Genomic DNA, 57198 nt, shown 5'->3' on the forward strand with positions numbered 1-57198 from the left:
TTGTTTTGTTATTGTTTGTATGTGGTTGCTTTCCTTTCCATCCGCTCCCTCCCCCCCCCCCCCCCCCCCCCCCCCCCCCCCCCCCCCCCCCCCCCCCCCCCCCCCCCCAGGACCGCCCCCTCCCGTGAGTGGGTGGAAAAAAACCGTGGGGGCGGATGTCAGCCTTCGTGTGCCGGTAGCCGACGGAAGGGGCCCGCCCCCACCGACCGCTCTTCCCACCCACCCACGGGAGGGGACAGACCGTAGGACGAAGTCCGTAGGGCTGTCACCGCACCCGACACACAACCGCCCGCCGCAGGCGCAACGGGGACAAGGCGCCACGGCGGGAAAGCCGGAAACGCCACGCCCGCCGCCAGGCGCAACGGCGAACAACCACCACGGCGGGAAAGCCAAAAACGTGGGAGGCGGGCCAAGCGCAGCGAAACGGCGCCGCACCGGCACACCCACCCCCCGCCGTAGGCGGAACGGTGAGCAACCGGCACGGCGCCGCAGACGACGACGTGGGATGCGAACCTACTTCGTCTTCGCGGGGCCCCCGCGCAGCGGAACCTCCTTGAGGAACCAGGCGGCGGCGAAGCCGATGATGCTGACGGCGGCGCCCCACAGGAAGACGTGGTGGGTGCCGGTGGAGACCGCGTGCGCGTAGGCGTCCTTGATCATCGGCGGGAGCTCGGCGAGGCCCTTGGGGTCCATCTGGGCTCCGCCGCTGGTGATCTTCTCGCCGGCGGCCTTGCCGAGCCGCTCGACCATCGTGGAGTTCACCTGGTGGGTGAAGATCGCGCCGAAGATCGCGACGCCGAAGGAGCCGCCGATCGTGCGGAAGAGGGTGGCGGACGAGGAGCCGACGCCCATGTCCTTCATCTCGACGCTGTTCTGCGCGATCAGCATCGTGGTCTGCATCAGGAAGCCCATGCCGGCGCCGAGCACCGCCATGTAGACGCCGGAGGTGAAGCGGGTGGTGTCGGTGTCCATCAGGGACAGCAGCGCCAGGCCGGCGGTGATCAGGCCGCCGCCGACGACGACGAAGACCTTGTACTTGCCGCTGGCGGTGGTGACCCGGCCAGCGAACAGGGAGACGACCATCATCGCGAGCAGCATCGGCAGCAGCAGCAGGCCGGAGTTGGTGGCCGAGGCGCCCTGCACGGTCTGCTGGAACAGCGGCAGGAACGTCATCGAGCCGAACATCACGAAGCCGACCAGGAAGCCGATGAGCGTGACGAGCGAGAAGTTGCCGTTGCGGAAGATGTGCAGCGGCAGCACCGGCTCGCTGACCTTGCGCTCGACCAGGACGAAGGCGAGGAGCGCGAGGACGCCGAGGACGCCGAGGCCGATGATCTGGGTGGACAGCCAGTCGTACTCGGTGCCGCCCCAGGTGGTGATCAGGACCAGCGCGGTGATGCCGATGGTGAGCAGCGCGGCGCCCACGTAGTCGATGCGGGTCTGCGACCGCTTCTTGGGCAGGTGCAGCACGGCGGTCACCATGACCAGGGCGATCGCGCCGAGCGGGAGGTTGATGTAGAAGCTCCAGCGCCAGCCGAGGTGGTCGGTGATGGTGCCGCCGACCAGCGGTCCGCCGATCATCGCGACGGCCATGACGCCGGCCATCATGCCCTGGTACTTGCCGCGTTCCCGCGGCGGGATCAGGTCGCCGATGATCGCCATGACGCCGACCATGAGTCCGCCCGCGCCCAGGCCCTGGACGGCGCGGAAGCCGATGAGCTGGCCCATGTCCTGGGCCATGCCGGAGAGCGCCGAGCCGAGCAGGAAGATGGCTATGGACGTGAGGAAGACGCCCTTGCGTCCGTACATGTCGCCGAGCTTGCCCCAGATGGGCGTCGAGGCGGCGGTGGCGAGGGTGTACGCGGTGACCACCCAGGACAGGTGGCTCATGCCGCCCAGCTCGCCGACGATGGTCGGCATCGCGGTGCCGACGATCATGTTGTCCAGCATCGCGAGCAGCATCGCGATCATCAGCGCGAAGAGCACGACCCGTACGCTCGCCGGCTGCTTATCCGTCCCCGTGCTCTGCGCGGACTCGGGTCGTTCCTCGACCGCGGTCTGCTGTCTTTCCCCCGTCGGGGTCGCAGCCTGCGACTTCCCCATTACTTCACTCCTACTTACTTGCCGCCCGGCTAGTTCGTTACAGTGATGAAGGTAGGCGGGCAACTAGCCGGGCGTCAAGTAAGTTTCCTTGGCGCCCACCCGGGCAGCCCTCTGACCAGTACCGACGACGCAGGAGAGCAGCATGAGCACACCGCAGGCGCGCAGGGGAAACACCCGCCAGCGCATTCAGGACGTCGCTCTGGAGCTGTTCTCCGAGCAGGGCTACGAGAAGACCTCGCTGCGCGAGATCGCGGAGAAGCTGGAAGTCACCAAGGCGGCGCTGTACTACCACTTCAAGACCAAGGAAGACATCGTCATCAGTCTGTTCCAGGACCTGACCAGCCCGATCGACGAGCTGATCGTCTGGGCCCAGGAGCAGCCGCGCACCCTGGAGACCAAGCACGAGCTGATCCGCCGCTACAGCGAGTCCCTGCGCGCGGCCGAGCCGCTCTTCCGCTTCATGCAGGAGAACCAGGCCGCGGTGCGGGACCTGAGCATCGGCGAACGGTTCAAGGAGCGGATGCTGACCCTCTTCGGTCTGCTGAAGGAGCCCGATTCCGAGCTGTCGGATCAGGTGCGCTGCATCACGGCACTGTTCTCCATGCACGCGGGCATGTTCGCGATGCAGAACGTCGAAGGCGACCCCGAGGAGAAGCGCAAGGCCATCCTCGAGGTCGCCACAGAACTGGTCACGGCGGCCAACCCGCCGAACCGCCGGCCAGTCCGGCCGGACTCAGCTCAGACGGAAGCGCCGTGAGCCCGCAGGAATCCGGTCGGCTCGATGCCCGTCCCGTAGTTGGGACCGGTACGGACCTCGAAGTGCAGGTGGGGGCCGGTGGAGTTGCCGGTGCTGCCGGACAGGCCGATCAGCTGGCCGGTGCCGACCCGCTCGCCGGGCTGGACCTTGATCTGTGACAGGTGCGCGTACTGGGTGTACATGCCGTTGTCGTGACGGATCACGATGGCGTTGCCGTACGCCGGGCCGTCGCCGCCGCCCCAGGGGCCGGCCTTGACGACGGTGCCCTTGTGGACGGACTTCACGGCGGTGCCGGTCGGCACGACGAAGTCCTGACCACTGTGGTTGTGCGACCAGTGGCTGCCGGCCAGGCCGAAGGTCGAGCCGAGGGTGTACTTCTCCACCGGCTTGCCCCAGGCGTTCGCCTTCTTGGCGGCGTCCTTCTTGGCCTTTGCCGCCTTCGCGGCCTTGGCGACCTTGGCCGCCTTGGCGTCGGCGGCGGCCTTGGCCTGCGCGTCGGCCTGGGCGGAGACGGTCTTGCCGACGCCCGAGGTGAGGCCCAGCAGGCCGCCGTCGGCGGCGGAGGCGACACCGGCGCCGAGCGCGGCGGTCACACCGATACCGGCGGCGACAACGGCGACGCGGTTACGCAGGACGGACTTCTTCGAATTACGTATGGCGGTGAACTTCGACATGCGGGTTTACCCTCCGGAATTTGATTGGTTTCCCGGCTGCGGACCGGGATCGCCATTCCTTGGTAACCCGCCCGAACCATCCCGCCAAGGGGGCTTTCTACTAACCCGCCCCGTATTGGGCAGCGTGTGCTTCAGGCCCTTGCGCCGCCGATGATCGATCGAACGAAACCCTCTAAACAGGCCCATTTCGGGCATGCTCGATGCCTGCCATACCCGCCCTGATCAGGCTTTTTACCCGTACGTGGCAGGGGTGGTGCGCCGCTCGCCCCGCTCGCCGGCCGGCACCCCCGCGCCGGAGCCCGAAATCCCCCGCACCCCGGCGCCGCACTTCCCCTAATACTTTTAGTAGGCCCCATATCGCCTGTGCGTCATGTCACGCCCGGGCGAGATCAAATGCCTTTTCCGTGTGACCCGGGTTACTCGGATATTTGTGACGTGGGTTACCCGGGCCCGTCGGACACGCCCTTCGGGAGCCGACGGAATGCCGAATTCCGTGACCGCCGCCACACCTTTTCCCGCTAATGTGGCCCGACGGCGTGAGCACCGGCCGCGGGGGGGGAGGGCACAGCGCACGATGGACCCGTCAGCAGTGGGCGTCCGGCTCGCCTCCGGCGTGGTGGCACCGCTGGTCCGGAAGCTGTTCGTCAAGGAGGGGCCGGGCGCCGGCTTGACCGCGGCACCCGTACGGCTCTCGGCGCTGGTGTCCTTCAAGGGCGAGCAGCGGACGCTGTCCGACAAGGACCTGCGCCGCCTCGCCGCGGAGCTGGTGGACCGCGCCGTCCGCGCCGCCGGCCCCGGCGAGCGCCCGGTCGGCGAGGACGAGCAGCAGGCCGTGGCCGACGCCCTCGCCACCACGCTGCGCGGCCTCGGCGACCTCGACATGGACGACGTACAGGCCGTGCGGCTGGGCTCCACCGCCCTGGCCGAACGCCTGGAGGCGGCCGCCCCGCACGCCGTCCGCGGCCTGTCCCGGGACGCCGAGCTGCTGCACGGCACCCTGCTCGGCACCGCCTGCCTGCACATCGTCCACTTCTTCAGCCGGCGCTCGACCTTCGTCGCCCGCACCCTGGTCCAGCAGAGCCGCAGCCTGGACGACCTGATCACGGTGATCGACGAGTTCCTCGCCCGGTACCCCTCGCAGCCGGCGTCGGACACCGCCTTCGAACGCAGCTACCTCGCCTACGTGGCGCGCAAGCACGGCCGGCTCACCATCTACGGCATCGACCTGGCCGACTCCCCGGACCGGTGGCCGCTGGACGCGGCGTACATGAGCCTGGAGGCGACGGCGTCGGGCGCGCCCGAGGTGAACCCCCTCGGCGGCCCCTGGGCCGAGGACGATCTCCCGCCGCCCGGCCCGTCCGCCCCCGTCCCCGCCGACCAGGCCCTGGCCGGCCGCGACCGGGTCCTGCTGCGCGGCGTCGCGGGCTCCGGCAAGAGCACCCTGGTCCAGTGGCTGGCCGTCTCCTGCACCAAACCCCCGGCCCAGGCGCCCCTCCCCCACCTCTACGGCCGCATCCCCTTCGTCCTCCCGCTGCGCACCCTGACCCGCGACGGCGCGCCCCTGCCCACGCCGGACCGCTTCCTCGCCGCCGTCGGCTGCCCGGTCTCCGGGTCGCAGCCCGGTGGCTGGGCCGACCGCGTCCTGTCCTCCGGGCGGGCGCTCCTCCTCGTCGACGGCCTGGACGAGATCCCCGACCGCGAGCGCGAGCAGGCCCGCCGCTGGCTGCGCGATCTGCTCGACGCCTTCCCGGACAACCGGTGGCTGGTCACCACCCGCCCCTCCGCCGTACGCGACGACTGGCTGGCCTCCGACGGCTTCGGCGAGCTGACGCTGTCCCCCATGCGCGGCGCCGAGGTCGCCGCGTTCATCGGCCGCTGGCACGACGCGGCCCGCTGCGACGCCGAGGACACCGAACGCCTCGACGCCTACCGGCAGTCCCTGCTGGCCGCCGTCCACACCAAGCAGGACCTCGCGCGCCTGGCCACCAATCCCCTCATGTGCGGGCTGATCTGCGCGCTGCACCGCGACCGCCGCGGCTATCTGCCCACCGGCCGCAAGGAGCTGTACGACGCGGCGCTGTCGATGCTGCTCTCCCGCCGCGACCGCGAACGCGACATGGCCGCCCCCACGGGCATCGAGCTGAGCGACGAGCCGCAGATCCAACTGCTGCAGCGGCTGGCGTACTGGCTCATCCGCAACGGCCGTACGGAGCTGGACCGGGAGCGGGCGGAGCGGATCGTCGGCGATGCGCTGCCGGCGGTTCCGGCGGCGGCGGAGCAGGGCTCGGCACCGGACGTCCTGCGGCATCTGCTGCTGCGCAGCGGGCTGCTGCGCGAGCCCGCGCCGGGCTCGGTCGAATTCGTCCACCGCACGTTCCAGGACTACCTGGGGGCGAAGGCGGCGGTCGAGGACGGGGACTTCGGGCTGCTGGTGGGGCACGCGGAGGACTCCCAGTGGGAGGACGTGCTGCGGATGGCGGTGGCCCACGCCCGGCCGCGTGAACGGGCGGACTTCTTACGCGGGTTGATCGCCCGCGCCGACGGCGCCGGGAGCGACACCGCCCGCCTGCGCATCCACCTCCTGGCCATGGCATGCCTGGAGCACGCCACGGAGCTCGATCCGCGCGTACGTCAGGAGGTCAACGAACGGGCTCGGGCGATTCTGCCGCCCCGCAGCTTCGAGGAGTCGAGGATGCTCGCGGGAGTGGGGCCGTTCGTGCTGGAGCTGCTGCCCGGCCCGGACGGGCTGGCGGACGACGAGGCGCAGGAGGTGGTGGTGACCGCCTCGCTCATCGGCTCGGATGCGGCGCTGGAGGTCATGAAGCGCTTCCGGGCGCACCCCTCGACGGAAATCGGGCACCAGCTTGCGGTTGCGTGGCCTGGATACGACACGGACCAGTACGCCCAGGAGATCATCCGGCACCTCGGCCCCAAGGTGACCGTCACCGTTACTTCTCGTTCCGAACTGCGCGCGCTCAGCGCACTCGGTGGTCGCCCCCGGGTCTCCGTGAACGGTCCCTTCACAGCACGGGAACTGCTCGACGCACTGCGGCCCGAGTCCGTCACAAGCCTGTCCCTCATGGGGAACCCAGAGATCACCGACCTCGCTTTCCTCCACGAGTTCCCCGCACTGGAGTGGCTGCAGCTCTGGGACTGTCCCTCCGTCGAAAGCGTCGCTCCACTCGCGGACCATGGCGTCCACACACTGAGCATCTCCGGGCCACCCGACAAAGACGTGCGCACTCCGCACGGACTCAGCCTCCTGCGTCACACACGCGACTTGTTCCTCCACTCAGCGCTCCCGCCGGAAGGCTTGGCCGCACTCCCCGCAGCAGCCCCGTTGAGGCACCTGACTCTCGGTCAGCCGATCGGGGCGGAATTCACCGACCTGGCGTCCTGGCCCCACCTGCGCAGCGTCCACATGCACCGCATCACAGACGACTTCGCCGAGGACCAGTGGGAGGCACTGGCCGCACTGAGCGAACTGGAGGCGTTCTCGTTCGGCTCGGCAGACGAAGACATCACGCTGCGCATACCTCGCGGTCTCCGGCTTCCCCAAGTGAAGACGCTGAGCATCCTCAACTCGTCGCGTCACCCGGCGACGCACTTGAGAAACGTGCTGGACTCGGCCCTCCCGGCCTTCCCCGGCGTCAACAAGCTCCAGCTCTACGGGATGATCGACGCCGAATTCACCCTGCCCTCTTTGGCGTCCCTGCCCGACCTCAAAGAGGTCTACCTCTCCTACCTCCGTCCCGCCCCCGGCCACCCCCTCCCTCCCCGTATCAAACTGACTGTCTTCCCGCGCCCCCGCACGTAGGCTGGAGGGCATTCCTCAACCGCCCGGCCCAGCACCGCAGTTACGGGAAGCAGCCCATGGATCCCTCCGCCCTTGCCGCCCGCCTGGCGCCGCGCGCCGTCGACCCGCTGATCCGCAGGCTCTTGCGCACCGACGAGCCGGCCGCCGAGCCGGCCGACCGGCCGGTGCGGATCTCCCGCTTGGTCTCCTTCGCCGGCGAGAAGCCGGCTTTGACAGGGCGTGAGCTGACGGGCATCGCGGCGGCGCTGGTCGAGCTGGCGACCGGCGGGGAGGAGCCGGCCCTGGTCACGGCCCTGGCCCGCAGCCTCCGGGCGCTCGCCGACATCGAGATGGACGACGTCGACGCGGCCCGGCTGCTGCCCGCCGAGTTCGCCCGCCGGCTGTGCGAGGCCGTGCCGGGCGTCACCGCGTCCCTGACCGGCGACGCCGCCCGGACGCACGGCCTCCTCATGGACGTCGCGGCCCTGCACATCCTGCACTTCCTCGCCCAGCGCTCGACGTACGTCGCCCACACCCTCGTCGAGCAGACCCGTACCCTCGCCGAGCTGGTCCACGGGCAGCGCGCCGACGTCCCGCCACCGGCCCGCGGCGACCGGGCCGCCGAGGACGCCGCCTTCGAGGCGCGCTACGCCCAGGACACCGCCGCGCTGCACAACCACCTCACGATCTTCGGCATCGACCTCGCCCACTCCCCCGACAGCTGGCCGCTGGACGCCGCCTATCTGGGGCTGCAGTGCGAGTCCGGCTCGCCGGACGGCGGCGAGGGCGCCGATCAGGACGACCCTCCGCTCCCCGCCGAGCAGGCGCTGTCCGGCCGCGACCGGGTCCTGGTGCGCGGGGTGGCCGGGTCCGGCAAGACGACGCTGCTGCAGTGGCTGGCCGTCGCCGCCGCCCGCGACGAGCTGCCCGAGGCGCTGGCGGCGCTGCGCGGCCGGGTCCCGTTCCTGCTGCCGGTGCGCCGCTTCGCCCGTGAGGGCCTGCCCTCCCCGGAGACGTTTCTGGGGGCCGTCGGCTACGGGGACGTCGAGGCGGCGCCGGACGGCTGGGCGCGGCGGGTGCTCGGCGCCGGGCGGGCGCTGCTGCTGGTCGACGGGCTCGACGAGGCCCCGGAGAGCGACCGCGAGCAGCTGCGCGGCAAGCTCGGCGAGTGGGCCGCCCGGTTCCCGGGGAACGTCTGGATCGTCACCTCCCGGCCGTCCGCGGTGCCCGCCGGCTGGCTCGCCGCGGAGGGGTTCGGCGAGGTGTCGCTGGCGCCGATGAGCCGGGAGGACGTGGCCGCGTTCATCCAGCGCTGGCACCGTGCGGCCGCCCAGCAGAAGCCGGCGGATCTCGACCGGCTCGGCCAATACGAGCGGACGCTGCTCAACGCCGTGCGCATCACCCGCGATCTGGGGCGGCTGGCGACCAATCCGCTGATGTGCGGGCTGCTGTGCGCCCTGCACCGCGATCGCCGCGGCTATCTGCCCAACGGCCGCAAGGAGCTCTACGACGCGGCGCTGTCGATGCTGCTGGAGCGGCGCGACCGGGAGCGGGCGATGGTCGCCACCGACGGTGTGGAGCTGACCCGGCAGCCCAAGATCCAGCTGTTGCAGAAGCTCGCCCACTGGATGCTGGTCAACGGCCGCTCGGAGATGGATCAGGCGACGGCCGTCGACACCCTGGCGCGGCATCTGCCCGCCATTCCGGACGCCGCCCGCCAGGGCGGCCCGCGGGAGGTGTTCCGGCATCTGCTGAACCGGACCGGGCTGCTGCGCGAGCCCACGCCCGGCACCGTCGACTTCGTGCACCGCACGTTCCAGGACTACCTCTCGGCCCGCGCCGTCGTTCAGCGGCACGACTTCGCCCTGCTGCTCGACCATGCGCACCATGACGACTGGGAGGACGTCATCCGGATGGCCGTGGCGCTGGCCCGCCCCGATGAGTGCGCGGCCCTGCTCGACGGGCTGCTCGCGCCGCATGCGGGCGTACGGGCCGCCGAGGCCCGGCACCGCAAGCTGCTGGCGGCGGCCTGTCTGGAGCACGCCACCGAGCTGGATCCGGCGGTGCGGGCGCGGGTGCGGCGTTTCACCCGCGACATGGTGCGTCCCAGCACTCCGTCGGCGGCCCGTGCCCTGGGCTGGATCGGGCCGATCGTGCTGGAGATGCTCCCCGACCCGGCCGAGGCCTCCGACAGTGAGGCGCATCTGCTCGCGATCACCGCCACCTCGATCGCGGATGATATGGCGATCGACTATCTGGTGGGGCTGCGTGAGCGGGCGCATCACGACATCCGGGCGCAGCTCGCCGGGGCCTGGCGCCGTTATGACACGGCCCGCTACGCCCGCGAGATCATCGCTCGTCTCGAACCGGCCGAGTTGTATTTCCCGGTCTGTGACCTGGAGGAACTGCATGCGCTGCGCCGGCTGGGCGGCCGTCCGCAGCTGCGGATCGACGGGTATTTCACCCCCGACCAGCTGATCGAGGGCATCGCTCCGGCCGAGGGCCTGACCCGGCTGTGGCTCGCCTACGACCTGGGGGGCTCCCTGGAGTGGCTGTCGGCCTTTCCGAATCTCGACACGCTCCGGATCGGCCGCCGTATTCCGCCGGTGAGCGGCGTTCCCGACGGTATTCGCATGGTGCGGATGTAGCGGGCGGCCGCGGGAGACGTAGGGCGCCGATACGTTTGGCGCATTCGGTGACCGAAAATAGCCCCTCGTGTGCATACGGGGCCGTTTTCTCCGCTCCGCAATCCCGCAGGACGGGAAAAGGAACTGCCCCGGAATCGTACGAAACGATTCCGGGGCAGTCCCTTATGTGCCCTATGTGCCCTTTGCCGGATAGGCGCTCGGGGCGCGATCCGGCTCAGGCGTTCTTTCAGGCGTCCTTGCTCAGGTTCGGGCCCGAGCCGCCGGCGGCGGACTCGATCGGCGGGGCGTCGGGCAGGGCCGACTTCTCCTCGCCGCGGAAGGTGAACTTGGCGCTGTCACCCTCGCCCTCGACGTCGACGACCACGATGTGGCCCGGACGCAGCTCGCTGAAGAGGATCTTCTCCGAGAGGGCGTCCTCGATCTCGCGCTGGATCGTGCGGCGCAGCGGACGGGCGCCGAGCACCGGGTCGTACCCGCGCTTGGCCAGCAGCGACTTGGCCTCGCCGCTGAGCTCGATGCCCATGTCGCGGTCCTTGAGCCGCTCGTCCACCTTGGCGATCATGAGGTCGACGATCTGGATGATGTCTTCCTCGGTCAGCTGGTGGAAGACGACGGTGTCGTCGACACGGTTGAGGAACTCGGGGCGGAAGTGCTGCTTGAGCTCTTCGTTGACCTTGTTCTTCATCCGCTCGTAGCTGGACTTGGTGTCGCCCTGGGCCGCGAAGCCGAGGTTGAAGCCCTTGGAGATGTCCCGCGTGCCGAGGTTGGTCGTCATGATGATGACCGTGTTCTTGAAGTCCACGACCCGGCCCTGGGAGTCGGTCAGACGACCGTCCTCCAGGATCTGCAGCAGCGAGTTGAAGATGTCCGGGTGGGCCTTCTCGACCTCGTCGAAGAGCACGACGGAGAACGGCTTGCGGCGCACCTTCTCGGTGAGCTGACCGCCCTCTTCGTAGCCGACATAGCCGGGAGGCGAGCCGAACAGCCGCGAGACCGTGTGCTTCTCGCTGAACTCCGACATGTCGAGGGAGATCAGCGCGTCCTCGTCGCCGAAGAGGAACTCCGCCAGCGTCTTGGACAGCTCGGTCTTACCGACACCGGACGGGCCGGCGAAGATGAACGAGCCACCGGGACGCTTGGGATCCTTCAGGCCGGCGCGGGTACGGCGGATGGCCTGGGAGAGCGCCTTGATGGCGTCCTTCTGGCCGATGACGCGCTTGTGGAGCTCGTCCTCCATGCGGAGCAGACGCGAGGACTCCTCCTCGGTGAGCTTGAAGACGGGGATGCCGGTGGCCGTGGCCAGGACCTCGGCGATCAGCTCCTCGTCCACCTCGGCGACGACGTCCATGTCGCCGGCCTTCCACTCCTTCTCCCGCTTCGCCTTCGCGGCCAGGAGCTGCTTCTCCTTGTCGCGCAGGCCCGCGGCCATCTCGAAGTCCTGCGAGTCGATCGCGGACTCCTTCTCCCGGCGCACATCGGCGATCTTCTCGTCGAATTCGCGCAGGTCCGGCGGTGCGGTCATGCGGCGGATCCGCATCCGGGAGCCGGCCTCGTCGATCAGGTCGATCGCCTTGTCCGGCAGGAAGCGGTCGGAGATGTAGCGGTCGGCGAGGGTGGCCGCGGCGACCAGCGCGGAGTCCGTGATGGACACGCGGTGGTGGGCCTCGTAGCGGTCCCGCAGACCCTTGAGGATCTCGATGGTGTGCGGCAGCGACGGCTCCGCGACCTGGATGGGCTGGAAGCGGCGCTCGAGGGCGGCGTCCTTCTCCAGGTGCTTGCGGTACTCGTCGAGCGTCGTGGCACCGATGGTCTGCAGCTCGCCTCGCGCCAGCATGGGCTTGAGGATGCTGGCGGCGTCGATCGCGCCCTCGGCGGCACCCGCACCCACCAGGGTGTGGAGCTCGTCGATGAACAGGATGATGTCGCCGCGGGTGCGGATCTCCTTGAGGACCTTCTTCAGGCGCTCTTCGAAGTCACCCCTGTAGCGGGAGCCGGCGACCAGGGCACCGAGGTCGAGGGTGTAGAGGTGCTTGTCCTTGAGGGTCTCGGGCACCTCGCCCTTGACGATGGCCTGCGCCAGGCCCTCGACGACCGCCGTCTTGCCGACGCCGGGCTCGCCGATGAGGACCGGGTTGTTCTTGGTGCGGCGCGACAGCACCTGCATGACGCGCTCGATTTCCTTCTCGCGCCCGATGACCGGGTCGAGCTTGGTCTCGCGAGCGGCCTGCGTGAGGTTGCGGCCGAACTGGTCCAGGACCAGGGAGGTCGAGGGCGTGCCCTCGGCGGGGCCGCCGGCGGTGGCGGCTTCCTTGCCCTGGTAGCCGGAGAGCAGCTGGATGACCTGCTGCCGCACCCGGTTGAGATCGGCGCCCAGCTTCACCAGGACCTGGGCTGCGACGCCCTCGCCCTCGCGGATCAGGCCGAGCAGGATGTGCTCGGTGCCGATGTAGTTGTGGCCGAGCTGGAGGGCCTCGCGGAGCGACAGCTCCAGGACCTTCTTGGCACGGGGAGTGAAGGGGATGTGACCGGACGGAGCCTGCTGGCCCTGCCCGATGATCTCCTCCACCTGCTGGCGGACCGCCTCGAGCGAAATCCCGAGGCTCTCCAGGGCCTTAGCGGCGACACCCTCACCCTCGTGGATCAGGCCCAGGAGGATGTGCTCGGTGCCGATGTAGTTGTGGTTGAGCATCCGGGCTTCTTCCTGAGCCAGGACGACAACCCGCCGCGCACGGTCGGTGAACCTCTCGAACATCGTTAATCGCTCCTCAGAGCGGTCAGGCAGTTAGGGGTCGGTCCCCTCCCTGTCCTTCCGCATGCTAGTCCCGCGGGGCGGGACAGCTCATTCCAACTGCCGACACCCGTCCGGATCACCCCCGCTCCGGCGGGGAAATTTACTGCCGAACAGCTGACATCTGCTCCAACTCGATGGTGCGAGACGATGTTCCCGCAGGCCAGGCATATACGCCCTTGGCCACTACGCCCGTGGCGAACGCGCCGCTGTGCGACACGCCGCCCACATCCCGCCATCGGCCGGGTCGAGGCGCCTCGTGCGCCGGTCACACCGTCTCTTCCCACTGAGACTGTCTTACCCGCTGCCACTGACACTCCATGCGGCGCGGGCCGCTTCCATCCGCTACGGGCGAACATCCGCGCGCCACCGAATGCCCCGCCACGCCTCTTCCGTGAATACGTTCCGTCCCCGTATCCCTACCCAGCGTAACTTCCCGGGTGGCGGGCAGTTGCACCGGGCATGCCCCGCGTGCTTCCGCGCCCCCGCAGCCCTCTCGACCACGTCCGCAGCTGGTACGAGGACGAGCTGGGCTGGCCGACCACCGGATCCGAGCCGGTCGAGCTGCTGACGGGGCTGCGCTTCGACGTCCTGGAGATGCCGGCCGACGCGGGCCGGGCCGTCCTGCGGCGCTGGCCGCGCACCGGTCCGGTGGCGCTCCTGCGGGCCGCAGGCGACGGGAAGCAGCCGTCTGATCGGCCGAAATTGCTCATGCTCATCGCGGCCGGCGGTGCCGAGGAACTCCCGGGAATCCTGGAATGGCTGGAGTGGGGTTCCCTCGCCTCGGATCTCACGGCGCGAGGAGCCGGGGGCCGGATGCCGGCACCGCCGTTCCCCACTGGCACGTCACCGGCATCGCCGCCCCGCGGATTCGGCGCGCGGGAGGCCGCGGGATGGGTGCGACCTCCCCGGCCCGGGTACGAGGCGGAGAATTCCCTGCCCACCACGGGGCTCGGGACAGGAATCGGGGACGGTGGGGGCGCCCCCGACCTCGTACGACTCGTGAGCGCGGCGGCGACACAGTGCCACCGTGCCCGGTTGTTGCGTGCTGGTAATGCCCAATCGGACCGCGCCTACGGCGATCAGCCGTTGGCCTTCTCGAATGCCTCGCGAATGTCGGCGGGGACACGGCCGCGGTCATTGACGTTGTAGCCGTTCTCCTTCGCCCAGGCGCGGATCTTCGCGGTGTCCTGGCTGGCGCCGGAAGCCACCGCACGCGCCTTGCCGCGACCCGCAGAACGCCCGCCGGTACGGCGACCGGCCTTCACGAACTCCGCGAGCGACTCACGCAGCTTCTGCGCGTTGGTGTCGGAGAGGTCGATCTCGTAGGACTTGCCGTCGAGAGCGAACGTGACCGTCTCCTCCGCCTCGCCGCCGTCGAGGTCGTCGACAAGAAGAACCTGAACCTTCTGTGCCACCGGTTTCCCTTTCATCGAATGCGGATTACGACGGAAAGCAAACCGCTTTTCCGGGAAAAACACAAACCCTTGGGTAGGGTTCACTTGCCCGCAGACCGGGGAACACATGCTTCCGTAGCCATGAGATAGGGGAGCGATTCGGACATAGAACACTCATCACAGGTGCAGAAGCATCCGGCTGTTACCCAGGGTGTTGGGCTTCACTCGTTCGAGGCCGAGGAACTCGGCAACGCCCTCGTCATAGGAACGCAGCAGCTCGCTGTAGACATCACCGTCTACGGGAGCCTCGCCGATCTCCACGAAGCCGTGCTTGCCGAAGAACTCGACTTCGAAGGTGAGACAGAAAATGCGCCGCACTCCCAGCCAGCTGGCGGTGCGCAACAGCTTGTCGAGCACTTGGTGGCCGACGCCGGAGCCCTTCAGCTGCGGGTCCACGGCCAGGGTGCGGACCTCGGCCAGGTCTTCCCACATGACGTGGAGTGCGCCGCAGCCGACGACCTCGCCGTCTTCGTCGCGCTCGGCGACCCAGAACTCCTGGATGTCCTCGTAAAGCGTGACGGTGGCTTTGTCGAGCAGGATCCCGTCGCGTGAGTAGGAGTCGATGAGACGGCGTACGGCCGGCACATCGCTGGTCCTGGCGCGGCGAACGGTGAGGCCTTTTGAATGCGGAGGCATGCCGGGACGCTATCGCCCCTTGCCGCCCGCGCCCGCCCCGGGTTCATCCCCTTCGGAGGATCCGCCTTCCCCGTCGGCTTCCGGCGCGGCTTGTGCTCCGCCTTCTTCGGCCGGCGCGGGCCGCGGAGCCGCTTCCACCTGTTGTTCCGTGCCTTCTGCGGCTTCCGGGTCTTCGGCCGGTTCGTCGGCCTGCACCATCCGTACGGCATCGCGCAGGGCATGTCGCTGTTCCGGCGACATCATGCCGAAGAAGGCCACAAGAGCGGCCGCGGGGTTGTCACTGGCGGACCATGCCTCGTTCATCAGTGCGGCCGCGTAGGCGGCGCGAGTGGAGACCGCCTCATATCGATAGGCGCGGCCTTCTGCTTCGCGGCGCACCCAGCCCTTCTGATGGAGGTTGTCCAATACGGTCATGACCGTTGTGTAGGCGATCGACCGTTCCTTCTGCAGATCTTCCAGGACTTCTCGAACGGTGACCGGGCGGTTCCACTCCCAGACCCGCGTCATGACCGCGTCTTCCAGATCACCCAATGGTCTCGGCACACAAGAACAATAGTGGGAGATGTCGCGAATGCCCGTTGATCTCGTTGCGTTTGTGCCGTCCCGTGTGCCGGGCCGCAAAAAAGATGTACGGCCCGGGACGGTGGGTCCCGGGCCGTGACGGTGCGTGCGGGCCGCCAGAACGGCGGCGGGCGGTTCAGGCGCCGTGCGCGCTGGGCTCCCCGGCGGACTCGGCGCGGGCCAGTGCGGCGTCCACGGCGGCGTCCTCCTTGGACTTGTTCTCCCCGCCCTGGCTCTTGATGATCGTCACGATCAGGGCGGTGAAGGCCACGGCCATCACCACGGGCGGGAGCAGCGCTGCGACGTAATCCATGGCGTATGGCCTCCCCATAGGGCGTAAGCAACCAAAAGCTACGCAGCCAGGGTACGCAGCGCTCAGGCGGTGCGGTTCTCGGGGGGCTGGGCGGGCTTGCGGCGCGGCGGGAAGACCTCGCCCGGGGTGGGGATCGGGCGGTCCGGGCGGGGGGCCTTGGGCCCCGGCGCCGGAGCGGGTGCCGGCTTCCGCTCGGGTTTGGGCTTTCGCGTCGGGTCCGGCTCGCCCCCGCTGCGGGGCCCTGAGCGGCCGCCTGGCAGCGCGCGGAGCCTGACCCGTACGGATTGTTCGGCGAGCCGCTCGCAGTGGCGCAGCAGGGCGCTGCGGCGTTCGTGCTCGGCGGCGCCGATGTGCCGGGTGCGCAGCGCGCGCAGGGCGGCGAGGTCGTCGGCATCGGGGGTGTACCCGGCCGCCAGGGCCTCCTTCAGGTGCGCGAGGTAGCCGGCGGCGGCGCCGGGCAGGGCTTCGCGGTAGCGGACGAGGTCGGCGAGCAGGAAGGCGCGCAGCCGTCCGCCTTCGCACACCGCCTCGTCGACCGCCTCGGCCAGCCGGAGGTATTCCCGGATGTCCTGCGGCCACTCCGGGTCGGGGGCGGCGGGCGGGGCGGCGCGGTCCGCCGTCTGGAGGGCATGGGCGAGGGCGCGACGGAGCACACGCAACTCATCGGCGCTGAACGCCATGCCGCCGCGGGTTCCGTTTGGCATTGGCATATGGCGACTTTACGACCGTTTTCGACAAAAGCCGCTTAATTCGTGAACGGTGGCGCGGCAGCGAGCCGCACCACGGTTCACCGGCCGGTGTTCCGGCCCGCGGCTGCGGCCGTGCTCAGGACCGGGCGATGTTCCGCTCGTAGACCAGTCGCAGCCCGATGAGCGTGAGCCAGGGCTCGTGCGCGTCGATCACCGAGGACTCGCCGAGCACCATCGGCGCCAGCCCGCCGGTGGCGATCACGGTGACCTCGTCCGGGTCCTCGGCCAGTTCCCGCGCCATCCGCTGGACCACGCCGTCGACCTGGCCGGCGAAGCCGTAGAGGATGCCGGACTGCATCGCCTCGACGGTGTTCTTGCCGATGACGCTGCGCGGCCGGGCGAGTTCGATCTTGCGGAGCTGGGCGCCCTTGACGCCCAGCGCGTCCACGGAGATCTCGATGCCCGGCGCGATCACGCCGCCGACGTACTCGCCGCGCGCGCTGACCGCGTCGAAGGTGGTGGCCGTACCGAAGTCGACGACCACCGCGGGACCGCCGTAGAGCTCGACCGCCGCCAGGGCGTTGATGATGCGGTCGGCGCCGACCTCCTTGGGGTTGTCCATGAGGATCGGCACGCCCGTCTTGACGCCCGGCTCCACCAGGACGGCGGGCACATCGCCGTAGTAGCGGCGGGTGACCTCGCGCAGCTCGTGCAGGACGGAGGGCACCGTGGAGCAGATGGCGATGCCCTCGATGCCGTCGCCCAGGTCGTCGCCGAGCAGCGGGTGCATGCCCATCAGGCCCTGGAGGAGGACGGCGAGCTCGTCGGCGGTGCGGCGGGCGTCGGTGGAGATCCGCCAGTGCTCGACGATCTCCTCGCCGTCGAAGAGGCCCAGAACGGTGTGGGTGTTGCCCACGTCAATGGTCAGCAGCATGGCGGTCAGCGGCCCTCACGCAGGTCGTCTCCGGAGCCCGCCCCGGCGGCCCCGGCCCCGTCCTCGCCGTCGCTCTCGTCCTCGCGCAGGTCGAGGCCGATGTCGAGGATCGGGGAGGAGTGGGTCAGGGCGCCCACGGCCAGGTAGTCGACGCCGGTCTCGGCGTAGGCACGGGCGTTGGCGAGGGTCAGGCGCCCGGAGGACTCCAGCATCGCGCGGCCCGCCACCAGGTCCACGGCCTCCTTGGTCTGCTCCGGGGTGAAGTTGTCGAGCAGGATCAGGTCGGCGCCCTCGGCCAGGATCGGCGGGATCTGGTCGAGCCGGTCGACCTCCACCTCGATCGGCACACCGGGGAACTCGGCCCGTACGGCCGTGAACGCCGCGGCCACTCCGCCCGCCGCGACCACGTGGTTGTCCTTGATCAGCGCCGCGTCCGACAGCGACATCCGGTGGTTGACGCCGCCACCGCAGCGCACCGCGAACTTCTCCAGGGCGCGCAGCCCCGGCGTCGTCTTCCGGGTGTCGCGGACCCTGGCCTTGGTGCCTTCGAGGACGTCGGCCCACCTGCGGGTCGCGGTCGCGATGCCCGACAGCCGGCACAGGATGTTCAGCGCGCTGCGCTCGGCGGTGAGCAGATCGCGGGTGCGGGTGGTGACGGACAGCAGCTTGGCGCCGGCCTCTACCCGGTCGCCGTCCTCGACGTGCCGCTCGACGGCGAACTCGTCGGTGCACACGATGGACAGCACCGCCTCGGCGATCCGCAGCCCGGCGACCGTACCGGCCTCACGGGCCGTGAAGTCGGCGGTGGCGACCGCGTCCTCGGGGACGGTGGCCACCGTCGTGACGTCCACGCCCTGGTCGAGGTCCTCCTCGACGGCGAGGTGCGCGATGTCCTCGACCTGTACGGGATCGAGGCCGGCGTTCACCAGGAGGGCGGCCAGGTCGGGGTCGAGGCCGCAGGTCAGCGGGTCGATCTCGTACGAGCCGTCGTCGCCGCCGGCACAGCCGCAGGCGTCGCCGCAGCCTCCGCCGGTCGGGGCGCCGCCGGTGGGCCCGCCGATCTGGAGGAGGGGGAGGTCTTCGGGCGTGCTCACGGGTTCGGCTCCGTTTCGGGAAGGGTGGCGGGGAAGTTGGGCGAGTCGGATATGCCGCTGAGGGCCACGGTGTGGGGCGGGCGGTAGGTGACCATGTAGTGGTGCTGGTAGAGGTCGTCCCGGCGCTCGGGGAAGTCCTCGCGCCAGTGGCAGCCGCGGGTCTCCTCGCGGGCCCGGGCGCCGGCCACCAGCACCCGCGCGACGAGCAGGAGGTTGGTCGTCTCCCACGCCTCCACGCCGGGCTCGACCGCCTTGTGGCCCTCGACGCCGGGCAGGTCCTCGGCGCCGGCCGCGTCCGGGCCGTCGGCCTGGCGCTGCAGCCGCAGGAGCGCCTTGGTCGCCTCCATGAGGCTCTGCGCCGACCGCAGCACTCCGGCGCCCGCGGTCATGGCCCGCTGGATCGTGGCCCGTTCCTCGGGGGCGAGCAGCGGTGCGCCCGGGCCGTCCGGGGTGACGGGCGGCCCGGGCGTGCGGACCGGGCGGGCGGTGATGTCGGCGGCGATCCGCTCCGCGAACACCAGCCCTTCCAGGAGGGAGTTGGAGGCCAGCCGGTTCGCGCCGTGCACGCCGGTGCAGGCGACCTCGCCGCACGCGTAGAGGCCGGGCACGGTCGTCCGGCCGTGCAGGTCGGTGCGGACTCCGCCGGAGGCGTGGTGCGCGGCGGGCGCTACCGGGATCGGCTCGGTGACCGGATCGATGCCGTGGGAACGGCAGGCCGCCAGGATCGTCGGGAAGCGCTGCTCCCACATCCGCGCGCCGAAGTGCCGGCCGTCCAGGTACATGTGGTCGGTGCCCTGCTCCTGGGCGCGGCGCGTGATGCCCTTGGCGACGATGTCGCGCGGCGCCAGTTCGGCCAGCTCGTGCCGGCCGACCATGAAGCGGGTGCCGTCGGCGTCGACGAGGTGTGCGCCCTCGCCCCGTACGGCCTCGGAGATCAGCGGCTGCTGGCCCTCCGCGTCCGGGCCCAGGTACAGGACCGTGGGGTGGAACTGCACGAATTCGAGGTCGGAGACCTCGGCGCCGGCGCGCAGGGCGAGGGCCACGCCGTCACCGGTGGAGACGGCCGGGTTGGTGGTCGCGGAGAAGACCTGCCCCATGCCTCCGGTGGCGAGGACCACGGCGGGGGCGTGGACGGCGCCGACGCCGTCGTGCTGGCCCTCCCCCATGACGTGCAGGGTGACGCCGGAGGTGCGGCCCTCGGCGTCCTTGAGCAGGTCCAGGACGAGGGCGTTCTCGATGGTGCGCAGTCCGGCGGCGCGGACCGCCTCGACCAGCGCGCGGGAGATCTCGGCCCCGGTGGCGTCGCCGCCGGCGTGCACGATACGGCTGCGGTGGTGGCCGCCCTCACGGGTGAGCGCTATCTCGTCGCTGCCCGGTGCGGTGTCGAAGCGCGCACCGGTGCCGATCAGTCGGTGGACGGCGTCCGGGCCTTCGGTGACCAGGGTGCGTACGGCCTCCTCGTCGCAGAGTCCGGCGCCCGCGACCAGGGTGTCGGCCAGGTGCTGCTCGGGGGTGTCGCCGTCGCCCAGGGCCGCCGCCACGCCGCCCTGCGCCCAACGGGTGGAGCCGTCGTCCAGACGTGCCTTGGTGACGACGACGGTCCGGCGGCCGGCCGCGGCGCAGCGCAGGGCGGCGGTCAGCCCGGCCACGCCGGAACCCACGACGACGACGTCCGCCTCGATGGACCAGCCGGGGGCGGGGGCGTTCAGACGTATGCCGGTGCCTGGTACGGGGTCGGTGCCTGCTCCGGTGGCAGGGCCTGTTCCGGTGGCGGTCATCGGGTCGCTCCGAGGGGGCCTTGGGGGGTGGTGGGCGGTGTGGCGGGTGTGGCGGACGTGCGGGGGGCGCCGGGGTCCGGCGTCGTCCCGCCGGAGCGGGGCGCTGCCCGGTGGGCGGCCTCGTCCTGTGGGGGCGAGGCTCCGAAGGTGAGACGGATGTTGTCGATGAGGCGCGTGGTGCCCACCTTGGCGGCCACCGCGAGGATGCCCTCGCCCTGGTAGCCGTCCGGGATCTCGGTGAAGTCCGACGGATCGACCAGTGCCAGGTAGTCGAGCGCGAGCGGCGGATCGAGCTGGGCGGCGTCCTCCAGGACCGCGCGGGCCGCGGCGCGCGCCACGGACGGCCCGTGCGGCGGGCCGGCGGCCGCGTAGGCGACGGCGTGCGCGTCGGCGGCGGCACGGTCCTCGCCGATGGCGGCCAGCGCCGCGGAGCGGTCCTGTGCGGGGTGGCCGGCGGAGGCGGCGCGGGCGCGCAGCGCCTCCTCGGCGGTGAGCCGGTCGCGGGCCGCGAACAGGGCCGCGGAGAGCGCCAGCGCGGTGCGCCGCTCCGGGGTGGACAGGTAGCGGTTGCGGCTGGAGAGGGCGAGGCCGTCGTCCTCGCGCACCGTGGGGACGCCGACGATCTCGACGGGGAAATTCAGGTCGGCCGCCATCCGCGTGATGACGGCGAGCTGCTGGGCGTCCTTCTGGCCGAAGAACGCGATGTCCGGCGCGGTCAGATGCAGCAGCTTGGCGACGACGGTGAGCACACCGTCGAAGTGGCCGGGGCGGCTGGCGCCCTCCAGGCGGGTGCCCATGGGGCCCGCGGCGATCCGGATCTGCGGCTCGCCGCCCGGGTAGACCTCCTCGACGGACGGGGCGAAGACCACATCCGCGCCGGCCGCCACGGCCAGCTCGACGTCCGCGTCCAGGGTCCGCGGGTAGCGGTCCAGGTCCTCGCCCGCCCCGAACTGCAGCGGATTGACGAAGACGGTGACGACGACCTGCCCGTCCGGGCCGACCCGGCGGCGGGCGGTGCGGACCAAGGTGGCGTGCCCCTCGTGCAGCGCCCCCATGGTCATGACGACGGCGCGAGCGCCGCCTCGGCGCGGCAGGTCGCGCAGCGCGGCGGCGGTGTGCAGGAGGGGGGCGGGGTGCGCCGGTGCGGGGTCCGGGGACGGCTGCGGTGCCGGCGTCGGGCTCGCGGACGAGGAGGTCACCGGTCGCCTCCTTCAGGGCCGTGGTCGGGGGTGTCGGGGCCTTGTTCCGGGGTGCCGGGGGTGTCGGGGCCCGGCCCGGAGGCGCCGGGGTCCGGGTCGCCGGTACCGGGGGCATCGGAGCCCGGGTCGGCCGGGCGGGGGGCGGCCGCGCCGGAGGCGGGGCCGGGGCCGTCGCCGGCGTCCGCGAGCACGTCGAGGAGGTCCTCGGCCAGTTCCGGCTTCAGCAGGCCGTGGGCGAGCGCCCGGTCCGCGGTCGTACGGGCCATGGCGAGATAGCCCGCGACGCTCTGCGGCGCGTGCCGGCGCAGCTCGGCGACATGGGCGGCCACGGTGCCGGCGTCACCACGCGCGACCGGTCCGGTCAGCGCGGCGTCACCGGAGCGCAGCGCGTTGTCCAGCGCCGCGCCGAGCAGCGGGCCGAGCATCCGGTCCGGGGCCTGCACGCCCGCGTCGCGCAGCAGCTCCATCGACTGGGCCACGAGCGTGACCAGGTGGTTCGCGCCGATCGCGAGGGCCGCGTGGTAGAGCGGACGGGAGGATTCCGCGATCCACTCGGGTTCTCCGCCCATCTCGATGACCAGCGCCTCGGCGGCCATCCGCAGCTCGTCGGGGGCGGTCACGCCGAACGAGCAGCCGGCCAGCCGCTGGATGTCCACGGAGGTGCCGGTGAACGTCATGGCCGGGTGCAGGGCGAGCGGCAGCGCACCGGCCCGGGTGGCCGGGTCCAGCACCGCTGTCCCGTAGCGCCCCGAGGTGTGCACCAGCAGCTGGCCCGGCCGTACGGCGCCGGTCTCCGCAAGGCCGCTCACCAGGCCCGCGAGGGCATCGTCGGGAACGGTCAGCAGGACGAGGTCGGCGCGGGCGAGCACCTCGGCCGGGGTGACCAGCGGGACGTCGGGCAGCAGCTCGGCGGCGCGTCGTACGGAGGCGTCGGAGACTCCCGACACGGCGACCGGGCGATGCCCTGCGAGCTGCAGCGACGCGGCGAGGGCGGGCCCGACACGGCCTGCGCCGACGACTCCGACGGTCAGCCGGGCGGGGCGGTCCTGGGCCTCGATGGGGGTGGTTGCGTTCACGCGGCGATGGCCTTCCGTTCCAGTCCGCGGGGGGTACCGGACGATTCCTCGCCATGCTACGCGAGTGCTTCCGGCGTGCTTCCGTGCTGTACGGAGGGTGAGACGGGGGTCTCTCGCGAGAGTTATCCACAGGGGTCGCGGGGCCGTGACGGGCTGGGTCATGATCGGTGCATCGGCGCGCGGAAGGCGCGGGAAAAGGGCAGGCGGGCGGCGGACAGCGCACGGCAAGGGGGATGGATGAAGCACATGACGCAAGCAGGGGACGGCGCTCCGGACGGGTCCGCGCGAGGCGCCGGCGCCGCACCGGTCGACCGGGAGCGGATGCTCGCGGCGTTCCGCGGCTCGGAGCGGATACTGCCGGGCGGCGCACCCGTCGAGACCGTCCGCGAGCGGCTGAAGCGCCTGGTGGCCGACGCTCCCGCCGCATACGACCTGGACGACTGGACCGATGTCTACGGCAACGGCGACGGCATAGTCGGCGAGCTGGAGCGCCGGACGGCCGAAATCCTCGGCACCGAGGCCGCCGCCTTCTTCCCGACCGGCACGATGGCCCAGCAGGTGGCGCTGCGCTGCTGGGCGGGGCGTACGGGCAACGCGACGGTCGCCGGTCACCCCCGCTCCCATCTGGAGGTCCATGAACGCGATGCCTATGCGGTGGTCAGCGGGCTGCGCATGGTGCATCCGACCGGCGCTCCCCGGCTGCCGACCGCCGCCGAGATATACGACCTCCAAGAGCCGTTCGGCACCCTCGCGCTCGAACTCCCGCTGCGGGACGCCGGGTTCGTGCTGCCCACCTGGGAGGAGCTGACCGCTGTGGTGGCGGCGGCCAGGGACCGCGATGCGGTGGTGCACTTCGACGGCGCGCGACTGTGGGAGTGCGTCCCACACTTCGGCCGCCCCCTCCCGGAGATAGCGGCCCTCGCGGACAGCGTGTACGTCTCGTACTACAAGTCGCTCGGCGGCATATCGGGCGCCGCGCTCGCCGGCAGCGAGGACTTCGTGGCGGAGGCGCGCGCCTGGCGGCACCGGTACGGCGGCCAGCTGTTCCAGCAGTGGCCGGCCGCACTGGCCGCGCTGGCCGGCCTGGACGGCGAGCTGCCACGGCTGCCCGGGTACGTGGCGCACGCCGAGGTCGTGGCGCGGGCGCTGCACGACGGTCTGACCGAGGCGGGTGTGCCGTGGTTCAGGGTGCACCCACAGGTCCCGCACACCCACGAGTTCCAGCTGTGGCTGCCGTATCCGCCCGGGGTGCTGAACGAGGCCGTGGTCCGGCAGGCGGAGGAGACCAGGACGACGCTGTTCCGCAAATGGTTCGAGCCGGATCTGGCCGGGCCGCCCCGTGTGGCCATGACCGAGATGACGGTCGCCGCCTCCGCCATGGAGTGGACTGCCGCGGACGTGCAGAGGGCGGTGGCGGAGTTCGTGGGCTTTGTGAGGAAGGTGACGGGCACGGCCTCCTAGCCACGGTCCGGGCCGGGCCGCACGGGCGCGGGCCGGGCGGGACCGGGCGGACCGGGCGGACCGGGCGGGCCGGGCGCGAACTTCGCCACGGGCACGACCGGGGCGAATACCGAGGTCCGCCCGGCATCCGGAGCACGCGTCGCCTCGCGCGTCCAGACACCGTGGCCGCCGTCGCCCCCGGCTGCGCACTCGGCGGAGGGACCGGCTCAGGCGTCGAAGTCGTACTCCAGCACATAGGCCGACGAGTCGAGCGTCATCTCGTTGACCTCGACCGCGCGCCCCTCCGCGGTCACCGCCGTACGACTGATGAGGATCACGGGCGTACCGGAGGGCAGCCGCAACCGCTCGGCCTCGTCTGTCGAGGGCATGCGGACCCGCACCTCCTCCCGGAAGCGGGCCGGTCCCGCACCCAGTTCCGCGAGCCGGGCGTAGATCCCGCCGGGCCCGCTATCGGGTTGGGTGATCGCCGACCCTGCCACCAGATCGGCCGGGAGGAAGGACGTGGAGAGCAGCACGGGTTTCCCGTCGAGCACGAAGCGGCGGCTGCGCACACAGACAGCCGCACCCGGCGCGATGTCGAGTCGTGCCGCAACGGAGTCGCCCGCCCGCTCTTCGCCGATGGTGGCCTCGTCCACCACCAGGTCCCGATCGGGCACATCGGCCGACCAGACGGATTGCCCGGCGCCCCAGTGCTCCTGTGCCAGACGAGGAATCCCGCGCCGCCGGATCGGCCGGAAACTCCGCACGAACACTCCAGCCCCCTTACGGGACTCGGCCAGCCCCTCGGAACGCAGCACTCCCAGCGCCTGACGTGCCGTCATCCGCGCGACGCCGTGCTCGGCCATCAGGTCGTTCTCTCCGGGCAGGCGATCGCCCGGCTGGTATGCGCCTGAGGCGATGGCCTGCTTCAAGGCCTCGGCGATCCGCTGGTACTTGGGCGACTGCTTGTCCTGGCCAACCATGGCGGCGCTTCCCTCCTGGCGTTCTCCAGACAACCTGGAGATGTGTTCGAGTCGCGTGATGACGGCATCGTCGCGAGGGGCATTCACATCTCCAGAGAAGATGTTGACGCTGCGCACTCGAACCGATTCATCGGGTAGCAGTCAACTTCTCTAGGGAACTGGAGTTGAAGTGTCGCAACACCCACGTCCACGTCTGCCGCCTTGGTCAAGCCCAGACGGAAAGCCGTGTTACCTGCTCTCGACGGATGGCAGCCCCATTGCGCGTCGCGCGGACGCCATGGAGCGGGCCGCTCCGGTACCGGAGCGCTGAGGCTGGGGGGGCGGAGCGCTGGGGCCTGTCCGGCCCTGGCCCATCGGGCCGGGCCTAGGCGCGGAGCAGGTCGTTGCCGTCCCGAGTGGTCGACTCCGGGGAGCGGTTCTCGGCCGGGGCGGAGGCGCGTGGGTGGGTCGCGGGGCGGGGGCGGGAGAAGCCCGGGACGGCTGCGCGTACGGCCCGCCGGAGCAGGTCCAGCCCCCGCCCCTCCGCCCCGAAGACCACGGCCTGGAAGCGTCGCCACTGGCGGATCTCGTGGGCGGTGCGGACGGTGTGGAGGCCCGGGGCGGGTGGGGTGGCTTCGGCTCGCTGGGCGGCGCGGTAGGTGTCGAGGAGGTGCTGCTGCATGGCGTCCATGGCTCCCACTGTGGGGCGCTCGGGCCGGCCGGGGCGCGTCGATTGACGGGAGCCGTCAATCGACGACCGCGCAGGTCGCGGGCTCGCGCATGATGGGTTCATGGCCAACGTCATCGACATCACCGGGCTGCCGGCTGAGCGCATCGTCTTCTCCCCCTCGCCCCTGGCGGAGCTGAGCGCCGCGCTGCACGCGCTGTCGGAGCCGGGGCACCACCCCGGGCTGCACGGCTGGGTCACCGCCACCAACGCGGCGCTGAAGACCGACCTCGCCGACCGGCTGTGCGAGGCGGATTTCCTGTGGCGCTCCTCCCGCTCCGACATCCTGCTGCCGGCCCGTCCCGGGGCGACGCTGGCCGAGGAGCTGGACGAGCTGGACAGGATCGACGATGAGCGGTTCGTGGCCGCCGCGTTCGAGATCTCCTGCTCGGCGAAGTACACCCGCCCCACCCCGTCGCCCCTCGTCGACGCGGACGAGCGGGCGCGCGTACGGGAGATGGCCGCCGCGCGGGGACCCCGGCAGGCGGCCTTCACCGACCGGATGCTGACCGATCCCGACGGCCTGCGGGTGTGGCTGCGCCGACTGTTCGAGGACTGCGAGGAGGCGTTCTTCGGGGACATCTGGCGGCGGGTGGGCATCCAACTGGCCGCGGACGCCCGGCACAAGACCGAGCTGCTGCGCCGCAAGGGCCTGGCCGAGACGCTGCCCGCGACGTCGGCGGCGCTGTCGCTGGAGGAGGCGCAGGACGGCAGCGGCGGCGTACGCATCATGATCGACAAGCTGGCCAGCGGCCGTACGACGGCGTATGCGAGCCCCGCGGACCCCGGCGTCACGTTCCTGCCGACGTCGTTCGGCTGGCCGCATCTGGTGTTCAGCCATGCGCCGGGGTGGCGTCCGGTGATCCAGTACCCGGTCGCCAGCCCGGAGTTGCCGGCGCCGGCCGCGCTGGAACTCGTACAGCAGCGGCTGGAGGCGCTGGCGCACCCGATGCGGATGCAGCTGTGCCGCACGCTGTCGCGGGGGCCGCACACGACGGGGGAGCTGGCGAACGCGTACGGCATCACCCCGCCGGAGGTGTCACGGCATGTCGCGATGCTGAAGAAGGCCGGGCTGATCCAGACGCGGCGCCGTGGGCGCTATGTGCTGCACCAGCTGGACCTCCAGGTGGTGGCCCGGCTGGGCAGCGACTTCCTTGAAGGCGTGCTGCGTTGAGGGAGCCCGCTCCGCTACGCGCCCGCTCCGCCTGACCCGCCCGCCCGTACCAGCCCCGTCTCGTATGCGAGGACCACTGCCTGGACCCGGTCGCGCAGGCTCAGCTTGGTGAGGATCCGGCCGACATGGGTCTTGACGGTGGCCTCCGACAGCACCAGCCGGGCCGCGATCTCACCGTTCGACAGGCCCTGGGCGACCAGCAGCAGCACCTCCCGCTCGCGTTCGGTCAGCCGCTCCAGCTCGGGCCGGGACGGCTCGGCGGCGGTGGCGGGCAGCATCGGCGTGAAGCGGTCGAGGAGCCGGCGGGTGGTGGACGGCGCGACGACCGCGTCACCGCTCTCCACCGCCCGGATGGCGGCGAGCAGTTCGTTGGGCGGCACGTCCTTGAGCATGAAGCCGCTGGCGCCGGCCTTCAGCGCGGAGAAGGCGTATTCGTCCAGGTCGAAGGTGGTCAGGATGAGCACCTTCGGGGCGCCCTCCTTCTGCCCGCCCTCGCAGATCCGGCGGGTGGCCTCCACCCCGTCCAGATGCGGCATGCGGACGTCCATGAGGATCACGTCGACCTTGGTGGAGCGCAGCACCTCCAGAGCCTCCACGCCGTTACCCGCCTCGGCGACGACCTCCATGTCGGGTTGCGCGGCCAGCACCATCCGGAAGCCGGTGCGCAGCAGCACCTGGTCGTCGACGAGCATCACGCGGATGGTCATGGCGTGGGGATCCCTTCAGACATGAGAGTGGGGCGGCCGAGCGTACGGGGTCGAGGCGGTGGGCGGGGCGGGCGCGTCGGCGGTGCGGACCGTGGCGGGCTGTGGCGGGCCGGCCGACGCGGCTCACCGCTCCGGTTTGAGCGGCAGTACGGCGGTGACGCGGAAGCCGCCGCCCGGCCGCGGGCCCGCGGTCAGGCTGCCGCCGACCATGCCGACCCGTTCGCGCATGCCGATCAGGCCGTGCCCGAGGCCGTCCGCCCCGCCCTCTTCGTAGAGCTCGTGCTGGGCGCCGCGTCCGTCGTCCTCGACGAGCAGGTCGAGTTCGTCGTCCTTGTAGGCCAGGCGGACGGTGGAACCGACATCGGGGCCGCCGTGCTTGCGGGTGTTGGTGAGCGCTTCCTGGACGATGCGGTACGCGGTCAGTTCGACGCTGCTGGGCAGCGGGCGGGCTTCGCCCTCCACCCGGAAGTCGACCGGGAGTCCGGCGCCGCGCACCTGGTCGATGAGTTCACTCAGCTGCTCGACGCCCGGCTGGGGGACGTACTCGCCGCTCTCGGGCTGTTCGCCGGTGCGCAGTACGCCCAGCAGGCGGCGCATCTCGGCCAGTGCCTGCCGCCCGGTGCCGGAGATCGTCTCCAGGGCCTGGCGGGTCTGTTCGGGGGCGGTGTCCAGGACGTAGGCGGCGCCGTCGGCCTGGACGACCATCACCGAGACGTTGTGGGCGACGACGTCGTGCAGCTCGCGGGCGATCCGGGCGCGTTCGGCGGCGACGGCGATGCGGGACTGCGCCTCGCGCTCCTTCTCGAGGCGGGCGGCCTTCTCCTCCAGCTGTGCCCAGTAGGCGCGGCGGGTGCGCATGGAGTCGCCGAGCACCCAGGCCAGTACGAAGGGCACGGTGAGCAGTGTGGTGAAGAACGCCATCTCCCACACCGGCTGGCCGGGGTACCCCGTCGACAGACGCCAGGTGGAAAGGGAGGGGCCGACGAGGGCGCCGGCGAGGGCACAGCGGGAGGCCCAGCGGGGGATGGTGGGGCCGGAGGCGACCGTGTAGGCGATCACGAACATCGCCAGGTCGGCGGGGATGGGTGTGATCCGGAAGATCAGCTGGCCGACGCCGACGGCGGCCGTCAGCAGCAGCATCGCCACGGGCACCTTGCGGCGCAGCGCGATGACGAGACAGAGGCCGAGCGTGAAGATCGTGACCAGGACCTGCCGGGCGCCCCCGAGGTCGGACACGATCCACAGGCCGGAAAACCCGAGGAGGAGGACGGCCCAGAAGGTGTCCACCCCCGTCGGGTGCCTGCGGAGGAAGTCGTAGAGGCGCTGCACGTAACCCAGCGTAGGCAGGCCGGATAGGTGTACGGGTCAACCGGAGGAGCGATCCTGTGCGACCGGCCTACTCCGCAAGGTGGAGACTCTCTGCGCCGAATGTGGTGGACCGGAGGATGATCTCCACATCTCCGCGCGATCTCCGCGTGCGCCGATCCGCTTCTCCGCCTGGGCCGTTCCCCGTCGTCGCCCCGCGAGCCGATGCCCGCCGTCGCCCCGGGAGCCGATCCGCGGTCCCTGGGGTCTCCCCGTCGGCCGGGGCCCGCGCCCGCCCGTACCGTGGGGCAGGTGACGAACGAGTGGTGCGGCTGGCGGGATGCGACGGAGCGGGCGCTGTACGGGGCGGACGACGGCTTCTACACCCGGCCCGGCGGCCCCGGTCCGGCCGGTCACTTCCGTACCTCCGTCCATGCCTCACCCCTCTACGCCGGTGCGGTCGCCACGCTCCTGTGCCGCGTCGACGCCGCCCTCGGCCACCCGGACGAGCTGGCGCTGATCGACGTCGGCGCCGGGCGCGGCGAGCTGCTGACCGGGGTGCTGGCCGCGCTGCCCGACGAGGTCGCCGCACGGCTGCGTCCGTACGCCGTGGAGCGCGCCGCCCGGCCCGAGGGCCTGGACCGGCGGATCGGCTGGCTGGCCGAGCTGCCCGCCCCCGGCTCGGTCACCGGGCTGCTGTTCGCGAACGAATGGCTCGACAACGTGCCGGTCGACGTCGTCGAGACGGATGCGGACGGCGTGCCGCGCCGGGTCCTGGTCCGTGCCGACGGCACCGAGCGGCTGGGCGAGCCGGTCGACGGGGCGGACGCGGAGTGGCTCCGCCGGTGGTGGGCGCCTCCGCTGAGCGCCTCCGAGGAGGCCACGGCCGACGCCCCCTCCCCCGGGCTACGGGCCGAAATCGGCCGTCCCCGGGACCAGGCCTGGGCGCGGGCGGTCCGCTCGCTGCGCGCCGGGCTCGCCGTCGCCGCCGACTACGCCCACGAACGGGGCGACCGCCCGCTCTTCGGCACCCTCACCGGCTTCCGCGACGGCCGCGAGGTGCACCCCGTGCCGGACGGCGGCTGCGACATCACCGCCCATGTCGCGCTGGACGCCTGCGCCGGCCCGTCGGCGGAGCGGCTGACCCAGCGCGAGGCGCTGCGTGCCCTGGGGGTGGACGGCCGGCGCCCGCCGCTCGCCCTGGCCGGCACGGACCCGGGCGCCTACCTGCGGGCGCTGAGCGCGGCGGGTGCGGCGGCGGAGCTGACCGACCCGGCGGGCCTGGGCGGCTTCGGCTGGCTGCTGGAACCGGTGGGCGGGGAGTGTGCGGGACTGCTCACGGGGCGGGACGTCTGAGCGGCTCAAGGGGTGGGACACCTGAGAGGCGTGGACCGGGTGCTGCGAGACTGTTCCCATGACGGAGACGACGGTCGGCATCGGCGGCGCGGCGGAGAGCACCGACATGGTGCTGAACATCGGCCCGCAGCATCCCTCGACGCACGGTGTGCTGCGGCTTCGCCTCGTCCTGGACGGCGAGCGGATCCAGCACGCCGAGCCGGTGATCGGCTATATGCACCGCGGCGCGGAGAAGCTCTTCGAGGCACGCGACTACCGCCAGATCATCATGCTCGCCAACCGGCACGACTGGCTGTCGGCGTTCTCCAACGAGCTGGGCGTGGTGATGGCCGTCGAGCGGATGCTGGGCATGGAGGTGCCCGAGCGCGCGGTGTGGGTGCGGACGCTGTTGGCCGAGCTGAACCGCGTGCTGAACCATCTGATGTTCCTCGGCTCCTACCCCCTGGAGCTGGGCGGTATCACCCCCGTCTTCCACGCGTTCCGTGAGCGCGAGGAGCTCCAGACCGTCATGGAGGAGATCTCCGGCGGCCGGATGCACTACATGTTCAACCGGGTCGGCGGCCTCAAGGAGGACCTGCCGGCCGGCTGGCTCGGCCGGGCCCGGCACGCCGTCGCCGATGTGCGCTCCCGGATGGACGTCTTCGACAACCTGGTCCTGGGCAACGAGATCTTCCGCGGCCGTACGCGGGGCATCGGCGTGCTCGCGCCCGAGACGGTGCACGCGTACGGCGTCTCCGGGCCGATCGCCCGCGCCTCCGGTGTCGACTTCGACCTGCGGCGCGACGAGCCGTACCTGGCGTACGGGGAGCTGCAGTCCACGCTCAAGGTCGTCACCCGGCAGGAGGGCGACTGCCTGGCGCGCTTCGAGTGCCTGCTGGAGCAGAGCCACAACGCGCTCGATCTCGCCGATGCCTGCCTGGACCGGATCGCCGAGCTGCCGGCGGGGCCGATCAACCAGCGGCTCCCCAAGGTCCTGAAGGCGCCCGAGGGCACGACGTACGCCTGGACCGAGAACCCCCTGGGGATCAACGGCTACTACCTCGTCTCCAAGGGCGACAAGACCCCCTACCGCCTCAAGCTGCGCTCGGCGTCGTTCAACAACATCCAGGCGCTGGTGGAGCTGCTGCCGGGGACGCTGGTCGCCGACATGGTGGCGATTCTCGGGTCGCTCTTCTTCGTCGTGGGCGACATCGACAAGTAGGCGCGGCAGCAGTAGGCGGCGGGCGCCGCGCCCGGAGTCGTCTCCCCCGCCGGGCGCTCGCCCGCCTCGTCCACACCCTGTGGACGGCTGCCGAGGTCACCCGAAAGCGTTCGGCCCCGGAGCCTGTGAGGGCTCCGGGGCCGATCTGCCGGATGTGCCGACCGAGGTGGTCAGGAAATGGCGGTGCGCAGCGCGCCGAGGTCGAGCTGTTCGGTCTCGTCGTGCGCGGTGAGGTCGATGACCTCGCCCGCGCCGGTGGTGGTCTCGCCGTCCGCGACCGGTTCGGCGGCCTCCTCGCCGTCCTTCCCGGCGCTCCCCGCGGTCAGCTCCGCACGAGCCTCCTTGCGCGCCTCTGCAGGCGCCACACGGGCCTTCGCACGGGCCGACTGCTCCGCGAGCGCCTCGTCGCCGACGACGTCCGCCAGATCGTCCTCCAGCGGCGCGGGAAGCTCCCGGGGGCCGGCGGCGGCCGCGTTGCCGAAGAAGTCGAAGCCGCCCAGTTCGCGCGAGGCGGTGGGCCGCTGCGGGGCGACGGCGGTGGCGGTGGCCGGGACGGGGCGGAGCGCGGGTCCGGCGGCGGGGGCCGTACGGGCGTGGCGTGCCTCGCCCGTGCGCTCGGCGGCGGCCGCCCGGCTGTTCCCCCGGCCGTTCTCACCGTCCTGGGCGCTCGGGGCGCTCGGAGCGGTGGGACCGCTTTGGGCGGCGCGCTGCCTGGCCGCGTTACGGGCCAGTTGACCCAGAGCCCGGTCGGCCCGCGCGTACAGGGCGGGGGTCGGGCCCTGGCGGTCCGCGGCCGGGCGGCCCGGGGCCGTGGCGCGCTCGCGCTGGGCCGGGACGGGGCCGGCGGCGGCCGGCAGCGCTCTGGTCGGGGCGGCGGCCTCTATGGCGAGCAGCCGGCGGCCCTCCAGGGCGCTGGCCCGCTCGGTCTCGGCGGTGGCGTAGCGGCGCAGCAGCTCGGCGTGCTCGCTGCGCAGCCGGGCCAATTCGGCACGCTTGGCGCGCAGTTTGGTGTCCAGGGCCGCACGGAGCTCGCGGGACTCCTCGACGTCCGTTTCCAGCTCGGCTATCCGCTCCTCGGTGCGCCACTCGTCGCGCACCCGGGCGCGGGTGAGTTCGGCGACCCGTCGGCCGGCCTTGCGGTCCCAGCTCCGCAGCAGGACGGCGCCGGTCAGTGCGGCGGCCGCCGCGCCCGCGGCGAGCACCCGTTGCACCAGATCGTCGCCGACAAACCACGCGCCCGCGGCGCAGGCGATTGACGCACCGGCGACCGTCGAGGGAGGAAGCAGCCGGTGGAGGGGTGGTGAATGGCGGTGGCGTCCTCGTGGCATGGCCAGAAACTTACCGTGCGTGCGGGACCTATGGGGCCCCGCCCGCCAATCCGTTTCCCGCTGGTTACTTCTTGGCCAGCCCCTTGGACTCCAAAAACGCCTGCGCGACATCCGCGGGCTTGAGCCGCTCGGCATCCACCTTGCGGTTCAGGTCGATCAGATCTTCGGTCGTCAGCGCGTTCGTGAGCTTCCCGAGGGCGGCCTCGATCTCCTTGTCACCTGCGCTCTTGGCATTCACCACCGGCAGCACATTGTCGGCGTTCTGGAGCTTCTTGTCGTCCTTGAGAAGCACCAGGCCGAAGTTGTCGAGCGTGGCGTCCGTGGTCGTGGTGAGCACCAGTTGGTCGGTGCCGTCCTTGACCGCCTGCTTGGCCTGCGGGGTCCCGACTCCCTTGGGGTCCAGGCCCGTGACGTCGATGCCGTACGTCCGCTCCAGGCCGGGCTTGCAGAACACCCGGGTCTCGCACTCCTCGCCCGCCGCGAGTTTGCTCTTCTGCTTCGATTTGCCGAGGTCGGAGAGGGTCTTCAGCTTGTGCTCGGCGGCGAATTCCTTGGTGACCGCGAACGCGTTCTGATCCGTCGCCCCGCCCGCGGGCAGGACCTTGAGTCCGCGCGGCCCGGCGAGCTTCTTCAGCGCCGCCACCGTCTTGTCGACGTCACTGGAGGCGACGGGCTTCGCCTTGCTGCCGTTCTTCTTCGCGTTGAGGAATTCGGCGAGGGTGGAGGCGTATTCCGGAACCACATCGATCTGGCCCTTCTCCAGGGCCGGTTCATACAGCTCGCGATTGGCGAGCGTCTGCACCCGGGTGCGGTATCCGGCGTCGGCGAGGACCTTGGAATATATCTCGGCGAGCACCTTGGACTCGGTGAAACCGGCCGAGCCGATGACGAGCTCGCCCTTGCCTCCCTTGCCGTCGCCGCCGCCCTTCTCCTCCAGGCTCTGGCCACCGCACGCGGCCAGTCCGGCCGCCAGCGCGACGACGGTGCCCGCGACAAGCGCGGTCCGGGCCGCGCGCGACTTGCTGCTCATGGATGCCACCATTCAGTCCGTTCGGATCAGCTCGGGTCCGGCCGGGCCGGGTTCGGGTCGTGGCCAGGTCGGGTTCGGGTTCGGGTCGGTCAAGTTGTGATCGGGGCGGTCGGGTCGTCGTCCGGTCGGTTCGTGGTCGGGTCGGGTCGTGGTCGGGTCGGTCGTGGTCGGGTCGGTCGTGGTCGGGTCACGTCGTGGTCGGGTCGGCCAGGTCGCGGCCGGACCCGTCGAGGTGGTCGGGAACGTCGGTCGGCTCCGGTCCCTACGGGGCGGACGCCGATGCCGGTGTGCCGTGGCTGCGCCCCTCGCCCGCGCCCCTGGGCGTACGCGATGCCGTCCGCGCGGCGCGGCGCCGGCCCCGCATCGGGTCCAGGAGCCGCTCCGCGAGGACGAGTACGCCCTCCACGGCCAGGGCGAGCACGGCCACCAGCACGGCGCCCGCGACGACCTGGGCGGTGTCGTAGTTGCCGAAACCGGCGGTGATGATCCGGCCCAGGCCCCCGCCGCCGGCGAGCGCGGCCAGCGTCGCGGTCGCCACCACCTGGACCGTGGCGGACCGCAGGCCGGTCATGATCAGCGGATAGGCGAGCGGTATCTCGACCCGCACCAGCAGCTGCGGCCCCGACATCCCCATCCCGCGCGCCGCCTCGACCACATCACGGTCCGCCTCCCGCATGCCCAGATAGGCGTTGGTCAGCAGCGGCGGCACGGCGAACAGCACCAGCGCGATGATCGTCGGCCAGTCCCCGTGCCGCCCCAGCGGACTGAGCGTCAGCAGTACCAGCACCGCGAACGTCGGGACCGCGCGCCCCACGTTGGAGAGGTTGACCGCCAGGGCCCCGCCCTTGCCGATGTGCCCCAGATACAGCGCCACCGGCAGCGCTGTCAGGCAGGCGAGGAGCAGGCACAGCCCGCTGAGCCAGACATGCTCGGCCAGCCGATGCCACACCCCCTTCTCCCCCGCCCAGTTGGCCGCCGTCGTCAGCCACTGCCAGGCATCCGCGATCGCCCCCATGCTCAGCCCACCGCCTTCGCCATCCGTGCGCCGCGCCGCGCACGGGACTTCGCCCGCGCCTGCGCCCGCGTCCAGGGCGTCAGCAGCCGCTGAAGGCCCATCAGCAGCACATCGGCCGCCAGCGCCAGCAGCACACACAGCACCGACGCCGTCAGCACCTCCGCCTTGAAGAAGCCCTCCATGCCGCTGGATATGAGATTCCCCAGGCCGCCGTATCCGACGACGGAGCCGACGGTCGTCATCGCCACCGTCGAGACCGTCGCGATCCGCAGGCCGGCCACCACCGCGGGCAGCGCCAGCGGGAGTTCCACCTCGAACAGCAGCCGTGCGGAGCCGTACCCCATCCCGCGGGCGGCCTCCCGCACCTCGGCGGGCACCGCCTGCAGACCCGCGAGGATGTTGCGCACCAGGATCGTCAGCGAATACAGCACCAGGCCCGTGACGACCACCGCCGCCGAGACCCCGAACACCGGTGTCAGCAACGCGAACATCGCCAGCGAGGGGACCGTGTACAGCACCGTCGTCAGCCCCAGGACCGGCCCGGCCGCGCCCCGGCGGTGCCGGGCGAGCAGCGCCAGCGGAAAGGCGATCAGCAGGCCGATCGCCACGGACACGGCGGTGATGCCGATGTGCTGGACCGTCGCGTCCACCAACTCCTGGCTGCGGGTGCGCAGATACTCACCGCAGATCCAGTCGTTCGTCACCAGACAGCTCGGCCCGGCGGCACTGCCGCTCATGGCTCGTCACCTCCCCCGCCCCCGTCGCACACCCTTGCGGTGGCTGTCTGCGACCCTAACCCCCACCACTGACAATCGGCCCGGCCCCGCAGCTCACCGGCTGCATCGCCATCCGCGCGCAACACCGCGTTCACAGGGCCCCGGCCACAATGGGCCGTCGACAAGGGGGAACCATGATCCGCTTCGAGCACGTCACCAAGAGCTACCCCGACGGTACGAAAGCCGTGGACGACCTCACCTTCGAGGTCGCCGAGGGGGAACTCGTCACGCTCGTCGGCCCCTCGGGCTGCGGCAAGACCACCACGATGAAGATGGTCAACCGGCTCGTCGAGCCGACCAGCGGCCGCATCCACCTCGACGGCGAGGACATATCCGCCATCGACCCGGTCCAGCTGCGGCGCCGCATCGGCTACGTCATCCAGCAGGTCGGGCTCTTCCCCCACAAGACCGTCCTGGACAACACCGCCACCGTCCCGCACCTGCTCGGCCGGCCGCGCGGCAAGGCCAGGGCCCGCGCCGCCGAACTGCTCGACCTGGTCGGCCTGGACCCGTCGACGTACGGCGACCGCTACCCCGACCAGCTCTCCGGGGGCCAGCGCCAGCGCGTCGGCGTGGCCCGGGCGCTCGCCGCCGACCCGCCCGTGCTGCTGATGGACGAGCCCTTCGGCGCCGTCGACCCGGTCGTCCGCGAGCACCTCCAGAACGAGTTCCTGCGGCTGCAGTCCACGCTCCGCAAGACGGTCCTGTTCGTCACCCACGACATCGAGGAGGCGGTCCGGCTCGGCGACCGGATCGCGGTCTACGGCGCCGGGCGCATCGAGCAGTTCGACACCCCCGCGACGGTGCTGGGCGCGCCGGCGACCCCGTACGCCGCCCGGTTCGTCGGCGCGGACCGGGGCCTGAAGCGGCTCTCGGTCACGCCCGTCGACGCCGGTGATCTCGAACAGCCGCCGGTCCTCCGCCTCGACGACCCCGCGGCCCGCGCCGCCGAGCGGCTTGCCTCCGAGGGTGCGCCCTGGGCGGTCGTCCTGGAGGCCGACGGATCACCGTACGGCTGGGTGGCGGCCGCGGCGCTCACGGGCGCGGCGGGCGGCCCGCCGACGGGCCGCGGCCTCGACAAGACCGCTCCCCGGGGCACCGTCCGTGAGCACGCCCGGCGGATGGACGCCTGGCTGCCGCTCGGCGCTCCGCTCAAGGACGCGCTCAGCGCGATGCTGCAGCACGACGCCGGATGGGTCGCGGTCCGCGACGAAGAGCGTCATCTGGGTGTCCTGACGCCCGCCGGTCTGCACGGCGCGCTGCGCCGGTCCACCGCCGCGGACGCCGGGAACCTCCCGCGCGACGAGGTGTCGCTCGAGACGGTCCCGGCCGCGGGAGCCTGACCGCGCCGGCGCCGCGGCGGCCGCGGCGTCACACCGCGGCGTCCACCCCGCCGTTTCCCTCGTCGTCGGGGAGCTTGCACACCCGCTCCAGGAAGATCGCCGCGGCGACCACCGCCGCCCCGGCGACCACCGACAGACCGGCGTAGATCGCCTGGTCCCGGCGCGCTGCGACATCGAGCCCGGCGGTCAGCAAGAAGACGCCGACGCCGCCGTAGAGACCCGCGACCAGTGACGCCACCAGGGCGCTCGCCTGCCCGAAGACCACCGCCCGGGCGGCCACCAGCGGATCGACGCCCTTCGCACCCGGCCGGCGCTCACGCTGGGCGCGCAGCCGCGAGCGGAGCGAGAGAGCGGTGGCGGCGAGCACCGCGGCGATCAACGCGAGCACGATCGGCGCGGCCACCGGCACGCTGGGCAGCGTCCCGAACGAGTCCCACAGCCGGGCGCCGCCCCAGGCCAGCACCCCGGCCGCCAGAAACAGCCCGACCAGCACCTTGATGTGTAGCTGCTTCACCGAGCGATCGCCCCTCGCACCGTCATGACCATCCCTGCCGTCACGACCATCTTGCCGTTATGGCCGCGCTGTCCGTTCCGTACGCATGCCTCCCGCAGGGAACCGACCCGCAACCCTAACGGCTACTCCGGCAGCCGCAGTTCCAGATCGGCCCGCGGCGCCACGCCGTCGTGGCCGATCGACGAGAGGAGTTCGGCCACCGCGCCGCGCCCGGGGACCACCGCTTCCGGGTCGATGTCGTGCCACGGCACCAGCACGAACGCCCGCTCATGGGCGCGCGGGTGCGGCAGCGTCAGCCGCGGGTCGTCGGAGAGGACGTCCTGATAGGCGACGATGTCCACGTCGATGGTGCGCGGGCCCCAGCGCTCGTCGCGGACCCGCTCGAAGGCCTCCTCGATCGCGTGTCCGCGCTCCAGGAGGGAGTCCGGCGGCAGCGTCGTCTTGATGAGCACCACGGCGTTGAAGTACGACGGCTGGCTGCCCGGTGCCACGCCCCACGGCTCGGTCTCGTACACCGGGGAGACCGCCTTGACCCGCAGGCCGGGGGTGTCCTCCAGCGCGTCGACGGCCCCCTGGAGGGTCTCCAGGCGGTTGCCGAGGTTGCTGCCGAGGGAGATCACGGCGCGTTTGGGGTTCGAGAGCGTCACGTCGGCGGCGTCAACCTGCTCCACCACCGAGGCGGGCACCGGCTGTACGGTCGGGTCACTGCTGCTCATACTCGGCTCCGAGTGATGGTGATGGTCACGTCGTCGAAGGGGACGGTGATCGGCGCGTCCGGCTTGTGCACCACCACCTCCACTTCCTGCACGCCCGCGTGCTTGAGGCACTGGTCGGCGATGCGCTCGGCCAAGGTCTCGATGAGGTCGACGGGCTCGCCCTCCACGACGGCCACCACCTCCTCGGCCACGACCCCGTAGTGCACGGTCTTCGCTAGATCATCGGAGGCGGCCGCCTGGCGGGTGTCGAGGCCGAGGACCAGGTCGACGATGAAGGTCTGGCCTTCCTCGCGCTCACGGGGGAAAACCCCGTGGTGGCCCCGGGCCTTCAGCCCACGCAGCGCGACACGATCCACGCGAATCACTCCCACTGGTCCACGGCACCTCTGGCGCCACTGATCGTCGGTTCCGGGCAGGCGCCGGAGCGATCCGGCAACACTGCCCCGCCATCGAATCTACCTTCGAGCACCGACAGTCCTCGCCCACGGGGGCTATGGACAAGACCCCGACCTGCTGCTAGGCGCGGCGCACCCCGCGGGCCGGGAGATCGTCCGCGCGGCCTCTTACCCCCCTGCCCACGCCCCACCCCTACCCGTGCCGCACTTGGCTCGAACGGGTGCGCCCCCGCCCGGACGGCTGACGCCCGCCGCTGACGCTTTGCGCAGGCCATCGCCGTGAGCGCAAGGGCGGGCGGCCATGGCAAGGCTCACACGCCGCCCCGCCCGGCCCTGAGGAGATGCCCTTGCTCCTGGGACGGCCCGCTCGGCGGGCGTAGGCACCCGGCACGCACGAGGACGTGCTCACAGGGCGTCCTCGTCGCCCTCGCCCTCCCCTTCCTCGTCCTCCTCGTCCTCGCGGTCCGCCAGCACCGGCGAGCCGTGGTGCGACCACACCCGCCAGCCGTCCTCCGTGCGACGGAAGACGTTGGTCGCGACGACCAGCTGGCCGATCAGCGGCCCCACCGAGCCGTCGTCCTCGGCGGGGCCGCCGCTGAGGATGTTCTCGGTACAGGTCACCAGCGCGGTGTCGCCGATGACATCGATCTCGACGTCCGTGAGGAAGAACTGGATGTACTCGGTGTTCGCCATGATCAGGGCGTACGAGCGGAGCACCTCGCCGCGCCCGCGCAACACCGGCCAGCCGGGGTGGACCACACTCACCTGACCGTCCAGCCACAGCTCGGACAGCGCTTCGTGATCGCCGCGCTCGATGGTCTCGTACAGGGTCGTGTTCGCCTGCTCGACCAGCTCGATGTCCGTCCGTGGGCCCAAGCCGCTCACACCGCTCCCGTCGTGGTCGCCGTCGTCCCGTCCGTCGTGCCCGCGGCGGCCGTACCGGCCGCGTCCCCCTTGGCGGACGCCGCCGCACCCTCCACGGCACGGGCCACCCGTACCGCGTCCGCGCTCGCCCTGACCTCGTGCACCCGCACCGCCCAGGCCCCCTCTCGCGCCACCATCGCCGATACCGCCGCCGTCGCGGCGTCCCGCTCCCGGGCCGGCGGCGGGGCGGCTCCCTCGCCGCCTGCCAGCACCCTGCCCAGGAACCGTTTCCTCGAAGCCGCCACCAGCAGCGGCCGGCCCAGTGCCCGCAGCCGCGCCAGTTGGGCGACCAGCGCCAGGTCGTGCCCGGCTTCCTTGGCGAAGCCCAGTCCCGGGTCGATGACGATCCGGTCCGGGTCGATGCCGCCGGACACCGCGCGGTCCATGGCCTGCCCGAGCTCCTCGACGACCTCCGCGACCACGTCCCCGTAGACGGCGCGGTTGTTCATGTCGATGGACTGGCCGCGCCAGTGCATCACGACGAACGGGACGTGGTGGGCGGCCACCACCGGCACCATCGCCGGGTCGGCGGCGCCCGCGCTGACGTCGTTGACCAGCCGCGCCCCGGCCTGGACCGCCTGCTCGGCGACCGACGCGCGCATGGTGTCCACGGAGACCACCACTCCGGCCGCGGCCAGCTCCCGGACGACCGGGACGACCCGGCGCAGCTCCTCGGCCTCGTCCACCCGCGCCGCGCCCGGCCGGGTCGACTCGCCGCCCACGTCGACGATGTCGGCGCCCTGCGCCACGAGGTCGAGACCGTGTTTGACGGCGAGTTCGGTGTCGAACCATTCGCCGCCGTCGGAGAACGAATCGGGCGTCACGTTCACGACGCCCATCACCGCGCAGCGGTCCCAGTCCGGCAGTCCGGCCACCCGGCCACGCAAGGTACTCATGGCACCAGCGTAGGCCGTGTGCCGACCGGCCGGATTGCGGCCGTCGCGTGCGGGTACGCACCCGCCGCCGGGCCCTCGTGGCGCGGGGCGGGCGCCCTGCTCAGGCGGCCGGGCCGGGGCCCGTCAGGCCGCCCGCTCGACCGCACCCGCCGTGTGGACCGGCTCCACCGTATGCACGCACGGCCGGGGCTCGGCGGCGTTCGCGCGGCGCAGTACGCGCGGCAGGCGCAGCTCCAGATAGCCCTCGGCCTGCAGCGCCGCCAGACCGATGCGCGGGATGTCACGGCTGTTGCGGAAGACCACGAAGCGGGGCTCCCAGCGTGGCCGGAACTTGTCGTTGAACTTGTAGAGCGACTCGATCTGGTACCAGCGGGACAGGAAGATCAGCATGCCTCGCCAGACCCGGATGACCGGACCGGCCCCGAGCTTCTCACCTCGTTCCAGGGAGGAGCGGAAGACCGCGAAGTTCAGCGACACCTCCTTGATGCCGAGGTCGGGTGCGGCCTGCAGCGCGGCGACGATCAGCAGCTCGTTCATGCCGGGGTCGGCGCCGCGGTCACGCCGCATCAGCTCCAGGGAGATCCCGTTGTCGCCCCACGGCACGAAGTGCTGCATCGCCTTCAGATCGCCGTAGGGGCCCGGCTCCTCGCCCTCGGCGACGGGCAGATGCGCGGTGGCGATCACCGCGTCGCCGTCGGCCACGGCGTCGATCCGGCCCAGCGCCATGGAGAAGCCGCGCTCGGTGTCGGTGTCCCGCCAGGCGTTCGCGGCCTGCTGGATCCGGGCCAGCTCGGCCGGGTCCAGATCGCGCACCCGCCGCACCCGCGTCTCGTAGCCGTTGCGCTCGATGCGCTTGACCATCTGCCGCACGTTGCGCATCGCGCGCCCGGAGAGGGTGAAGTCGGCCACGTCCACGATGGCCTCGTCGCCGAGCTCCAGGGCGTCCATACCGGTCTCCCGGGTCCACACCTGGCCGCCGGTCTCGCTGCAGCCGGTGACCGCCGGCGTCCAGGAGTGCGCCCGCGCCTCCTCCATGAAGCGCTCGATGGCGCCCGGCCAGGCCTCGACGTCCCCTATCGGGTCGCCGCTGGCGAGCATCACGCCGGAGATGACCCGGTAGCAGACCGCGGCCTTGCCCGACGGGGAGAAGACCGCGCCCTTGTCCCGGCGCAGCGCGAAGTAGCCGAGCGAGTCCCGGCCGCCGTGCCGGGCGAGCAGCTCGCGCAGCCGCCGCTCGTCCTCGTCGGTCAGCCGGGCCGCCGGGTGCTCGGGGCGGAAGGCGAGGTACGCGGTGGTGGCCACGGTCAGCAGGCCCAGCGCGCCGAGCGAGTAGCCGACGGTGTAGTCGACCTGGTGGGTGTAGCCGACCGGGCCCTCGAAGCCGAACAGGCCCCACAGGACGTGCTGGGCGCGCTCCCAGAAGGACGGCGAGCCGACGATCTTGTGGGGGTGGGAGCTGACGATCACCATGCCGATGGCGAAGCCGGCGCCGCCGAGGACGACGAGGTTGGCCACCGCCTTCCAGCGGCTGCGGGGGTCGGGCAGTGCCGCGAACTCCCGCCGGTGCCACACCAGGAACACCAGCAGCGCCAGCGAGAGCAGCGCTCCGAAGACGGAGTGGCGGTACACCAGCTGAGCGGCGATCCCCACCGGCAGCAGCGCCACGGCCGCACCCCAGGCCCGCCGCTTACGCCGTTTGAGTCCATGGGCCAGCAGGAGCAGCAGGATGCCGACGACGATGGAGGCGGCGGCCGCCAGCGGGCTCACCGCGCCCGGCAGCACCTCGGCAAGGGCGTGCACCCGGCTGTGCCGGAACCTGGGGAACACCCCGGCGGCCAGGTTCAACAGGCCGACGACCACTCCGGCCGTTCCGACGACCCCCGGCACCGACTCCGGTCGCGGGCCACGGAGCCAGCGTGGCGTGCGCCACGCAACCTTCCCCGACTTTTCGCCATCTAGCCTGTCAGACATCACTTTCCCGTCGCCCCGGTCGAGAGAACGTGCGAGCCTTGTCGCAGCATCTGGACTTTTTGCGCCCTGTATGACGGCGTTTCAGGGCTCGGGGTTCCCATAGCGGCAGGGGATGGCCCGGCCGCCCGGAAGAAAGCACCTCATGGGTCTCACCAGCAAGAAAGTGCTGCTTCTTGCCGTCCTCGTCGCGGTGGCACTTTTCATCCTCACCATCTGGCTCTGGCCGCGCCTGTCCAAGGGGAACTGGCGCGCGGTCCTGGGACGCGTCGGACTCCTGCTGGCGACCCAGCTCTCCGTGTTCGCGGCGGTCGGCCTGTCCGCCAACAATTCCTTCGGTTTCTACGCGTCCTGGGCCGACCTCTTCGGCCAGGAGCAGGAGCCGGGTGTGGTGACGAACTACCAGACCGGGCCGAACGGCACCAAGCTGCGGATGCTGGGGACCGAGCGCATCAGCGTCCAGAACGGCTCCCGGCCCGCGGCCGCCGGCCGGATCGACAAGGTGCTGATCCAGGGCGAGCATTCCAAGATCGCCAGCCCCGCATTCGTGTATCTGCCGCCGCAGTACTTCCAGAAGAAATACGCGAAGAAGAAATTCCCGGCGGCGCTGGTGCTCACGGGCTACCCCGGCACGGCGGAGGCCCTGTACAAGAAGCTGCATTTCCCGCAGACCCAGCACGAGCTGCTCAAACAGCGCAAGATGCAGCCGACCGTGCTGGTGATGATGCGGCCGACCGTGGCGCCGCCCCGCGACACCGAGTGCGTCGACATACCGAACGGCCCGCAGACCGAGACGTTCTTCACCAAGGACCTGCGCACGGATATCGCCGGGCACTACCGAATAGGCCGCGAGGCCAAGAACTGGGGAGTCATGGGCGACTCCACCGGTGGCTACTGCGCACTGAAGATGACCATGCGCCACCCCGAGGCGTACTCCACCGCGGTCTCCCTCTCCGGCTCCTACAAGGCGCCGCTGGACGCCACCACCGGCCCCCTCTTCGGCGGCAGCAAGCGGCTGGAGCTGGAGAACAACCTGCTGTGGCGGCAGCGCAACATGCCCGCCCCGCCGGTGAACCTGCTGGTCACCAGCAGCAAGCAGGGCGAGAGCAACTACCGGCACACGCTGCGCTTCATCGAGGAGACGAAGTCGCCCACCCGCATCTCGTCGATCATCCTCGACAGCGGTGGCCACAACTTCAACACCTGGCGCCGCGAGATCCCGGCGGCCCTGGAGTGGATGGGCAGCCGTCTGAAGGCCTGACGGCAGCGGCCGTCGCGGCGGAACACGTCCCCGCCGCGACGGAATCGCCCCCGGGGCGTCAGCGCGCCAGTATCAGGCTCATGGCCTCGGCCCGCGTCGCCGCGTCCCGCAGCTGACCGCGGACGGCCGACGTCGTGGTCTTGGCACCCGGCTTCCGCACCCCGCGCATTGTCATGCACATGTGCTCGCACTCGATGACGACGATCACGCCGCGCGGCTCCAGGATCTCCATCAGGGAGTCCGCGATCTGCGTCGTCAGCCGCTCCTGGACCTGCGGACGGCGGGCGAAGACATCGACCAGCCGGGCCAGCTTGGACAGGCCGGTGATCTTGCCGTCGGTGGACGGGATGTAGCCGACGTGCGCCACACCGACGAACGGCACCAGGTGGTGCTCGCAGCTGGAGACCAGCTCGATGTCCTTGACCAGCACCATCTCGTCATGGCCCAGGTCGAAGGTGGTCGTCAGCACGTCCTCCGGCTTCTGCCACAGGCCGGCGAAGATCTCCTTGTACGCCCGTGCCACCCGCGCCGGCGTCTCCAGCAGCCCCTCGCGGTCCGGGTCCTCGCCCACCGCGATGAGCAGCTCGCGAACGGCGTTCTCCGCACGCTTCTCGTCGAACGTGCCGATCTTGCCGTCGACGTCCAGCGTCACAGGGTCGGTCATGTGGTGCCTCGTTCCTTCTGCGCCCGCTCAGCAGCGCGGGTGGAATCGCGAAATGCCGCGCCCCCCAGGCTAAACCTGAGGGGCGCGGCATTTATTCCGGGGGCCGGATGGCCCGGGGAAGATCAGCTCTCCGTGCGCGGCTCCTCGGGAGCCTCCGCCTTCTCCGTCGAGACGGTGGCCGTCGTCGTCACGGAGCCGTTGGCCGGGGCCAGCTCCTTGGGCGACAGCACCGGCGGGCGGCTGGAGGGCGTACGACGCGACGAGCCGGTCCACGCCGGGCGAGCCGGGCGCTTGACCACGTGCTTGAAGAGCTCGGCGATCTCCTCCTTGTTGAGCGTCTCCTTCTCCAGGAGCGTCAGCACGAGGTTGTCGAGGATGTCGCGGTTCTCGACCAGGATCTCCCACGCCTCGTTGTGCGCGGTCTCGATCAGCTTCTTGACTTCCTCGTCGACCAGCGCGGCGACCTCTTCGGAGTAGTCGCGCTGGTGACCCATCTCACGGCCCAGGAAGGGCTCGGAGTTGTCGGTGCCGAACTTGATCGCGCCGAGCCGCTCGGTCATGCCGTACTGCGTGACCATCGCGCGGGCCGTGGCCGTGGCCTTCTCGATGTCGTTCGCGGCACCGGTGGTCGGGTCGTGGAAGACCAGCTCCTCCGCCGCGCGGCCGCCCAGCATGTACGCCAGCTGGTCGAGCATCTCGTTGCGGGTGGTGGAGTACTTGTCCTCGTCGGGCAGGACCATGGTGTAGCCCAGGGCCCGGCCGCGGGACAGGATCGTGATCTTGTGGACCGGGTCGGAGTTCGGTGAGGCCGCCGCGACCAGGGCGTGTCCGCCCTCGTGGTACGCGGTGATCTTCTTCTCCTTCTCGGACATGATCCGGGTCCGCTTCTGCGGGCCGGCCACGACGCGGTCGATCGCCTCGTCCAGGAAGTGGTTGTTGATCAGCTTCTCGTCGCTCCGGGCCGTCAGCAGCGCGGCCTCGTTCAGGACGTTCGACAGATCGGCACCGGTGAAGCCGGGGGTGCGCTTGGCGACGGCCGAGAGGTCGACGTCCGGCGCGACCGGCTTGCCCTTCTGGTGGACCTTGAGGATCTCCAGACGGCCCTGCAGGTCCGGGCGGTCGACGGCGATCTGCCGGTCGAAGCGGCCGGGGCGCAGCAGCGCCGGGTCGAGGATGTCCGGACGGTTCGTGGCGGCGATCAGGATGACGCCGCCCTTGACGTCGAAGCCGTCCATCTCGACCAGGAGCTGGTTGAGGGTCTGCTCGCGCTCGTCGTGGCCACCGCCCAGGCCCGCACCGCGGTGCCGGCCGACGGCGTCGATCTCGTCGACGAAGACGATCGCCGGGGCGTTCGCCTTGGCCTGCTCGAAGAGGTCACGGACCCGGGAGGCACCGACACCGACGAACATCTCGACGAAGTCGGAGCCGGAGATCGAGTAGAACGGGACGCCCGCCTCGCCGGCGACGGCGCGCGCCAGCAGCGTCTTGCCCGTTCCGGGCGGGCCGTACAGCAGCACGCCCTTGGGGATCTTGGCGCCGACGGCCTGGAACTTGGCCGGTTCCTGCAGGAACTCCTTGATCTCGTGGAGCTCCTCGACGGCCTCGTCCGACCCGGCGACGTCGGCGAACGTCGTCTTGGGGGTGTCCTTGGTGATCAGCTTCGCCTTCGACTTCCCGAAGTTCATCACCCGGGAGCCGCCGCCCTGCATCTGGTTCATCAGGAACAGGAAGACGACCACGATGAGGACGAAGGGGAGCAGCGAGAGCAGCACACCGACGAACGGGTTCTGCTTCGACGGGGAGACGGTGTACCCGTCCTTGATTTCGCCGGTCTGGTACTTGGCCTGCAGGTTCTTCGCCAGATCGACGCCCTGGTCGCCGATGTAGCTTGCCTGGATCTTGTTGGAGCCGTCGACCTTGTTGGAGCCGGACAGCTCGACCTTGATCTTGTTCTCGTCACCGGTCGTCAGCTCGGCGGACTTCACCTTGTTGTCAGCGATCGCCTTGACGACCTGACCGGTGTCCACCGTTTTGTAGCCGCCGGACGAGCCGACGACCTGCATCAACACGACCACGGCGAGGACGGCCAGCACGATCCACATGACCGGCCCACGGAAGTATCGCTTCACGTCCATCCATACGGAGCCGTCAACGGCCCCGTCCCTCCTGCCACAGTGAGGCACAACGCCCTCTGAGGGCTGGTCGTGCGTACGGTGTATTACTGGCCCGAAAAAGAACTGCCTTCGGACGGTACCCCAGCATTGTCACCCGGCGCCTGCGCCGGGAGTGAACATGCAGCCGAGGATTCCGCTCACCCTGCTCCAACGGCGGGAGACCCGAAAGGGTTCCCGCCGGTCGGAAGTGACGGTCTCAGCCGCCGTAGACGTGCGGGGCGAGGGTGCCGACGAAGGGCAGATTGCGGTACTTCTCCGCGAAGTCCAGGCCGTAGCCGACGACGAACTCGTTGGGGATGTCGAAGCCGATCCACTTCACGTCGATGGCGACCTTGGCCGCGTCCGGCTTGCGCAGCAGCGTGCACACCTCCAGGGAGGCGGGCTCGCGCGAGCCGAGGTTGGACAGCAGCCACGACAGCGTCAGACCGGAGTCGATGATGTCCTCGACGATCAGGACGTGCTTGCCCTTGATGTCGGTGTCCAGGTCCTTGAGGATGCGGACCACACCGGAGGACTGGGTGCCCGCGCCGTAGGAGGACACGGCCATCCAGTCCATCGTGACGGGGGTGGACAGCGCACGCGCCAGATCCGCCATCACCATCACGGCGCCCTTGAGGACACCGACGATGAGCAGGTCCTTGCCCGCGTACTCCGCGTCGATCTTCGCAGCCAGCTCCGCCAGCTTCGCGTCGATCTCTTCCTTGGTGATGAGTACCGACTGAAGGTCGGCGCCCATGTCCTTGTCGTCCACCCGTGCCACTCTCGCTCGGTTCGGTGTTCACGCCAGTCGTGAGACTGCAGAAGTCGTGGGACTTCACAGGCCGGGGAGCTTCTGCGGCTCAGCCCTGCCGAATGACCAGTCTGCCACCCTGCCGGCGGACACCCACGCGCCCGGGGAGGTTGATGGCCCCCTGCCCCCGCCAGGCGGTGATCAGCCGGTCCACTTCCTCGATGTGGCGGGCGAAGAGCGAACCGGCCGGGGAGCCGGCGGCGATGACCGCCCGGCGCAGCACCCGGCGGCGGACCGCGGGCGGCAGGGCGAACAGGGCGGCGACGTCGAGGGTGCCGGAGTCGTCGAGGACCGTGCCCTCGGCCGCGGCGGCCCAGGCGTCCAGCGCGTCGGCGTCGTCGCGGGAGAGCTGGGCGGTACGGGCCAGCGCCTCGACGACGCCCTTGCCCAGCGCCTTCTCCAGGGCGGGCAGCCCTTCGTGGCGCAGCCGTGAGCGGGTGTAGGCGGGATCGGCGTTGTGCGGGTCGTCCCAGACGGGCAGCGACTGGATCAGGCAGGCCTTGCGGGCGGTCTGGCGGTCCACGTCCAGGAAGGGGCGACGGTAGCGGCCGCCCGTCCCGGAGCTCGCGGCCATCCCGGAGAGCGAGCGGGTGCCGGAGCCGCGGGCGAGACCGAGGAGCACCGTCTCGGCCTGGTCGTCGCGGGTGTGGCCGAGGAGGATCGCGGCGGCGCCGTGGCGCTCGGCGGTGGCGTCGAGGGCGGCGTAGCGGGCGTCCCGGGCGGCGGCCTCGGGGCCTCCCTCGCGGCCCACGGTGACGGCGACGACCTCTACGGGGTCGAGCCGCAGGGCCCGCAGCCGCAGGGCGACCTCGGCGGCGCGGAGGTCGGAGCCCTCCTGAAGGCCGTGGTCGACGGTGACGCCCCCGGCGCGGACGCCCAGCTTGGGGGCCTCGAAAGCGAGAGCGGAGGCGAGCGCCATCGAATCGGCGCCGCCGGAGCACGCGGCGAGCACGAGCGGGGGCTCGTGCCGGTCCTGTGCGCAGTGGTGGGTGAGCACGTCGTGGAGTACGCGGCGGACCGCCAGGCGTATCGCGGCGACCGCTGGATGGGGACCCATGTCCGTTTCCAATCGTTCAGCTGGGGAGCCTCAGCCGGTGAGGGCGTTTTCGTCACACAGAGTGCCTAGATGGTGACAGAGGCGAGCGGTTCCCCGAGCATTGCACGCCTATCCATCGCCAACGGTCCCTCAGACGGGTGATTGAAGGGGCGCTCTTCTGCCACGCGGCGTGCCCAGCTCACAACGTTCCTCTACGGTGCCCCGTCCGCCTTGCGGTGCACCCGCGCGATCCAGTCCGCCGGTTTGGCGATCTCTTGTTTGGTGGGGAGCGTGTTCGGCGATGTCCAGATCCGGTTGAAGCCGTCCATGCCGACCTCCTCCGCGACCGCACGCACAAAGCGCTCGCCGTCGCGGTATTGCCGCAGCTTGGCGTCCAGACCGAGCAGTTTACGCAGCGCCAGGTCGAGCCGGCCGGCACCGCTGGCCCGCCGCTTTTGGAACTTCTCCCGGATCTCGGCGACCGAGGGCACGACATCGGGCCCCACGCCATCCATCACATAATCCGCGTGCCCCTCCAGAAGGGACATCACGGCCGTCAACCGCCCGAGGATCTCGCGCTGCGCGGGTGTCTGTACGAGATCCACGAGCGAGCGGCCCTCCTCGCCCTCCTCGCCCTCGGGCTTGGCGCCGGCCAGCGACTGGGCGGCCTCGCGCAGCCGCTCCAGGAGGGTGCCCGGATCGATGTCGGTCTCACCGAGGAACGACTGGATCTCGCCCTCGATGTGGTCGCGCAACCACGGGACGGCGGTGAACTGGGTGCGGTGGGTCTCCTCGTGGAGGCACACCCACAGCCGGAAGTCGTGCGGTTCGACCTCCAGCTCGCGCTCCACATGGACGATGTTCGGCGCCACGAGCAGCAGCCTGCCGCCCTGGGCCGCGGCCGGCAGGCTCCGGGAGGCCGGCGCGAACGTCTCGTACTGGCCGAGGACCCGCGACGCCAGGAACGACAGCAGCATGCCCAGCTCCACGCCGGTCACCTTGCCGCCGACCGCACCGAGCACCGCGCCCCCGGGGACCGTCGAGCGACGGTCCTCCATCTTGGCCAGCAGCGGCTTGAGTACGGCCCGGAACCCCGCCACGTTGGCCCTGATCCAGCCGGGCCGGTCCACGACCAGCACCGGTGTGTCATGGGGCGTCTCGCCCGTCGCGTCGGGCTGCGCCATCCGGGTGAAGGCGCGCACATGCGCCTCGGAGGCCTTGGCGTGCTTGCGCAGCTCGGCGACGATCGCCCGCGCCTCGTCCCGGCTCACCTCCGGGCCCGGCCGCACGAAACGGGTCGCGGTCGCCACCGCGAGATTCCAGTCGACCATCTCGGCTCCACCGATGCTCGTCATGAGTTCACCGTACGGGGCTGCGGGGATGGCTGGTAAGCCGATCCGCGTTTCGCTGCGCTTTGCCCGCCTCCCACGTTTTTGGCTGCGGCGCCGTGCGCCGTCCCGCCGCTGCGCCTGCGGCGGGCGGGGTCCGCTGCGCGGGGCTTTCGGGGTGCGGTGACGGCCCTGCGGGGCAGGGGTGCGGGACTGCTGCGCTTTACGTCCCACACCCCTGCCCCGCAGGGCCGTCACCTCCCGTGGGTGGGTGGGAAGACAGGCCGGTGGGGGCGTATCGGATCCGTCGGCTACCGGCACACGAAGACCTACGGGCACCCCCACCGGTTCCTCCCACCCACTACGGGAGGGGGCGGGTCTGCGGGGTGGGGTGTCCGGACGTAAAGCGCAGCAGTCCGGACACCCCACCCCGCAGACCCGTCACCGGCAGCCGAAAAGCCCCGCGCAGCGGCAACAGCCCGCCGCAGGCGCAACGGCGACAAACCACCGCGGCGGGACAGCCGACAACGTGGGAAGCAGTCAAGCGCAGCGCCTAGCGGCATCCGCAATTGGCCACCGCCGACGCCAAGTTGTCCAGGGCCCGCTGGGCGCCCTGCGCGTCCGTCGTGCCGGATGTCATGAAGGCGAAGACCAGGAGGCGGCCGTCGGCGTCGACGACGGTTCCGGCGAGGGTGTTCACGCCGGTGAGGGTGCCGGTCTTGGCGCGTACGGCGCCGGCGCCGGCGCTCTGGCCCGCGTAGCGGTTGCTGAGGGTGCCGGTGAACGCGGCCACCGGCAGGCCGGTGACCACCGTGCGCAGGGCGGAGTGGTCGGGGGCGGAGGCCGTCAGCAGGAGGCGGGAGAGCAGGGCGGCGCTGACCCTGTCGGCGCGGTCCAGGCCGCTGCCGTCGGCGAAGACGGCGCCGGAGAGGGGGAGGCGGAGGCGGGCCAGTGCGGTGCGTACGGCCTTGCCCGCGCCGGCGAAGCTGGCCGGCTGGCGGGAGCCGATGGCGGCCTGGCGGGCCAGCGCCTCGGCGATGTCGTTGTCGGAGTAGGTGAGCATCCGCTCCACGAGGGCGGAGAGCGGCAGGGAGTGGACGGTGGCGAGGCGGTCGGGCCGCGCGGGGGCCTTGGCGGCCGAGGGCTCGCCGTCGACGGAGATGCCGCGCCGGCGCAGGAGGTCGGCGAAGGTGCGGGCGGTGGCGTCGGCCGGGTCCGCCTCACGCGGTGCGGGGCCGTGCTCGCTGTCGTCCAGGCGCGCCTCGTCGGCCATCAGCGCGGTGACCGGGGCGAGGTTCTCGTTGGGGCCGATGGGGTGCTCGACGGGGCCCGAGTAGGCGGAGGCGTCGTAGCCGAGACTGATCTTGGTCAGGTGGCGGTGCCGGAGGGCGCGGGCGGTGGCGTCGGCGAGGGTCCGCAGGTTCGCGGGCTGGTCGGCGGTGCTCTGCCGGGGGGCGCGGGCGGTGAGGGTGGGGTCGCCGCCGCCCACGAGCACGATGCGGTTCCTGCCGCCCATGACGACGGTGGTGTCGATGCGGTGATCGGGGCCGCGGGTGGCGAGGGCCGCGACCGCGGTGGCGATCTTGACGGTGGACGCCGGGGTGGCGGCCTTGGTCTGGCCGGCGCCGAAGACCTCGCGGCCCGCGGCCACGTCGAGGACGGAGGCGGTGCGCAGCGGGCCCAGCGCAGGGTCCTCCAGCAGCGGGTCGAGGGCGTCGCCCAACCCTTCGCTCGTGGGAACGGGGGCGGCGCCGCGGCCGCCCGCGGCACCGGTCGTGGGGCCGCCGAGCGCGGGCAGCACCGGCGGTGCGCTGGGCCGGGAACCGGGGTCCGCGGCGTGATGCTCGCCACTGGCGCCGTCCATCACGGCCGCCTCCGCGCGCTCGGCCGTACGCTGACCGGAGTCCCACGGGCCGGCCGCCGCCACCGCGGCGATCGCGACCGCCAGCCCGGTGGCTGCGGAGACCGCCGTCAGCTGCCAGGTTTGCTGGGTGTGGCGCGGTATGGCCTGCCAGGCCTGCCGCGCGGCGTCGGCCGCCGCCTGGGCGCGCTGCCCCGCCGCGCGGGTCGCCGCCCGCGCGGAGCGCTGCACCGACTGCCATCTGACCTGCCATGTCCTGGTCTCCGGCACCTCGGACCAGCCCCTTTCGCCACCACACACCTGCGTGGGGGACACTTAATCACCAGACGTATGTGTTGATCATGGAGGAGCCACCCGTGGAGTTCGACGTCACCATCGAGATCCCGAAGGGTTCGCGGAACAAGTACGAGGTGGACCACGAGACCGGTCGGATCCGCCTGGACCGTCGACTCTTCACCTCGACCAGCTACCCGGCCGACTACGGCTTTGTCGAGAACACCCTGGGCGAGGACGGCGACCCGCTGGACGCCCTCGTCATCCTGGACGAGCCGACCTTCCCCGGCTGCCTCATCAAGTGCCGCGCCATCGGCATGTTCCGTATGACGGACGAGGCCGGCGGCGACGACAAGCTGCTGTGCGTCCCGGCGTCCGACCCGCGGGTGGAGCACCTGCGCGACATCCACCACGTGTCGGAGTTCGACCGCCTGGAGATCCAGCACTTCTTCGAGGTCTACAAGGACCTGGAGCCCGGCAAGTCCGTCGAGGGCGCCAACTGGGTCGGCCGCGCCGAGGCCGAGGCCGAGATCGAGGCCTCCTTCAAGCGCCTCGAGGCGCAGGGCGGCGCGCACTGACGCGCTGATTTTCCTACGCGAACGGGCGGCACCCAGTCGGGTTGCCGCCCGTCGTGCGTGAGGGGTGCGTGCTAGAAGCCGCGGGTGCGCTTGGCCGCGCGGCGGCCGCCGGCCTCCTCCTGGATGGTGGGTGCGCGCAGGAACAGCCGGGCGACCTCGGCGCCGAGGTTGACCCCCACGGCGATGGCCAGCGCCAGCGAAGCGGCCTGGACCAGGGACGTCAGGCCCTGCGGCAGGTGGCCCTGGGCGAAGTTGAGCAGGCCGAAGTACGTGGCGCTACCGGGCAGCAGCGGGCCGATGGCGGCGGTGACGTACGGCAGCGCGGACGCATAGCGGTAGCGGGAGAGCAACTGGCCGAAGAGGCCGACCAGTCCGGCCGCGATGGCGGTGGCGGGCACCGGATTGATGCCCGCGACGTAGACCAGCGCGCCGTAGACCACCCAGGCGACGCCTCCGTTCAGGGTCGCGAAGGCGACGGTGGAACGTTCCTGCTGAAGCAGCACGCAGAACGCCAGCGCCAGCAGCATCGACGCGATGATCTGCACCAGCGGCTCGTTGTAGATGCCCAGTGCCTGCTCGGGGTCGATCCGCTTGAGTCCCGGGTTCAGCTGCAGGCCGATGTAGAGCACGCTGAGCACGCCGACGACGATGCCGACGATGAGGTAGCCGACCTCCAGCAGGCGGGCGGCGGCGGTGATGTAATAGCCGGTCAGCCCGTCGTGGACGCCGGCGACCAGCGCCCGCCCCGGGATCAGGGCGAACAGCCCACCGGTGATGACCGCGGACGCCTGCACATTGGCGTGGGCCAGGCCGAAGGCGACGCCCACGGCGGCCGGCGGCATCGCCGCGACCACGAACTGGTAGAACTCCGGCAGGCCGCGCCCGGACGCGAGCCAGGCCAGCCGGTCGCCGAGCATCGAGCCCACCGCGGCCGCGAGGAACACCAGCGCCGTACCGCCGACCAGCATGGACGCGGCACCGGACAGCAGGCCGGAGGCCACCGTCAGTGCCCAGCTCGGGTAGGGGTGGCGGTTACGGCGGATCTCGGCGAGACCGCGGTAGGCCTCTTCGAGGGTGATGCCCTCGGAGGTGATGTCGTCGACGAGCCGGAAGACCGCGGACAGCCGGGTGTAGTCGACGCCGCGGCGGCGCACCGTCCGGCTGGCCGTGACCGGGTCGTCGACCAGTGAGGGCTGGTACGAGATCGACAGCAGGGTGAAGGTGACGGTCGGCTCGACCCGCTCCAGCCCGTAGGCGTGCGCGACACCGAACATGGCGGCCTCGACGTCCTCCGCGCCCTCGCCGCCGGCCAGCAGGATCTCGCCGATACGCAGCGTCAGGTCGAGCACGCGGGGCACGGCCGGGCCGGTCTCCTCGTCGCCGCGCTCCACGCGTTCGGGGACCGGGCGCTCGTGGATCGGCATGCGCAGCATGGTCCGCATGCGGTCCTGCCAAGGGGCTTCCTTGGTGAGGCTGACGGCGGGGATGCCGTGCGGCGGGGTGAACGCCAGACTGAGGGCGGTGGCGCCGACGGGGGCGGGCAGCGGGGTCTGCCCGGTGGTGCTGCCGGGTGGTGCGAAAGCGGAGCCCTCCGGCTCAGTGGGCGCCTCCGGGCGCAGGCCGGTGGGGAGGGCGAACTCGGAGGTGGGGTGCTCCTCCTCGGGTGGCGGGGGCAAGGGGACGCCGAGCGGCGGGGTGAAGGCGGAGTGCGCCTCGTCCGACAGGGGCTTGCGGTCCTCGGGTCCGCCTGTCTGCTCCGATACGTGTGGGTCCGACGCCACAGGTCTTCGCTCCTTGTTGGCCTCCTGGGGGGTGGTCAAGGACACGATGCCTGATGCCGCGTCGGCGCGCTTGCCCGGGGCGTGCATAGCCGGTCACCGCGCGGTGCCGGGCTGCCCGTGCCCTTGCCGGAGGCGGGTGCGGACGGGCGGGACGGGCCCGCCCGTGGCGGGTCAGCGCTTGGCGTGCCGGCCGCGGCGGGGCTCCGCCGGGGCGCCGTGCGCCCGCGCGGGGCCGGACTCCGCAGCCGGCTGCTCCGTCTTCGCCTTGCCGCGGGCGCGCAGGAACTCGATGGCGATCGGGATCACGGAGATCAGCACGATCGCGACCAGCATCATCTCGATGTTCTTGTGGACGAACTCGATGTTCCCGAGCAGCGCGCCGAGCAGGGTGACGCCGGCGCCCCACAGCGTGCCGCCGATGATGTTGAAGGTGATGAAGGAGCGGTAGTTCATCCGGCTCACACCGGCGACGATCGGCGTGAAGGTCCGCACGATCGGCACGAAGCGGGCCAGGATCAGCGACTTGGGGCCGTACTTCTCGAAGAAGTCGTGCGCCTTCTCGACGTTCTCCTGCTTGAACAGGCGGGAGTCGGGGCGCTTGAAGAGCGCGGGCCCGACCTTCCGGCCGAAGAGATAGCCGGCCTGGTCGCCCAGGACGGCGGCCAGCACGACCAGCGAGCACACCAGCCACAGCGGCTTGTCCAGCTTGTTCGTGGTCACCAGCAGACCGGTGGTGAACAGCAGCGAGTCGCCCGGCAGGAAGAAGCCGATCAGCAGGCCGGACTCCGCGAAGACGATGACCAGGACGCCGATCAGGCCGAATGTCGCGATCAGATAGTCCGGGTCCAGCCACTGGGGGCCGAGCGCGAGAGTATTCACGGGGTGAAGGCTCCTGGGTCGAGGGCGCCGGATCGTGCGAGCGACGGGGTTGCAGGCGCGTGTGCGGCCCAAAACTATCAACGCCGCGCGGCCCCCCGTGGTTCCAGGCGTGCCTCGCCGGCCTCCACCCGACCGCTCCCCGACCGCTGGCCGAGCCCCCGGGGCCGGGTGATGCTGGCCACAAGGAGGTGCGCACCCATGGGTATCGACGACTACGGCGGTGGGCAGCACGAGCAGTCGGACGTCCTGGTCGTGACGACCAACGACGTGCCGGGGTTTCACGTGGATCGGGTGATCGGCGAGGTCTTCGGGCTGACCGTGCGCTCCCGCCACCTCGGCAGCCAGATCGGCGCGGGCCTTAAGTCGCTGGTCGGCGGCGAGCTGCGGGGGCTGACCAAGACCCTCGTCGAGACCCGCAACCAGGCGATGCAGCGGCTGGTGGAGCAGGCCCGCTCGCGCGGCGCGAACGCGGTGCTGATGTTCCGCTTCGATGTCACGGAGGCCGCCGACGTGGGCACCGAGGTGTGCGCCTACGGGACGGCCGTGGTGATCGCGCCGAAGAGCTGAGCCCGGTCGGCGGCCCGCCCGTACGGGCCGGAGGCGGTCCCCCGGCCCGTACGGATCACCGGTGGCGGGCGGCGTTGGCGACGATCGCGTCGCGCAGGTAGACCGCGAGACCGGGCCTGATCGCCTCGTAGGTCGCCGTGAAGCGCTCGTCGGCGACGTACATCTCGCCGAGGCAGGTGTGGAACTCGTGGCTGCACGTGTAGTACGCGCCGTCCATGAACCGGCGGTGCTCCTCCGCCACGTCCATCGCCGCCTCGGAGCCGGCCGGCACCCCCTGTGCGAGCAGGTCGGCCATCTTGCGGTGGATGGCGTCGAACTCCGCCGCCAGCCGCTTCCAGTCGTCCTTGGTGTACGTGGCCGCCCGGCGCTGCGACTCCTTGTAGGCGTCGGTGTGCCCCCAGCGCTCCTCGACCTCCTCCGCGTACTGGTCGGGGTCGAAGTCCCCGAAGGCCTCGAACTTCTCCTCCGGGGTGAGGTTGATGCCCATCCTGCGTGCCTCCATCGCGTGTTCGACGGCCGCGGCCATCTCCTGGAGTCTGCCGATCCGCGCGGTCAGCAGCTCGTGCTGGCGCCGCAGGTGCTCCTGCGGGTCGGTGTCCGGGTCGTCCAGGAGGGACGCGACCTCTTCGAGCGGAAAGCCGAGCTCCCGGTAGAACAGGATCTGCTGCAGCCGGTCCAGGTCTGCGTCGCCGTAACGGCGGTGACCTGCGTGGTTGCGTTCGCCGGGCAGCAGCAGTCCGATCTCGTCGTAGTGGTGCAAGGTGCGCACCGTCACGCCGGCGAAGGCCGCGACCTGCCCTACCGAATAGCTCACATCCGCTCCCTTCTCGGTACGCCCTCCACGATGTGTCCTCACGCCGCGTGAGGTGCAAGTCCGCATGCTGAAAAATCCGGTGGCGGAGGTATCCGGGGGTGAGATCCTGCCGCCCATGCTGGGGATAACGGATCTGTCCACCTATTTGGTGGGGCTGGCGCTGATCATTCTGCTGCCGGGCCCCAATTCGCTGTACGTGGTGTCGGTGGCGGCCCGGCGCGGGCCCCGGGTGGCGTACCGGGCGGCGGCCGGTGTGCTGTGCGGCGACACGGTGCTGATGACGCTGTCGGCGGGCGGGGTGGCCTCGCTGCTGCAGACCAGTCCGGTGCTGTTCGCCGTCGTCAAGTTCGCCGGCGCGGGCTATCTGACCTGGCTCGCGGTCGGGATGCTGCGCGGCGCCTGGGCGCTGTGGCGCGGCCGGGAGGCGCGCCGGGCCGAGCGGAAGGAGGGGGCGCCCAAGGCGGCGAAGGAGGCCGTCGAGCGGCCGTTCCGCCGGGCGCTCGTGGTCAGCCTGCTCAACCCGAAGGCGATTCTGTTCTTCATCTCCTTCTTCGTGCAGTTCGTGGACCCCTCCTACGCGCACCCGGTGCTGTCGTTCCTGACGCTGGGCGCCTGGGCGCAGCTGTTCAGCTTCACCTACCTGTCGATCCTGATCTTCAGCGGGACGTTCCTGGCGGCGACCTTCCGGCGACGCAGGCGGCTGACGGCCGGACTGTCCGCGGGCGCCGGCGCGGCGTTCCTCGGCTTCGCGGCGAAGCTGTCGCTGGCGAGCGCGGGCTGAGCGGAGCTCTTCGGAGCGGATCGATCCGGGTGCGGGGGGGGGGGGGGGGGGGGGGGGGGGGGGGGGGGGGGGGGGGGGGGGGGGGGGGGGGTGGTTCCGGGTTGGGGAACCGGGGATAGCAAACCCCCCAA

At 71.4% G+C, this 57198-nt stretch carries 49 protein-coding genes; 13 read left to right on the top strand and 36 right to left on the bottom strand.

Going from position 1 to position 57198, the window contains the following annotated elements:
• Positions 1-513 precede the first annotated feature (513 nt).
• Positions 514-2103: an MDR family MFS transporter gene (locus tag AC0680_RS05545; RefSeq protein ID WP_478625180.1), complete on the bottom strand. Its 1590-nt coding sequence runs from the start codon at positions 2101-2103 to the stop codon at positions 514-516.
• 142 nt (positions 2104-2245) lie between these two features.
• On the opposite strand from AC0680_RS05545, the gene AC0680_RS05550 reads away from it, so the two are divergent.
• Positions 2246-2860, top strand: a complete 615-nt coding sequence (locus AC0680_RS05550; protein ID WP_384428115.1) for a TetR/AcrR family transcriptional regulator — start codon at positions 2246-2248, stop codon at positions 2858-2860.
• On the opposite strand, the gene AC0680_RS05555 is transcribed toward AC0680_RS05550, so the two are convergent.
• Positions 2842-3534, bottom strand: coding sequence for a M23 family metallopeptidase (locus AC0680_RS05555; RefSeq protein WP_478625183.1), 693 nt, complete (start codon positions 3532-3534; stop codon positions 2842-2844). The two genes, AC0680_RS05550 and AC0680_RS05555, sit on opposite strands and share 19 nt — an antisense overlap.
• 574 nt (positions 3535-4108) lie before the next feature.
• Between AC0680_RS05555 and AC0680_RS05560 the strand changes: the two genes are divergently transcribed.
• Both AC0680_RS05560 and AC0680_RS05565 read left to right on the top strand, forming a co-directional pair.
• A complete protein-coding gene (locus AC0680_RS05560) occupies positions 4109-7351 on the top strand; it encodes an NACHT domain-containing protein (RefSeq protein WP_478625186.1) in 3243 nt (1080 codons plus the stop codon).
• Positions 7352-7407: 56 nt separating this feature from the next.
• Positions 7408-9978, top strand: a complete 2571-nt coding sequence (locus tag AC0680_RS05565; RefSeq protein ID WP_478625188.1) for an NACHT domain-containing protein — start codon at positions 7408-7410, stop codon at positions 9976-9978.
• A gap of 226 nt (positions 9979-10204) precedes the next feature.
• On the opposite strand, the gene AC0680_RS05570 is transcribed toward AC0680_RS05565, so the two are convergent.
• Positions 10205-12730, bottom strand: coding sequence for an ATP-dependent Clp protease ATP-binding subunit (locus AC0680_RS05570; protein ID WP_468984018.1), 2526 nt, complete (start codon positions 12728-12730; stop codon positions 10205-10207).
• Positions 12731-13228: 498 nt separating this feature from the next.
• Between AC0680_RS05570 and AC0680_RS05575 the strand changes: the two genes are divergently transcribed.
• Positions 13229-13918 carry an SCO3374 family protein gene (locus AC0680_RS05575; RefSeq protein WP_478625192.1) on the top strand — a complete coding sequence of 230 codons (690 nt, stop codon included), beginning with the start codon at positions 13229-13231 and terminating at the stop codon, positions 13916-13918.
• Here the strand turns inward: AC0680_RS05575 and AC0680_RS05580 are convergent.
• From AC0680_RS05580 to AC0680_RS05625, 10 genes are all read right to left on the bottom strand, one after another.
• On the bottom strand, positions 13849-14184 hold the full coding sequence (locus AC0680_RS05580; protein ID WP_384428204.1) for a histone-like nucleoid-structuring protein Lsr2: 336 nt from the start codon (positions 14182-14184) through the stop codon (positions 13849-13851). The two genes, AC0680_RS05575 and AC0680_RS05580, sit on opposite strands and share 70 nt — an antisense overlap.
• A 156-nt stretch (positions 14185-14340) precedes the next feature.
• Entirely contained in the window at positions 14341-14859 is a 519-nt protein-coding gene (locus AC0680_RS05585; RefSeq protein WP_478625194.1) for an amino-acid N-acetyltransferase, read from the bottom strand.
• 9 nt (positions 14860-14868) lie between these two features.
• Positions 14869-15366: a BlaI/MecI/CopY family transcriptional regulator gene (locus AC0680_RS05590; protein ID WP_478625712.1), complete on the bottom strand. Its 498-nt coding sequence runs from the start codon at positions 15364-15366 to the stop codon at positions 14869-14871.
• Between the two features lie 190 nt (positions 15367-15556).
• Complete coding sequence (locus tag AC0680_RS05595; protein WP_468984011.1) at positions 15557-15733, bottom strand: hypothetical protein; 177 nt, start codon at positions 15731-15733, stop codon at positions 15557-15559.
• Between the two features lie 62 nt (positions 15734-15795).
• A complete protein-coding gene (locus tag AC0680_RS05600; RefSeq protein WP_478625196.1) occupies positions 15796-16443 on the bottom strand; it encodes a hypothetical protein in 648 nt (215 codons plus the stop codon).
• Positions 16444-16558: 115 nt separating this feature from the next.
• The gene (locus AC0680_RS05605) at positions 16559-17356 is read right to left on the bottom strand and encodes a type III pantothenate kinase (RefSeq protein WP_384428101.1); all 798 of its coding nucleotides are present in this window, start codon (positions 17354-17356) and stop codon (positions 16559-16561) included.
• 5 nt (positions 17357-17361) lie between these two features.
• Entirely contained in the window at positions 17362-18450 is a 1089-nt protein-coding gene (gene nadC / locus AC0680_RS05610; protein WP_478625199.1) for a carboxylating nicotinate-nucleotide diphosphorylase, read from the bottom strand.
• Positions 18447-20228 carry an L-aspartate oxidase gene (locus tag AC0680_RS05615; protein WP_478625200.1) on the bottom strand — a complete coding sequence of 594 codons (1782 nt, stop codon included), beginning with the start codon at positions 20226-20228 and terminating at the stop codon, positions 18447-18449. The genes nadC and AC0680_RS05615 overlap by 4 nt, the downstream gene beginning before the upstream one ends.
• Positions 20225-21349, bottom strand: a complete 1125-nt coding sequence (panC, locus tag AC0680_RS05620; RefSeq protein ID WP_478625713.1) for a pantoate--beta-alanine ligase — start codon at positions 21347-21349, stop codon at positions 20225-20227. The genes AC0680_RS05615 and panC overlap by 4 nt, the downstream gene beginning before the upstream one ends.
• A gap of 74 nt (positions 21350-21423) precedes the next feature.
• Positions 21424-22503, bottom strand: coding sequence for a Rossmann-like and DUF2520 domain-containing protein (locus tag AC0680_RS05625; RefSeq protein ID WP_478625203.1), 1080 nt, complete (start codon positions 22501-22503; stop codon positions 21424-21426).
• Positions 22504-22749: 246 nt separating this feature from the next.
• Between AC0680_RS05625 and AC0680_RS05630 the strand changes: the two genes are divergently transcribed.
• The gene (locus tag AC0680_RS05630; RefSeq protein WP_478625205.1) at positions 22750-23964 is read left to right on the top strand and encodes a threonine aldolase family protein; all 1215 of its coding nucleotides are present in this window, start codon (positions 22750-22752) and stop codon (positions 23962-23964) included.
• 206 nt (positions 23965-24170) lie between these two features.
• On the opposite strand, the gene AC0680_RS05635 is transcribed toward AC0680_RS05630, so the two are convergent.
• Both AC0680_RS05635 and AC0680_RS05640 read right to left on the bottom strand, forming a co-directional pair.
• Complete coding sequence (locus tag AC0680_RS05635; RefSeq protein WP_478625715.1) at positions 24171-24926, bottom strand: GntR family transcriptional regulator; 756 nt, start codon at positions 24924-24926, stop codon at positions 24171-24173.
• Positions 24927-25290: 364 nt separating this feature from the next.
• A complete protein-coding gene (locus AC0680_RS05640; RefSeq protein WP_478625207.1) occupies positions 25291-25596 on the bottom strand; it encodes a hypothetical protein in 306 nt (101 codons plus the stop codon).
• A 100-nt stretch (positions 25597-25696) separates the two neighbouring features.
• On the opposite strand from AC0680_RS05640, the gene AC0680_RS05645 reads away from it, so the two are divergent.
• A complete protein-coding gene (locus AC0680_RS05645; RefSeq protein WP_478625209.1) occupies positions 25697-26806 on the top strand; it encodes a DUF5937 family protein in 1110 nt (369 codons plus the stop codon).
• A 14-nt stretch (positions 26807-26820) separates the two neighbouring features.
• On the opposite strand, the gene AC0680_RS05650 is transcribed toward AC0680_RS05645, so the two are convergent.
• Complete coding sequence (locus tag AC0680_RS05650; RefSeq protein WP_468983993.1) at positions 26821-27513, bottom strand: response regulator; 693 nt, start codon at positions 27511-27513, stop codon at positions 26821-26823.
• A gap of 123 nt (positions 27514-27636) precedes the next feature.
• Positions 27637-28842, bottom strand: a complete 1206-nt coding sequence (locus AC0680_RS05655; protein WP_478625212.1) for a sensor histidine kinase — start codon at positions 28840-28842, stop codon at positions 27637-27639.
• 288 nt (positions 28843-29130) lie between these two features.
• Here AC0680_RS05655 and AC0680_RS05660 point away from each other — a divergent pair, with 288 nt between their 5' ends.
• Positions 29131-30174, top strand: a complete 1044-nt coding sequence (locus AC0680_RS05660) for an SAM-dependent methyltransferase (RefSeq protein WP_478625215.1) — start codon at positions 29131-29133, stop codon at positions 30172-30174.
• Positions 30175-30232: 58 nt separating this feature from the next.
• A complete protein-coding gene (locus AC0680_RS05665) occupies positions 30233-31375 on the top strand; it encodes an NADH-quinone oxidoreductase subunit D (RefSeq protein ID WP_468983986.1) in 1143 nt (380 codons plus the stop codon).
• Between the two features lie 170 nt (positions 31376-31545).
• Here the strand turns inward: AC0680_RS05665 and AC0680_RS05670 are convergent, their stop codons facing one another.
• The 4 genes from AC0680_RS05670 to AC0680_RS05685 all read right to left on the bottom strand — a co-directional run bounded on the left by AC0680_RS05670 (position 31546) and on the right by AC0680_RS05685 (position 35485).
• Positions 31546-32703 (bottom strand): hypothetical protein, encoded by a 1158-nt coding sequence (locus AC0680_RS05670; protein WP_478625218.1) that lies wholly within the window; start codon positions 32701-32703, stop codon positions 31546-31548.
• Positions 32704-32767: 64 nt separating this feature from the next.
• Entirely contained in the window at positions 32768-33733 is a 966-nt protein-coding gene (locus AC0680_RS05675; protein ID WP_478625220.1) for an ABC transporter substrate-binding protein, read from the bottom strand.
• A 262-nt stretch (positions 33734-33995) separates the two neighbouring features.
• Positions 33996-34748, bottom strand: coding sequence for an ABC transporter permease (locus AC0680_RS05680; protein WP_478625222.1), 753 nt, complete (start codon positions 34746-34748; stop codon positions 33996-33998).
• Between the two features lie 2 nt (positions 34749-34750).
• Positions 34751-35485: an ABC transporter permease gene (locus AC0680_RS05685; RefSeq protein WP_478625224.1), complete on the bottom strand. Its 735-nt coding sequence runs from the start codon at positions 35483-35485 to the stop codon at positions 34751-34753.
• 173 nt (positions 35486-35658) lie between these two features.
• Here AC0680_RS05685 and AC0680_RS05690 point away from each other — a divergent pair, with 173 nt between their 5' ends.
• Positions 35659-36867, top strand: coding sequence for an ABC transporter ATP-binding protein (locus AC0680_RS05690; RefSeq protein WP_478625226.1), 1209 nt, complete (start codon positions 35659-35661; stop codon positions 36865-36867).
• A gap of 28 nt (positions 36868-36895) precedes the next feature.
• Here AC0680_RS05690 and AC0680_RS05695 read toward each other — a convergent pair whose 3' ends face one another.
• The 6 genes from AC0680_RS05695 to AC0680_RS05720 all read right to left on the bottom strand — a co-directional run bounded on the left by AC0680_RS05695 (position 36896) and on the right by AC0680_RS05720 (position 42283).
• A complete protein-coding gene (locus AC0680_RS05695) occupies positions 36896-37381 on the bottom strand; it encodes a DUF3180 domain-containing protein (protein WP_478625227.1) in 486 nt (161 codons plus the stop codon).
• Between the two features lie 122 nt (positions 37382-37503).
• On the bottom strand, positions 37504-38097 hold the full coding sequence (folK, locus tag AC0680_RS05700; protein ID WP_478625228.1) for a 2-amino-4-hydroxy-6-hydroxymethyldihydropteridine diphosphokinase: 594 nt from the start codon (positions 38095-38097) through the stop codon (positions 37504-37506).
• The gene (gene folB / locus AC0680_RS05705) at positions 38094-38453 is read right to left on the bottom strand and encodes a dihydroneopterin aldolase (protein ID WP_384428063.1); all 360 of its coding nucleotides are present in this window, start codon (positions 38451-38453) and stop codon (positions 38094-38096) included. The genes folK and folB overlap by 4 nt, the downstream gene beginning before the upstream one ends.
• A gap of 444 nt (positions 38454-38897) precedes the next feature.
• Positions 38898-39368, bottom strand: a complete 471-nt coding sequence (locus AC0680_RS05710; protein WP_384491681.1) for a nuclear transport factor 2 family protein — start codon at positions 39366-39368, stop codon at positions 38898-38900.
• 5 nt (positions 39369-39373) lie between these two features.
• Positions 39374-40312, bottom strand: a complete 939-nt coding sequence (gene folP, locus AC0680_RS05715; protein WP_478625229.1) for a dihydropteroate synthase — start codon at positions 40310-40312, stop codon at positions 39374-39376.
• Positions 40313-40435: 123 nt separating this feature from the next.
• The gene (locus AC0680_RS05720; RefSeq protein ID WP_478625231.1) at positions 40436-42283 is read right to left on the bottom strand and encodes a phosphatidylglycerol lysyltransferase domain-containing protein; all 1848 of its coding nucleotides are present in this window, start codon (positions 42281-42283) and stop codon (positions 40436-40438) included.
• Between the two features lie 142 nt (positions 42284-42425).
• Here AC0680_RS05720 and AC0680_RS05725 point away from each other — a divergent pair, with 142 nt between their 5' ends.
• A complete protein-coding gene (locus tag AC0680_RS05725; RefSeq protein ID WP_478625233.1) occupies positions 42426-43541 on the top strand; it encodes an alpha/beta hydrolase in 1116 nt (371 codons plus the stop codon).
• Between the two features lie 58 nt (positions 43542-43599).
• Here the strand turns inward: AC0680_RS05725 and folE are convergent, their stop codons facing one another.
• The 6 genes from folE to dacB form a co-directional block, all read right to left on the bottom strand.
• On the bottom strand, positions 43600-44205 hold the full coding sequence (gene folE, locus AC0680_RS05730) for a GTP cyclohydrolase I FolE (protein WP_384428055.1): 606 nt from the start codon (positions 44203-44205) through the stop codon (positions 43600-43602).
• Between the two features lie 122 nt (positions 44206-44327).
• Positions 44328-46340, bottom strand: a complete 2013-nt coding sequence (gene ftsH / locus AC0680_RS05735) for an ATP-dependent zinc metalloprotease FtsH (RefSeq protein WP_384428053.1) — start codon at positions 46338-46340, stop codon at positions 44328-44330.
• 235 nt (positions 46341-46575) lie between these two features.
• Positions 46576-47115 carry a hypoxanthine phosphoribosyltransferase gene (gene hpt / locus AC0680_RS05740; RefSeq protein ID WP_384428194.1) on the bottom strand — a complete coding sequence of 180 codons (540 nt, stop codon included), beginning with the start codon at positions 47113-47115 and terminating at the stop codon, positions 46576-46578.
• A gap of 103 nt (positions 47116-47218) precedes the next feature.
• Positions 47219-48226: a tRNA lysidine(34) synthetase TilS gene (gene tilS / locus AC0680_RS05745; RefSeq protein ID WP_478625236.1), complete on the bottom strand. Its 1008-nt coding sequence runs from the start codon at positions 48224-48226 to the stop codon at positions 47219-47221.
• Positions 48227-48417: 191 nt separating this feature from the next.
• Positions 48418-49560 (bottom strand): zinc-dependent metalloprotease, encoded by a 1143-nt coding sequence (locus AC0680_RS05750; protein WP_478625238.1) that lies wholly within the window; start codon positions 49558-49560, stop codon positions 48418-48420.
• Between the two features lie 526 nt (positions 49561-50086).
• On the bottom strand, positions 50087-51664 hold the full coding sequence (dacB, locus tag AC0680_RS05755; RefSeq protein WP_478625240.1) for a D-alanyl-D-alanine carboxypeptidase/D-alanyl-D-alanine endopeptidase: 1578 nt from the start codon (positions 51662-51664) through the stop codon (positions 50087-50089).
• Positions 51665-51750: 86 nt separating this feature from the next.
• Between dacB and AC0680_RS05760 the strand changes: the two genes are divergently transcribed.
• Entirely contained in the window at positions 51751-52245 is a 495-nt protein-coding gene (locus AC0680_RS05760) for an inorganic diphosphatase (protein ID WP_017949744.1), read from the top strand.
• 71 nt (positions 52246-52316) lie between these two features.
• Here AC0680_RS05760 and AC0680_RS05765 read toward each other — a convergent pair whose 3' ends face one another.
• Positions 52317-54026 carry a threonine/serine exporter family protein gene (locus tag AC0680_RS05765; RefSeq protein ID WP_478625243.1) on the bottom strand — a complete coding sequence of 570 codons (1710 nt, stop codon included), beginning with the start codon at positions 54024-54026 and terminating at the stop codon, positions 52317-52319.
• Between the two features lie 171 nt (positions 54027-54197).
• Positions 54198-54905, bottom strand: coding sequence for a DedA family protein (locus AC0680_RS05770; protein WP_478625245.1), 708 nt, complete (start codon positions 54903-54905; stop codon positions 54198-54200).
• 198 nt (positions 54906-55103) lie between these two features.
• On the opposite strand from AC0680_RS05770, the gene AC0680_RS05775 reads away from it, so the two are divergent.
• The gene (locus AC0680_RS05775) at positions 55104-55472 is read left to right on the top strand and encodes a YbjQ family protein (protein ID WP_478625248.1); all 369 of its coding nucleotides are present in this window, start codon (positions 55104-55106) and stop codon (positions 55470-55472) included.
• 55 nt (positions 55473-55527) lie between these two features.
• Here the strand turns inward: AC0680_RS05775 and AC0680_RS05780 are convergent, their stop codons facing one another.
• A complete protein-coding gene (locus AC0680_RS05780) occupies positions 55528-56286 on the bottom strand; it encodes a MerR family transcriptional regulator (RefSeq protein WP_478625251.1) in 759 nt (252 codons plus the stop codon).
• Positions 56287-56401: 115 nt separating this feature from the next.
• On the opposite strand from AC0680_RS05780, the gene leuE reads away from it, so the two are divergent.
• Entirely contained in the window at positions 56402-57067 is a 666-nt protein-coding gene (leuE, locus tag AC0680_RS05785; protein ID WP_478625718.1) for a leucine efflux protein LeuE, read from the top strand.
• Positions 57068-57198: the final 131 nt, after the last annotated feature.

This window comes from Streptomyces sp. NPDC043738 (assembly GCF_056436545.1).

Excerpts from the sequence above, each read along its gene's own strand:
- AC0680_RS05565 (WP_478625188.1), top strand. The coding sequence starts at position 7,408 with ATGGATCCCTCCGCCCTTGCCGCCCGCCTGGCGCCGCGCGCCGTCGAC.
- leuE (WP_478625718.1), top strand. The coding sequence starts at position 56,402 with ATGCTGGGGATAACGGATCTGTCCACCTATTTGGTGGGGCTGGCGCTG.
- AC0680_RS05590 (WP_478625712.1), bottom strand. The coding sequence starts at position 15,366 with ATGACGCGGGTCTGGGAGTGGAACCGCCCGGTCACCGTTCGAGAAGTC.
- AC0680_RS05605 (WP_384428101.1), bottom strand. The coding sequence starts at position 17,356 with ATGCTGCTGACCATTGACGTGGGCAACACCCACACCGTTCTGGGCCTC.
- AC0680_RS05635 (WP_478625715.1), bottom strand. The coding sequence starts at position 24,926 with ATGGTTGGCCAGGACAAGCAGTCGCCCAAGTACCAGCGGATCGCCGAG.
- AC0680_RS05575 (WP_478625192.1), top strand. The coding sequence starts at position 13,229 with ATGCCCCGCGTGCTTCCGCGCCCCCGCAGCCCTCTCGACCACGTCCGC.
- AC0680_RS05570 (WP_468984018.1), bottom strand. The coding sequence starts at position 12,730 with ATGTTCGAGAGGTTCACCGACCGTGCGCGGCGGGTTGTCGTCCTGGCT.
- AC0680_RS05685 (WP_478625224.1), bottom strand. The coding sequence starts at position 35,485 with ATGAGCGGCAGTGCCGCCGGGCCGAGCTGTCTGGTGACGAACGACTGG.
- AC0680_RS05640 (WP_478625207.1), bottom strand. The coding sequence starts at position 25,596 with ATGGACGCCATGCAGCAGCACCTCCTCGACACCTACCGCGCCGCCCAG.
- AC0680_RS05775 (WP_478625248.1), top strand. The coding sequence starts at position 55,104 with ATGGGTATCGACGACTACGGCGGTGGGCAGCACGAGCAGTCGGACGTC.
- folP (WP_478625229.1), bottom strand. The coding sequence starts at position 40,312 with ATGAGTACCTTGCGTGGCCGGGTGGCCGGACTGCCGGACTGGGACCGC.
- AC0680_RS05630 (WP_478625205.1), top strand. The coding sequence starts at position 22,750 with ATGACGCAAGCAGGGGACGGCGCTCCGGACGGGTCCGCGCGAGGCGCC.
- AC0680_RS05750 (WP_478625238.1), bottom strand. The coding sequence starts at position 49,560 with ATGACGAGCATCGGTGGAGCCGAGATGGTCGACTGGAATCTCGCGGTG.
- AC0680_RS05555 (WP_478625183.1), bottom strand. The coding sequence starts at position 3,534 with ATGTCGAAGTTCACCGCCATACGTAATTCGAAGAAGTCCGTCCTGCGT.
- AC0680_RS05690 (WP_478625226.1), top strand. The coding sequence starts at position 35,659 with ATGATCCGCTTCGAGCACGTCACCAAGAGCTACCCCGACGGTACGAAA.
- AC0680_RS05600 (WP_478625196.1), bottom strand. The coding sequence starts at position 16,443 with ATGCCAATGCCAAACGGAACCCGCGGCGGCATGGCGTTCAGCGCCGAT.
- AC0680_RS05725 (WP_478625233.1), top strand. The coding sequence starts at position 42,426 with ATGGGTCTCACCAGCAAGAAAGTGCTGCTTCTTGCCGTCCTCGTCGCG.
- AC0680_RS05595 (WP_468984011.1), bottom strand. The coding sequence starts at position 15,733 with ATGGATTACGTCGCAGCGCTGCTCCCGCCCGTGGTGATGGCCGTGGCC.
- AC0680_RS05650 (WP_468983993.1), bottom strand. The coding sequence starts at position 27,513 with ATGACCATCCGCGTGATGCTCGTCGACGACCAGGTGCTGCTGCGCACC.
- folE (WP_384428055.1), bottom strand. The coding sequence starts at position 44,205 with ATGACCGACCCTGTGACGCTGGACGTCGACGGCAAGATCGGCACGTTC.
- folK (WP_478625228.1), bottom strand. The coding sequence starts at position 38,097 with ATGAGCAGCAGTGACCCGACCGTACAGCCGGTGCCCGCCTCGGTGGTG.
- AC0680_RS05680 (WP_478625222.1), bottom strand. The coding sequence starts at position 34,748 with ATGGGGGCGATCGCGGATGCCTGGCAGTGGCTGACGACGGCGGCCAAC.
- hpt (WP_384428194.1), bottom strand. The coding sequence starts at position 47,115 with ATGGGCGCCGACCTTCAGTCGGTACTCATCACCAAGGAAGAGATCGAC.
- AC0680_RS05615 (WP_478625200.1), bottom strand. The coding sequence starts at position 20,228 with ATGACCGCCACCGGAACAGGCCCTGCCACCGGAGCAGGCACCGACCCC.
- AC0680_RS05585 (WP_478625194.1), bottom strand. The coding sequence starts at position 14,859 with ATGCCTCCGCATTCAAAAGGCCTCACCGTTCGCCGCGCCAGGACCAGC.
- AC0680_RS05665 (WP_468983986.1), top strand. The coding sequence starts at position 30,233 with ATGACGGAGACGACGGTCGGCATCGGCGGCGCGGCGGAGAGCACCGAC.
- tilS (WP_478625236.1), bottom strand. The coding sequence starts at position 48,226 with ATGGGTCCCCATCCAGCGGTCGCCGCGATACGCCTGGCGGTCCGCCGC.
- AC0680_RS05560 (WP_478625186.1), top strand. The coding sequence starts at position 4,109 with ATGGACCCGTCAGCAGTGGGCGTCCGGCTCGCCTCCGGCGTGGTGGCA.
- AC0680_RS05670 (WP_478625218.1), bottom strand. The coding sequence starts at position 32,703 with ATGCCACGAGGACGCCACCGCCATTCACCACCCCTCCACCGGCTGCTT.
- ftsH (WP_384428053.1), bottom strand. The coding sequence starts at position 46,340 with ATGGACGTGAAGCGATACTTCCGTGGGCCGGTCATGTGGATCGTGCTG.
- AC0680_RS05550 (WP_384428115.1), top strand. The coding sequence starts at position 2,246 with ATGAGCACACCGCAGGCGCGCAGGGGAAACACCCGCCAGCGCATTCAG.
- AC0680_RS05675 (WP_478625220.1), bottom strand. The coding sequence starts at position 33,733 with ATGAGCAGCAAGTCGCGCGCGGCCCGGACCGCGCTTGTCGCGGGCACC.
- AC0680_RS05720 (WP_478625231.1), bottom strand. The coding sequence starts at position 42,283 with ATGTCTGACAGGCTAGATGGCGAAAAGTCGGGGAAGGTTGCGTGGCGC.
- AC0680_RS05645 (WP_478625209.1), top strand. The coding sequence starts at position 25,697 with ATGGCCAACGTCATCGACATCACCGGGCTGCCGGCTGAGCGCATCGTC.
- AC0680_RS05545 (WP_478625180.1), bottom strand. The coding sequence starts at position 2,103 with ATGGGGAAGTCGCAGGCTGCGACCCCGACGGGGGAAAGACAGCAGACC.